46 protein-coding genes and 1 other RNA gene (1 of these 47 cut by a window edge) are annotated in these 55,661 nt (G+C 42.4%); 19 read left to right on the plus strand and 28 right to left on the minus strand.

Going from position 1 to position 55,661, the window contains the following annotated elements:
- Window positions 1-40: the start of a dienelactone hydrolase family protein gene (locus tag MSP8886_RS13905; protein WP_067017434.1), read on the minus strand. The gene continues 704 nt to the left of window position 1, outside the view; only the first 40 of its 744 coding nucleotides appear in the window; the start codon lies at window positions 38-40; its stop codon lies beyond the left edge, outside the window.
- A 137-nt stretch (window positions 41-177) separates the two neighbouring features.
- On the opposite strand from MSP8886_RS13905, the gene MSP8886_RS13910 reads away from it, so the two are divergent.
- From MSP8886_RS13910 to MSP8886_RS13930, 5 genes are all read left to right on the plus strand, one after another.
- Window positions 178-1,284: a tRNA-queuosine alpha-mannosyltransferase domain-containing protein gene (locus tag MSP8886_RS13910; protein ID WP_067017436.1), complete on the plus strand. Its 1,107-nt coding sequence runs from the start codon at window positions 178-180 to the stop codon at window positions 1,282-1,284.
- A 1,055-nt stretch (window positions 1,285-2,339) separates the two neighbouring features.
- The gene (locus tag MSP8886_RS13915) at window positions 2,340-4,202 is read left to right on the plus strand and encodes a glycosyltransferase family protein (RefSeq protein WP_067017442.1); all 1,863 of its coding nucleotides are present in this window, start codon (window positions 2,340-2,342) and stop codon (window positions 4,200-4,202) included.
- A gap of 42 nt (window positions 4,203-4,244) precedes the next feature.
- Window positions 4,245-6,242, plus strand: coding sequence for a DUF1800 domain-containing protein (locus MSP8886_RS13920; RefSeq protein WP_083200961.1), 1,998 nt, complete (start codon window positions 4,245-4,247; stop codon window positions 6,240-6,242).
- Window positions 6,243-6,280: 38 nt separating this feature from the next.
- On the plus strand, window positions 6,281-7,504 hold the full coding sequence (locus MSP8886_RS13925) for a DUF1501 domain-containing protein (protein WP_067017456.1): 1,224 nt from the start codon (window positions 6,281-6,283) through the stop codon (window positions 7,502-7,504).
- 155 nt (window positions 7,505-7,659) lie between these two features.
- Window positions 7,660-7,887, plus strand: coding sequence for a hypothetical protein (locus MSP8886_RS13930; RefSeq protein ID WP_067017458.1), 228 nt, complete (start codon window positions 7,660-7,662; stop codon window positions 7,885-7,887).
- Between the two features lie 119 nt (window positions 7,888-8,006).
- Here MSP8886_RS13930 and ddlA read toward each other — a convergent pair whose 3' ends face one another.
- The 11 genes from ddlA to MSP8886_RS13985 form a co-directional block, all read right to left on the minus strand.
- Window positions 8,007-9,104 (minus strand): D-alanine--D-alanine ligase, encoded by a 1,098-nt coding sequence (gene ddlA, locus MSP8886_RS13935; protein ID WP_067017459.1) that lies wholly within the window; start codon window positions 9,102-9,104, stop codon window positions 8,007-8,009.
- A 47-nt stretch (window positions 9,105-9,151) separates the two neighbouring features.
- Window positions 9,152-9,628 (minus strand): WbuC family cupin fold metalloprotein, encoded by a 477-nt coding sequence (locus MSP8886_RS13940; RefSeq protein ID WP_067017460.1) that lies wholly within the window; start codon window positions 9,626-9,628, stop codon window positions 9,152-9,154.
- Window positions 9,629-9,685: 57 nt separating this feature from the next.
- A complete protein-coding gene (locus MSP8886_RS13945; RefSeq protein ID WP_067017462.1) occupies window positions 9,686-10,315 on the minus strand; it encodes a LysE family translocator in 630 nt (209 codons plus the stop codon).
- Between the two features lie 113 nt (window positions 10,316-10,428).
- The gene (locus MSP8886_RS13950; protein ID WP_067017464.1) at window positions 10,429-11,190 is read right to left on the minus strand and encodes an AAA family ATPase; all 762 of its coding nucleotides are present in this window, start codon (window positions 11,188-11,190) and stop codon (window positions 10,429-10,431) included.
- A gap of 9 nt (window positions 11,191-11,199) precedes the next feature.
- Window positions 11,200-11,901 (minus strand): class I SAM-dependent methyltransferase, encoded by a 702-nt coding sequence (locus tag MSP8886_RS13955; RefSeq protein WP_217491351.1) that lies wholly within the window; start codon window positions 11,899-11,901, stop codon window positions 11,200-11,202.
- A gap of 51 nt (window positions 11,902-11,952) precedes the next feature.
- Window positions 11,953-12,672, minus strand: a complete 720-nt coding sequence (locus tag MSP8886_RS13960; protein WP_067017466.1) for an SIMPL domain-containing protein — start codon at window positions 12,670-12,672, stop codon at window positions 11,953-11,955.
- Window positions 12,673-12,824: 152 nt separating this feature from the next.
- Complete coding sequence (locus tag MSP8886_RS13965; RefSeq protein WP_067017468.1) at window positions 12,825-13,175, minus strand: hypothetical protein; 351 nt, start codon at window positions 13,173-13,175, stop codon at window positions 12,825-12,827.
- A 106-nt stretch (window positions 13,176-13,281) separates the two neighbouring features.
- Window positions 13,282-13,776, minus strand: coding sequence for a GNAT family N-acetyltransferase (locus tag MSP8886_RS13970; RefSeq protein WP_067017470.1), 495 nt, complete (start codon window positions 13,774-13,776; stop codon window positions 13,282-13,284).
- Between the two features lie 93 nt (window positions 13,777-13,869).
- Complete coding sequence (locus tag MSP8886_RS13975) at window positions 13,870-14,526, minus strand: ATP-binding cassette domain-containing protein (RefSeq protein WP_067017471.1); 657 nt, start codon at window positions 14,524-14,526, stop codon at window positions 13,870-13,872.
- Window positions 14,527-14,565: 39 nt separating this feature from the next.
- Complete coding sequence (locus MSP8886_RS13980) at window positions 14,566-16,305, minus strand: ABC transporter permease (protein ID WP_067017472.1); 1,740 nt, start codon at window positions 16,303-16,305, stop codon at window positions 14,566-14,568.
- Window positions 16,306-16,353: 48 nt separating this feature from the next.
- Window positions 16,354-17,571, minus strand: coding sequence for an ABC transporter substrate-binding protein (locus tag MSP8886_RS13985; RefSeq protein WP_245659102.1), 1,218 nt, complete (start codon window positions 17,569-17,571; stop codon window positions 16,354-16,356).
- 194 nt (window positions 17,572-17,765) lie between these two features.
- Between MSP8886_RS13985 and MSP8886_RS13990 the strand changes: the two genes are divergently transcribed.
- From MSP8886_RS13990 to MSP8886_RS14030, 9 genes are all read left to right on the plus strand, one after another.
- The gene (locus tag MSP8886_RS13990; RefSeq protein ID WP_067017473.1) at window positions 17,766-18,938 is read left to right on the plus strand and encodes a M14 family zinc carboxypeptidase; all 1,173 of its coding nucleotides are present in this window, start codon (window positions 17,766-17,768) and stop codon (window positions 18,936-18,938) included.
- Window positions 18,939-19,010: 72 nt separating this feature from the next.
- Entirely contained in the window at window positions 19,011-21,311 is a 2,301-nt protein-coding gene (locus MSP8886_RS13995) for an ATP-dependent helicase (RefSeq protein WP_067017475.1), read from the plus strand.
- Window positions 21,312-21,365: 54 nt separating this feature from the next.
- Complete coding sequence (locus tag MSP8886_RS14000; protein WP_067017477.1) at window positions 21,366-22,322, plus strand: isopenicillin N synthase family dioxygenase; 957 nt, start codon at window positions 21,366-21,368, stop codon at window positions 22,320-22,322.
- Between the two features lie 181 nt (window positions 22,323-22,503).
- Window positions 22,504-24,171 (plus strand): phosphotransferase, encoded by a 1,668-nt coding sequence (locus MSP8886_RS14005; protein WP_067017480.1) that lies wholly within the window; start codon window positions 22,504-22,506, stop codon window positions 24,169-24,171.
- Complete coding sequence (locus tag MSP8886_RS14010) at window positions 24,161-25,084, plus strand: GAK system ATP-grasp enzyme (RefSeq protein WP_245659103.1); 924 nt, start codon at window positions 24,161-24,163, stop codon at window positions 25,082-25,084. The genes MSP8886_RS14005 and MSP8886_RS14010 overlap by 11 nt, the downstream gene beginning before the upstream one ends.
- Before the next feature lie 2 nt (window positions 25,085-25,086).
- Entirely contained in the window at window positions 25,087-26,193 is a 1,107-nt protein-coding gene (locus tag MSP8886_RS14015; protein ID WP_067017482.1) for an HprK-related kinase B, read from the plus strand.
- Window positions 26,190-26,873 carry a histidine phosphatase family protein gene (locus tag MSP8886_RS14020; protein WP_067017484.1) on the plus strand — a complete coding sequence of 228 codons (684 nt, stop codon included), beginning with the start codon at window positions 26,190-26,192 and terminating at the stop codon, window positions 26,871-26,873. The genes MSP8886_RS14015 and MSP8886_RS14020 overlap by 4 nt, the downstream gene beginning before the upstream one ends.
- 23 nt (window positions 26,874-26,896) lie before the next feature.
- On the plus strand, window positions 26,897-28,264 hold the full coding sequence (locus MSP8886_RS14025) for a metallophosphoesterase (RefSeq protein WP_067017486.1): 1,368 nt from the start codon (window positions 26,897-26,899) through the stop codon (window positions 28,262-28,264).
- Window positions 28,265-28,267: 3 nt separating this feature from the next.
- Window positions 28,268-28,534, plus strand: coding sequence for an amphi-Trp domain-containing protein (locus tag MSP8886_RS14030; RefSeq protein ID WP_067017488.1), 267 nt, complete (start codon window positions 28,268-28,270; stop codon window positions 28,532-28,534).
- Between the two features lie 147 nt (window positions 28,535-28,681).
- On the opposite strand, the gene MSP8886_RS14035 is transcribed toward MSP8886_RS14030, so the two are convergent.
- The 4 genes from MSP8886_RS14035 to MSP8886_RS14050 form a co-directional block, all read right to left on the minus strand.
- Window positions 28,682-29,461, minus strand: coding sequence for a class II glutamine amidotransferase (locus MSP8886_RS14035; RefSeq protein ID WP_067017490.1), 780 nt, complete (start codon window positions 29,459-29,461; stop codon window positions 28,682-28,684).
- Between the two features lie 73 nt (window positions 29,462-29,534).
- The gene (locus MSP8886_RS14040) at window positions 29,535-31,208 is read right to left on the minus strand and encodes a methyl-accepting chemotaxis protein (RefSeq protein WP_067017492.1); all 1,674 of its coding nucleotides are present in this window, start codon (window positions 31,206-31,208) and stop codon (window positions 29,535-29,537) included.
- A gap of 358 nt (window positions 31,209-31,566) precedes the next feature.
- Window positions 31,567-31,977 (minus strand): phosphoribosyl-AMP cyclohydrolase, encoded by a 411-nt coding sequence (gene hisI / locus MSP8886_RS14045; RefSeq protein ID WP_067017494.1) that lies wholly within the window; start codon window positions 31,975-31,977, stop codon window positions 31,567-31,569.
- The gene (locus MSP8886_RS14050) at window positions 31,974-32,849 is read right to left on the minus strand and encodes a 6-carboxytetrahydropterin synthase (protein WP_067017496.1); all 876 of its coding nucleotides are present in this window, start codon (window positions 32,847-32,849) and stop codon (window positions 31,974-31,976) included. The genes hisI and MSP8886_RS14050 overlap by 4 nt, the downstream gene beginning before the upstream one ends.
- 329 nt (window positions 32,850-33,178) lie before the next feature.
- Between MSP8886_RS14050 and ffs the strand changes: the two genes are divergently transcribed.
- Window positions 33,179-33,275, plus strand: an RNA gene (ffs, locus tag MSP8886_RS14055) — signal recognition particle sRNA small type.
- 154 nt (window positions 33,276-33,429) lie between these two features.
- Here the strand turns inward: ffs and MSP8886_RS14060 are convergent.
- The 7 genes from MSP8886_RS14060 to MSP8886_RS14090 are packed head-to-tail and all read right to left on the minus strand — an operon-like array spanning window position 33,430 to window position 45,730.
- Window positions 33,430-34,176 carry a M48 family metallopeptidase gene (locus MSP8886_RS14060; RefSeq protein WP_067017498.1) on the minus strand — a complete coding sequence of 249 codons (747 nt, stop codon included), beginning with the start codon at window positions 34,174-34,176 and terminating at the stop codon, window positions 33,430-33,432.
- Window positions 34,176-37,328: a type I restriction endonuclease subunit R gene (locus MSP8886_RS14065; protein ID WP_067017500.1), complete on the minus strand. Its 3,153-nt coding sequence runs from the start codon at window positions 37,326-37,328 to the stop codon at window positions 34,176-34,178. The genes MSP8886_RS14060 and MSP8886_RS14065 overlap by 1 nt, the downstream gene beginning before the upstream one ends.
- Entirely contained in the window at window positions 37,325-39,589 is a 2,265-nt protein-coding gene (locus tag MSP8886_RS14070) for a DUF262 domain-containing protein (protein ID WP_067017502.1), read from the minus strand. Before MSP8886_RS14070 ends, MSP8886_RS14065 begins: the two co-directional genes overlap by 4 nt.
- Window positions 39,586-41,616 (minus strand): DUF262 domain-containing protein, encoded by a 2,031-nt coding sequence (locus tag MSP8886_RS14075; protein ID WP_083200962.1) that lies wholly within the window; start codon window positions 41,614-41,616, stop codon window positions 39,586-39,588. Before MSP8886_RS14075 ends, MSP8886_RS14070 begins: the two co-directional genes overlap by 4 nt.
- A 17-nt stretch (window positions 41,617-41,633) precedes the next feature.
- On the minus strand, window positions 41,634-42,965 hold the full coding sequence (locus MSP8886_RS14080) for a restriction endonuclease subunit S (protein WP_067017504.1): 1,332 nt from the start codon (window positions 42,963-42,965) through the stop codon (window positions 41,634-41,636).
- Window positions 42,962-45,460 (minus strand): type I restriction-modification system subunit M, encoded by a 2,499-nt coding sequence (locus MSP8886_RS14085; protein ID WP_067017506.1) that lies wholly within the window; start codon window positions 45,458-45,460, stop codon window positions 42,962-42,964. Before MSP8886_RS14085 ends, MSP8886_RS14080 begins: the two co-directional genes overlap by 4 nt.
- A 30-nt stretch (window positions 45,461-45,490) precedes the next feature.
- Window positions 45,491-45,730 carry an HTH-like domain-containing protein gene (locus MSP8886_RS14090; RefSeq protein ID WP_067017508.1) on the minus strand — a complete coding sequence of 80 codons (240 nt, stop codon included), beginning with the start codon at window positions 45,728-45,730 and terminating at the stop codon, window positions 45,491-45,493.
- Between the two features lie 734 nt (window positions 45,731-46,464).
- On the opposite strand from MSP8886_RS14090, the gene MSP8886_RS14095 reads away from it, so the two are divergent.
- The gene (locus MSP8886_RS14095) at window positions 46,465-46,800 is read left to right on the plus strand and encodes a ribosomal protein L7/L12 (protein ID WP_067017510.1); all 336 of its coding nucleotides are present in this window, start codon (window positions 46,465-46,467) and stop codon (window positions 46,798-46,800) included.
- Window positions 46,801-47,032: 232 nt separating this feature from the next.
- On the opposite strand, the gene MSP8886_RS14100 is transcribed toward MSP8886_RS14095, so the two are convergent.
- The gene (locus tag MSP8886_RS14100) at window positions 47,033-48,475 is read right to left on the minus strand and encodes an NAD-dependent succinate-semialdehyde dehydrogenase (RefSeq protein WP_217491352.1); all 1,443 of its coding nucleotides are present in this window, start codon (window positions 48,473-48,475) and stop codon (window positions 47,033-47,035) included.
- A gap of 217 nt (window positions 48,476-48,692) precedes the next feature.
- On the opposite strand from MSP8886_RS14100, the gene MSP8886_RS14105 reads away from it, so the two are divergent.
- The gene (locus MSP8886_RS14105; RefSeq protein ID WP_067017512.1) at window positions 48,693-49,700 is read left to right on the plus strand and encodes an MsnO8 family LLM class oxidoreductase; all 1,008 of its coding nucleotides are present in this window, start codon (window positions 48,693-48,695) and stop codon (window positions 49,698-49,700) included.
- Between the two features lie 94 nt (window positions 49,701-49,794).
- Here the strand turns inward: MSP8886_RS14105 and MSP8886_RS14110 are convergent, their stop codons facing one another.
- Window positions 49,795-51,384 (minus strand): GMC family oxidoreductase, encoded by a 1,590-nt coding sequence (locus MSP8886_RS14110; protein ID WP_067017514.1) that lies wholly within the window; start codon window positions 51,382-51,384, stop codon window positions 49,795-49,797.
- A 238-nt stretch (window positions 51,385-51,622) separates the two neighbouring features.
- Between MSP8886_RS14110 and MSP8886_RS14115 the strand changes: the two genes are divergently transcribed.
- Entirely contained in the window at window positions 51,623-52,573 is a 951-nt protein-coding gene (locus MSP8886_RS14115; protein ID WP_067017516.1) for a helix-turn-helix domain-containing protein, read from the plus strand.
- Window positions 52,574-52,596: 23 nt separating this feature from the next.
- On the opposite strand, the gene hpaR is transcribed toward MSP8886_RS14115, so the two are convergent.
- The 3 genes from hpaR to MSP8886_RS14130 form a co-directional block, all read right to left on the minus strand.
- On the minus strand, window positions 52,597-53,019 hold the full coding sequence (gene hpaR, locus MSP8886_RS14120; RefSeq protein WP_067017518.1) for a homoprotocatechuate degradation operon regulator HpaR: 423 nt from the start codon (window positions 53,017-53,019) through the stop codon (window positions 52,597-52,599).
- Between the two features lie 82 nt (window positions 53,020-53,101).
- Window positions 53,102-54,256, minus strand: coding sequence for an MFS transporter (locus MSP8886_RS14125; RefSeq protein ID WP_067017520.1), 1,155 nt, complete (start codon window positions 54,254-54,256; stop codon window positions 53,102-53,104).
- A 111-nt stretch (window positions 54,257-54,367) separates the two neighbouring features.
- Window positions 54,368-55,273 (minus strand): flavin reductase, encoded by a 906-nt coding sequence (locus MSP8886_RS14130; RefSeq protein ID WP_245659104.1) that lies wholly within the window; start codon window positions 55,271-55,273, stop codon window positions 54,368-54,370.
- 237 nt (window positions 55,274-55,510) lie between these two features.
- Between MSP8886_RS14130 and MSP8886_RS21950 the strand changes: the two genes are divergently transcribed.
- The coding region (locus MSP8886_RS21950) for an aldehyde dehydrogenase family protein (protein WP_139063105.1) at window positions 55,511-55,661 on the plus strand (151 nt) is incomplete at its 3' end.

Consider the following 55,661-nt stretch of genomic DNA (forward strand, 5'->3'; position numbering starts at 1 on the left):
TCGGCGTGTTAAGATCAACATCGTGTTTTTGAATGATCATGAAATTCCTTACGAAAAGTCGTGTTTGAATAGCCAAAGATGGCCCTATGATATTCGAGCCTGCGAGGATGGGCCAGACATACTCAGTCAGTTAATCTAAAATGCCGTGTCTATTAACCTAATAAGCGGAAGCAAGGCGTGCGAATATTATTACTTAGTGCCTATGAGGCGAGCAGTCACAAAGCCTGGGCAAACAGTCTGATAAATGGATTGAGTGAGCATGATTGGACCTACCTAGCGCTTCCTCCAAGGCATTTTGCCTGGCGTATTCGAGGCAACGCCATGAGTTTTGCGTTTGATGCAGCATTCAAACCCTCGATTGAACAAGCGTACGACTTGGTGATCGCAACGTCCATGACGGATTGTGTCGGTCTAAAAGCCCTCTGTCCAAATTTACAGTCTATTCCTTGGTTATTGTATTTTCACGAAAACCAATTTGCCTATCCCGCCAGCGAAAAACAACAAGGTTTAGTTGAAATGCAAATGGTCACTTTATACAGCGCTTTAGCGGCTGATCAGTGTGTTTTTAATAGTCATTTTAATAAACATTCTTTTTTCGAGGGCGCTCGTCGCTTGCTCAAGAAATTGCCAGATTACGTCTCGCCAGACTGGTTGAGTAACATAGAAGGCAACGCTCGAGTTATACCTGTGCCAATTGATATACCTATTGAAAATAGGGGCGAACGGACCCGAATCAATCCTTCCCATAATCATTCCTCCATTAGATTGGTGTGGAATGCCCGTTGGGAATTTGATAAAGGGCCTGAGCGATTACTGGCTATCTTGCTGGCGTTACAATCCCGAGGTGTGGATTTTGAAATCGCTATATTAGGAGAGCAGTTTCGTACCATACCTAAAGTGTTTGAGTCTATTCAACATCGCTTTGCTTCCTATATTCGCCAATTTGGTTTCGCACCAAGCCGAGATGAGTATCTTGGTTTTTTGGCTGCGTCAGATATCGTGCTCTCTACGGCCTTACACGAATTTCAAGGTCTAGCGATTCTTGAAGCCGTTGCTCTTGGGTGCGTGCCTGTTTTGCCCGCTCGACAAGTGTACCCAGAACTCTTTGGACCTGCTTACCTCTACGATAGCCATCTAAATGACATTGTAAGGGAGGCAAATAGCGCAGTGGACCGCATTGTGCAGTTTGCTAATGAGAAAAAGGCTGCACCACAGGTGAATGAGTATCAAAGGGAGGCGGTGTTAAAACACTATAGAGCGTTAATAAATGGTTTTGCTCTATAGTGAGACTTTTCCACGGCTACTGCGCTTGCCAATACTTTGTTAAAAACAGACTCAAAATACTCATTTATAGCGATAAACTTCGCTTTTTCGTCTATTTTTGCCGCGTCTTGGTGTCGCTCGTGACATCGTGCAAAGGTCTCATCGTGTTTTAATCTGTTTACAGTATGAGGCTCTGCTAGAACGAGCTTTTCTATCTGGGCGGCAGCTCTTCAATAAGAAGGGTCTGTGAAAGGAAAAAATGTAGTCTCCTTTCATTATCATGCTCCATTAGATTTGCATGATATCACCACGGATAGTTTGATGAAGGAACTGATTGTTTACTCTCTCTCTATCACTTTTCAAATTACTGACAATGTAATGAAAAATTTCATACTCCTCCTAGGCAAATAATGAGTAAGTTGTAACTCCCTTCTTAGCTGCTATGGATTAAGAGTATTTTTGTTTTTCAGTCTCTACTAGTTCTTCAATATTTATAAAAATCATATGGTTACCTAGAGTTTAGATAGTTTTATGGCTCAAATTAATAAAGAGTATTTATACGGTTTTTAGGCTGGTTGATAGTTGCTTTATCAACTATTTAGACGCCTTCGTCCTGTTTTTTTTTAGCTACTTAACACTATGTTTTTTATAGTTTTATTTCCTTAAAAGGAAAAAAACAATACAAATTTATTGTTTCTTTTTTTTCTTTATGTATTATAAAGAAATTGTAAGTATTTGTTGATTTTATCTTAAAAGGATTTTTTAGTATGACAGGTAGTATTTATTTTAAGAATAATAAAGCTCTCTTTGGTAATGTGAAGAATACATTATACTTGACGTTATCAACAAAAAGTCGTATCAATTGTCAGCTATATAACTCCAGCCTCTCAGACAGTCCCACCAGATAAGAGTAGAAAATTTATCTTTTACTCTTTCTATACACATTAAAAGAAAAATAAAATTCCCCTAGGCATTTCAAGGTCGATTTGTTTTTGCGGCTAGGCCATGTCGTATGGGAGATTTATAAATAAAAATCAAGTAATGAAAAATTTGATTAATATAAAAGGACTTTAATCGTGGCCGATGATAAAACTTATCTATTAAAAAAAGACTTTGAAAATGATAAGGTAACAAAAAAAGTATCATTTGATAAAGTTGATCATTTATTTTGTTTGACATTGTATAACGAAGAATCAGACTTCCTATCTTCTACTCTATTATCCATCTTGAAAAACTCTAATGAGCTAAGGGAGAACGATAGCTTTGAAAAAGTAATGGTTTGTATTATTTGTGATGGCTATGAAAAGATATCCAATTCTTCTTTCGAGTATTTAAAAAAGATTAATGTTTTAAATGGCGATAAAGCATATGTATATAGAGATGAAGAATTAAAAGATGATGATTTTGCATCAATATATAGACAAAAATCTGGGCCTTTTACTTTGTATGAAGATGGGAGGGGATCTACTATTTCTTCCTCTATGGATATAATGCTTTGTATTAAAAATAAAAATGCAGGGAAACTAGATTCGCATTGGTGGTTTTTTAATAAGATATGTCCCTTAATTTTACCCGAGTATTGTTATCAAATTGATGCAGGGACGGTTCTTGCTAAGGGAACCTTGCAAAATATGTCATCTGCTTTTATGCACTATCCACAGACTGTTGCATTTTCAAATAATGTCTTAATTGAATCAGAAAACCCTTTTGATTTTCTCGAATCGTTTCAAGTTTTTGATTTTATATTACAAAAAGCTATTTTATGGCCATCGGAATCTTTCTTTGGGTATCTTTCAGTTATTCCAGGTCAGTTTTGTGCTATTCGGTATGATGGTTTTGACAAAAGTAAAATAGAGGGGGAGTCAACGCCAAAGGAGCGTTATTTGAGAGGACTGGAATGTAGCTCTCCATTTGAAAAAACTATGTACATGGCTGAAGATAGAATGATGGGGTTTGAATTGTTAGTTCAGAATCAGTCTGATAACCGTTTAGAATACAACCCCCAATCCACTTGTTATACTGATAAATGTGATTCAATTGATGAGTTTTTATCACAAAGGCGTCGTTGGTGTAACAGTGCTTTTATGTGCCGGATTTGGATGATGTTTAATATGCTTAGATATTGGGAAAACTCGACTTCATCAATATTTAAAAAAGCTCATACTATGTCATCGTTAATTAGTATGGTACTTAATACTTTATTTGATTTTTTTCAGCCATTTATTGTTTTTCTTGTCCTTAGTGTTGTCTTTGACTCAATTGATGGGGTGGTGGATAAAAATATAATTTCAAGCTCTTTTTCAAAGGTTTTATTATGTTTTATAGTGTTTTCTTGGATGTTGCCTTTGATTTTCTCTTTTTCTTCTTATAAGAGTAATAGGTATTTTTTTAGATTTGTTTTGATTATGGCATCAGCAGCTACTTCTTTATCTATTCTTTTTATTGTGTCAGGTGTTTTTTTAAGTGATAGGCTGTTTGAAATTCAAAACGTTATAATATTTTATCCTATCATTTTTGTTGTCATAGTTCTTCTTAGTTCACTACTCATAAGTTATGAAAACTATAGATTGGCTCTGCGCTCTTTTATCCCTCATTTTTTGATTGCTATTCCTTTTAATTTGATGACGTTTGGCTATTCCTTTATAAATATGAATGATAGTAGTTGGGGGACAAAAGGGCTTTCTAATAATATGGAAAATAAAATAAATGCTAAAAAGTTTTTATATTTTAGAAACAAATTTGTTTTTATATGGTTGTTTCTAAATCTATCACTGATTTTATTTTCTGTTTTTAGTGATGGTTATATTGGTTTGATCTCGTTTGTAGGTTATTTGTCTTTAATTATTATGTTTACCGGGTTTTTAGGTAATTTACGGATTTATTGTCTTAATAGTTTTAAGATGAAGTCAAAGGGAAAAATAAAAAAATTAAATTATTGAATTTTCATAATTTATTTTAATTAAAAGATTGGAATTGTTAGTATGTTTATTAGATTTTATCTTGTTTTAATATTAAGTCTGTATAGTTCAATATCATTCTCATTGACAGTGGATGAGGCTAGGCATTTATTATCTAGAACGGGTTTTGGTGCCTCTCCAAAGGAGATATATGAATTGCTTCCTCTTACTAGAGAGCAAGCTGTAGATAAAATATTATCTGGGCTGGGTGGTCGGTTGGATGAGCCAGAGCTCGCTTTTACCAAGAAACCAATGCCAGACTATTTTTGGTATAAAAATAAACCAATTAATAAAGCAGAACCATTTTGGTTCGCTCGTGAAAAAGAGATGTTTCAGCTACGTGGTTGGTGGTTGGATAAAATGATTAGCACAAAAACACCGATAACAGAGCACATGGCTTTATTCTGGCATAATCATTTTGTTTCAAGCTACAAAGGAACAGGAGGCCTAACGGTACCTCTTTATAATCAGCTACAGCTGTTTCGTACTAAGGGAACAGAGAGTTTCTCCAGTTTGCTTCATGCTATTTTGAAAGATCCAGCAATGTTGATTTATCTAAATAATGACTTAAACACAAAAGAAAAACCTAATGAAAATCTATCACGAGAGCTTATGGAGTTATTTACATTAGGGACTGGTCATTATACTCAAAATGATGTGAGAGAGCTTGCTAAAATTCTAACAGGTAGAAGTGTTGATATTAGTAAAAGCTGGCATTATGTATATAAAAAAAATGATCATGTTGTAGGGAATAAGACTTTTTTAGGAAAGACTGGAGACTTAAATGTAGATGATGCAGTAGAGATTATTTTAGAAAACCCACATACAGCTGAGTTTTTGAGCAGAAAATTTTATAAGGAGTTTGTTGGTTTATCGCCGAATGAAAAGGCTGTGGCTGAGTTTGCTAAAGTAATGAGAGATGAAAAATATCAAATAAAGCCTTATTTACGCTATATATTTTTATCAAAATATTTTTGGGATAAGAAAAATAGAGGTAATCTAGTAAAGTCACCCGTTGACTTAGTGGTAGGTTTTGTTCGTACAACTGGCCTCAAGTTACCTGATATTCAAATACTTGATAGGTATATCCAAGTATCAGGGCAGTCTCTATTTTATCATGTTGATGTGTCTGGTTGGAAAGGTGGTTTGAGCTGGCTTAGTTCCTCTCAGCTTTTTTCTCGTCCAAAAATAATTAGTCGTTTATGGGATGCATATGATGATTCACAACAATTTGAAAAAGCGGCTCATGGTGATCTTCTAGTTAGAGTTTCTGGTGAATATTCAGGTGCTTACATACCCGCTTATGAAGTTCTTGTTAATGGGAAAAAAGTGGCTAGTGGTGTTTTAAAGACAGCAATAAATACCTTAACTGAGGGTGATTCATCAGTCCCAGATAGGCCGAATCCTATGTGGCAAACAATCGTGATTTCAAAATCTAAGTTACCATCCAATATTGAAGAGGTTGTCTTCCATTTTGTGTCGCCATCTGGTGTGCCAAAATGTATCCCTAATGACCAGAAGATGAGTATGGAAAGGTGTAAACAGTATTCATCTACCAGAGCCATTTTTGTCAATTGGATGCAAGTTAATGGTCAGCGCTTTCCTGTAGAGCAGGGGGTTCAATCTTATGATTCTGATAATGACATAACACCAATTGGAATGCTTTATCATCCTGCCCGTATTCGATTCGATATTGCAAAATTAAAAAAAGAAAATTCAGGTGTTAATCCGGCTCTTTTGGATTTATCCATTGGTAAGCATAGACTTAATAGTATTATTGAGCATGGTACTACAAGATTGCCATTAGCAATGCAACCAGCAGCAAGAAAACTGGGAACACCAACAGATTTTATCCGTGAGTTGAAAAATTATAAATTAGTTAAATCTTACCAATCAGTGCTTCTTTCGTTGAGCCCAATTGGAGGGTTTTCTGATGACAGTAATGAAATGAATGCTTCGAAGAAGATGTTCTTAGAAGATATCAAGAAGCTAACACTTGATCCTTCTTATAATTTCAAATGATTTTTACTATCAGTTCATAAAGTAAAAGGAACGACATTATGAAAATGGAAAATAAAAAAATAAATACTTTTGATATAAAGCGTAGAAAACTATTACGTAATAGTTTTCTAGGGATGTGTTCATTGCCATTTTCCAGCTCTGTTTTTGCTGGTTTGTCAAGTTCATCTGATGATTCTATCTTAGGAAAAAAACGAGTGATAGTTTATGAGTTAAATGGTGGGAATGATGGTCTAAGTACGATTATTCCTTATAATGACTCACTGTATAAGAAATTTCGTCCCACTTTAGCATTAGGTAGAGATGAAGTAATTCCGTTGAATAGTGATATTGCTCTTAGTAATAACCTTAGTTATATGAGTCAATTATTTAAGGACAATGATGTAGCTATCATTCAAGATGTTGGCTATCCAAATCCTGACCTTTCACATTTTGTATCGAGGGCCATCTGGGATAGTGGAAAGCCAGCCAAAGCGAATAGTGATGCTACTGGATGGTATGGAGATTTAGTTGTTCAAAATCGTTCTGCATTTCAGGAAGCTAACTTAGATGTTGATGCATTATGCTTCGAATCACATGCTGCATTTACTAATGGTGAAGGAGTAACATCATTAAATACGAAAAATATAGCTGAGTTTTTAAAAAGTGATTTTGTTGAACCGAACGCTAATACGAATTCATCTAGCGCACAGCAGTATCTCTATTCATTAATGGAAAAAAACAAACAAGTACGCTTACGCCTACTTTCAAGGTTGAATAACAAACTTCCTAAATGGAGTGGTTATGATACCCCCCTAAACAGGAACATTGAAATGGTAAACTGGTTTATTAAAGAGGGGGTGAAAACGCCAATTTATAAGATTGCACAAAGTGGTTTTGATACTCACTCAAATCAAAAAAATACTCATATACACCTAATGAAAACCTTAAATCAATCATTAGAGATGTTAGTGACTAGTCTAAAGAAGAGTTCTGAATGGAATAACACTATTATTCTTGTTCGTTCTGAATTTGGCAGACGTGTTGAGGAGAATGGTGGTAGAGGGACCGATCATGGAACATCTGGTCCTGTGTTTTTAATAGGAGGGAGTGTAAATGGAGGAGTTTATGGGAAACGGGCTGCTCTTGATGACCTAGATGGCAATGGTAATTTGAAATATACGACAGACTTTCGACAAGTATACTCAACTATTGCAAGTAACTTTTTTGAGCTTAAAAATAATGTCTTTTTGAAACAAGGCTTTGAGACAATTGGATTTATATGATAGTGAGTTTTTAATACTATTCGCCTGTTGGGATAATGTCATTTTTACTGTGCTGATTAAAACGAAAGAAAACCAGTATTTGCTATTGACCTCAAGTTAACCTGAGGTTTTATGCTTGCTTCAATACATGAGGCATTCAATACCAATAAGCAGTTATGGAGATTTCTAATGAGTATTATCGCCCTTTTAACTTAGCGAAAGAGTATCTAGAAACGCGTCGGACAAAACGAGCCTTTCGTCACCTAGATAATCATTTCTTAAAGGACTTGGGATTTTATCGCGAAGAAGGGCATATTTACCCTTTATCGGGCAGTAAAGAGGTGACAGAAGAAACAAAAGCATTTGCTCAAAAAACACCGACTGAAGCGTCATTAAAGCGTTGAATAGATCGGTGGGCTTGGCGATTGGTGTTATGCACTGTTGAATCAGCCGGATTAATATCCGGCTGATAAGCACTGGCAGGTTCTAATTCATCGGAGCGCTGAATGATCAGTGCGTCTGATTATCGGGTGACTTTAAGGTTGTGTTTTTGCTGAAATCGCTCGATGGCAAGCTCTATCAGCTGGGTAACGAGTGACTGCTGTGATAGACCAGAATGTTCCCACAGTTTTGGGTACATGCTAATGTTGGTAAAATCAGGTAATGTATTGATTTCATTTATGAAAATCTCATCATCTGATGTTAAAAACATGTCTACCCGTGCAAGCCCAGAACAGCACAGTAGCTGATAGACCTGAATGGCCGTGGCTTGAATTCTAGCCGTTTGGCTTGCGCTAATGTCGGCGGGAATGTTCAGTTCGGTGGCATTGGCATCCAGATATTTGCTTTCATAGCTATAAAATTTGTCACGGGTAAGGATCTCTCCAACGCTGGAGGCCATTACCTGATCGTTGCCAAGAATGGCGACTTCCAGTTCACGTCCGTCTACGGCTTCTTCGACCAGTACTTTTTGATCGAATTGGAAAGCATGGGTTATGGCTTGGATCAGGGATTCTTTATCGCTTGCTCGGCTGACACCAATGGAAGACCCCATGTTTGACGGTTTGACAAACACCGGGTAGCCGTATTGGGCTTCGATCTCATCGATCGGCCATTCCTTTTGCCAATGATAGAGTGTTGTAAACGCCGCGTTATGGATGCCAGCATCCCGTAGTAGGCGTTTCATGATGTCTTTATCCATGCCGACCGCACTGGCGGTGACATCGGCACCGACACAAGGCAGATTCGCCATTTTAGCCAGCCCTTGAACCGCACCATCTTCGCCATAAGGCCCATGCAGGACGGGAAATAACACATCAATTTGCCCAAGAGCCTCTTTATTGTCCATACGCACCAGCTGTCTTTCTGGGCCATTTGGTATCAGGCCCACTTGGGGGGAGGACACATTAAGAGCAATGTCTTTTGGGTTATCCGCATGAAATAACTTTATGGATTCTTCGTTTAGGAACCAGCGTCCATCACGGTCTATGCCAATGAGAACCGGCGTGAAGCGCTCAGGATCAAGAGAACGAATCACATTCTGAGCCGACTGTAAGGAAACTTCATGTTCCGCCGAACGCCCACCAAAAACAATAGCAACGGTGATTTTACCTGCTGTCATAGTAATTCCAACTGCACAATGAATAAGTCTCGATTTATAGCTTGAGTCTAGCAGCCCGACCAGCGTTGTCCTACTTGGGCGTCGCGGTACCAATGCATTAACACTTTATGATTATCGTCGTCAGCTGCCGGCGACCATGGCGCAAAATCCTCTTCTTTGAAGGCTTTATAAGGACCCTGTTTTACTTCAAAGATGACCGCATCGGTGTCCAGTGAGAGTACGGCGTGCCAGCCCGCTACAGGCGTTTCAATAACGGAGTCTTCTTCTCCTAAGATGGCACGGTTGATCACTACACCCTCATCGTCAAAAGTCAGGACGATGAAACGACCACGCAATGCTGTGAGCAGCTCCCATGTTTCCATATGACGATGAGGGCGAATGTAGGTGTCTGGCTCCATCGCGATGGCTAAGCGTTGAACGGGGTCTGATAAATCACTATGAATATTGTGATTCATTCGCAGACGAGGTGATAGCCGAGCGTCATCGCTAAGCGCGGAAAGTTGATCAAAACGGAGTTTATTCATGGTGTAGGGCACTTAATATAAAAAGAAAAAGTATGCTAATGCCAGTGTCACGACGAGTCAAACTTGTTTTATAAAGGCAGAGCGAATCAGCCCAATACCCGCTAATGCAAAAAGCCCTGAAACAGAGCCATCAATCCAGCGACTCGCTTTCTTATAGCCATTCATGACACCGTTCAAAGAAAACACCATGGAGTAGAGGGCATTCGTGAAAAAGCCAACGAGTACGCACACAAAAACGCCTAGTACAAGAAACGCCGTGCTATCGTTAGCTCCTAGGCCTACGGACAGCGCGGCCATCCAAGCGATTACTGTTTTAGGGTTCGATACATTGAGAAAGACGCCTTTAATAAACCAGCTCATAAGGGATCTTGTGCCTATTTCAACTTGGTCCATGTCGTTATCGGGATGTATCGCGGATTTAGCGGATAAAAAAGCTAGCCAGATGAGATAGAGACCTGCGAACACTTTAAGCGCCATAAGTAAATAAACAGAACTTTGCAGAACCACACCTAGGCCGCTTGCGGCAATAACGCCCCAAAATACCAACCCCGTGGATAGTCCCGCTCCATAGATTAAGCTGGTTTTTCTTCCTAAACGCATGGCCACGGTGGCATTAGAAACCGTGGCAGGTCCAGGTGACGCCGCAATCACAAAGAAAGCGAGACCGATGCTAAGTAAAGAGAGCATATTTATTTCCTCATGCAAGTAGATAAGATGACAGTATTATTGTGATAATGCGTATTGTAAAAACACTGTGGGTCTACTTACGCACCAGTCGTTCAACATTCAATTTAATGGAGCTATTCCTCAGAAAAGAGCTCCTTTAGCATTGGCTCAGGGTTGTTTAAAAATGCTTTAGTGACCTCATAATGTTCGGTATCTTGGTATTTTATTGGATACAGTCCCGACTTGTCGATTTGATAAATTTTGGCGCCGGGGTAAGCCATTAAAATGGGGGAATGGGTTGCCATAATGAACTGCGACCGCTGTGTCACGAGTTGATGCATTCTGCTTAAAATAGCTAGTTGTCGAGTCGGTGAGAGCGCAGCCTCCGGCTCGTCGAGGATATAAAGTCCATCGCCAGAGAAGCGCTGTATCATAAGTGATAGAAAGGATTCTCCGTGGGATTGATGGTGTAGCGATTTCCCACCATAACTGTCTTTAATTGCAGGAGGATCAATATAGGGAAAAGCAGCCTCGTCTAACTCGTCAATATTGGTAGCGACGTTATAGAAGCTTTCTGCCCGAAGAAAAAAACCATCTTTATAGCGCTTAAAAGACTTTGAAAAGCGCAGGTAATTATGCAGCTCAGAGTGGGTACTACGAGTACCAAAATGAAAGTTTTTCGAGCCGCCTTCGGCGTTGAATCCTAGACCCACCGCAATGGCTTCGAGCAGTGTTGATTTACCACTGCCATTTTCACCAACAAATATGGTGACTTCTTTGTCAAATTCTAAAAAATCCAGCTCTTTGACCGCCGGGATTGAGAAGGGGTAGACATGGAATGAATCGATGGTTTTCCTTTTCAGCTCAATTTCTTTTAGATAGGGCAAGGATTCCATAAGGTGCCCCTAGTCGCTTTTAACGGCATGAATCGTTATGTGATCGTTTGTTTCTCGTTCAGAGCGTTGGATGTCTAGTATACTAAAGCCTGATTGTTCTAGCTCAGCAACGAGATCTTCAGCGGAGCTAATATGACGATAAACGATACCATCTTTAAAAAGCTGATAGCTATCGCCTTTTGAACATAGGCTACTGACAAAAAAGACGCTCGCTTCTTGTAAAGCGCCTTCATGCGGGTCTGCTAAAGAGCCCTCGCGCGGGTCTGCTAAATAGCCATGTACTTTTTTTAGAAAGGTTCGTCTATCGTCACCAATAATGCAGTGCAAGCAGTTGCCATCGATTATTACCTGATAGCGTTCTGGTAAATGGACAGATTCATCGGTGAGATCAGCCACGAAAAACCTACCCTTAATGCCACTGGACAGGGCTTTTTCTTTTGCCCACTCAATGGCAGTAGGGAATATGTCTACTCCAGTTACGTCGTAGCCGTGTTGGGCAAACGCACGACATAAATGGCCTTCGCCACAGCCTAGTTCTAATAATTTGCCTTTTGGCATTGGGGCATCGATAGCAAAAAATCGTGTTACCTGTTCTGAATTTGTCAGTCTCTCGTTGCCACCCCAGCCCGCCCAACCTGCGTTTTTCGCCTGAACATACATGTCATCATGAATAGCGTAATTTGGTTGTTTGCTATTGTGATGAGTTGTCACTTTAACGTCCTCAATTCCAGAGAGCGAGCTTTCTCGTTATATGGGATAACACTAGTCTGATAGATAGTAAGTGACGGTTGAAACCACTCTAACTTTTTTGATTTGAGGGTTGTTCTTGTCTCTTTCGCTAATGCTAAATTGACCTTGCGAAGCGGTTTTAATTTTACCCAATGTGCTTTTTGAGTCGGAAGCAAATTTCTCGGCAACCTCACGAGCGTTTTGGGTCGCCTCTTCAATCATTTTGGGTTTTACTTCGTTTAGGCGGGTGAAAAGGTATTCTGTTTGCGCCTGATAATTGTTGCCAGTAAAGACGATGCCTTGTTTTCCTAAGTCTGACATATTCTCCATAACACGGCGCACAAGGTCTATATTTTTGGAATAGACAGTGACGGTTTGGGTGGCGGTATATCTGAATTTGGCTTGGCTATCATTGCCGTATTGTTGGGCAGATTTATCAATGATTGAGGGAGAAGAGAAAGAGATTTCATTCGCTCCAATGCCTGATTTTTCCAGAAAGGCTTTGATTTTTGCGGTGTTGTTATCAATCTCGTCGTACACTTTTTCAAGGTCGTTGCCAGCGATATTAAACTGAATGGGCCAAATAACAATGTCGGCTTTGTATTCTCGTTCGGATAGCCCTTTTACGGTCACCGTTCGCTCTAATTCCTTGTATTGGATGGCGGCATGACCAAGAAGATAGCCCAGAGAAGACAGGCCAATAATAATACAGACTCCCAGAATGAGTGAGCTTGTTCTATTCAATGTCGACACAACGTTCTCCCTTTGAATGTGATGGTATTGAATCTAGATCCATCTAAGCACATTGTTATGTCGCGGCAGAAAAGTCAATATACGGTTCTGCTTGGTGTCGTTGTGCATTCGCACCAAAGGCAGCCCTTTAATTGCTTCTTAACACGTAAGCGTTAATGAACTATTGATGTGTTCACATACCAGGTATCATTTTTTCGATGGATACCAATAGTGATAAGAGCTTCGCGTTTTTCGTAAAGACCTTTCCATACAAAACGGTAGCATCCATCGTGATCGTCAGCACGGTAGCATTGCAACGAACCAAAATACTCGTAGCCAAGGTTTTTACCATTTCTCGCGTTCATGTGTTTTATGTCATCCTCAAAAACCGCTCGAGAAAAATTGACCAAGTCTTTTTCTTCATAATGCCTTGTGAAGAGCTCATAGTCACCCGTCTCGTCTGCTTCGAGCATTTCTATTAAGAAGCCTTCTGCGATGGCTTTTTCATCTTGCAAATTGGACATTAGATCTTGCTCCTTGGAGATTCATTTTCAGATTATAAGAATAACGATCAGGCACTTGATGGGGAATAACGTTTTTTACTCAAAGCGTCGTCCTTTCTAACCTTGTTTATGTTCCTGTATAGGATAGTACATGATTACTATGGAGTTCGCCTTCAAGGTCAAAGTTGAGTTCTCCGATAATTTGAAATCCCAGCTTTTTATAAAACGCGATGGCTCCGTGATTGTTTATCCAAGTCGATAGCCAAAAAGGCGAGCCATACAAAGATTCTATTTTCTTTAACAGCTTTTTACCTATGCCTTGTCCTTGGAAATGTGTGGAGACATACAGTGTGACCACTTCATATCCTGCGCTTGAGCTTTCATTGAACCTAGACTCAATATCAACAAGGACAAAACCCACAAGGTGATCTTCCTCTTCATACACAAGAATATTGCACGATGCCTGATCAAGTAGCTTAAGAAAATGACTTTCAGTAAATGTTGATAAAGCATATTCGGATATCTTTTTTCGAATCCCTTCGGTGGCGTAAGTATTCAGCCAGACTTGCAGTGAAAGTGCTGCTAAGTTTAAGCAATCGCTTTTTTCAGCTCGTCTTATCATATAGGCTTCTTCCGTTTACTTTGCTTTATGGCTCTTTTGACATTCAGTTTCCATAAATGTATGTCAGCTTCACATTGCATTAGTCTAATATTTTTATGATTCCACCGCGCTAACACTTGTTACGTTCTTCAATTCCAAACATTCTCCTTCCATGGCTTTCGCGTCCTCAGGATCATGGGTGACAAGCAGGGCGGGTATGTTGGCTTGGCGTATTTCGTCCAACACAAAGGCTCTTACGTCGCGTCTTAGGGCTGGGTCGAGTTTGCTAAAGGGTTCGTCTAGGAGCAGGTATTTCGGTTCAGCCAGTAGAGTGCGCAGCAGGGCGACACGAGCTTGTTGGCCGCCGGAGAGTTCTTTGGGTAGGGCGTTGGCTTTGTTTTCGATATCGAGTCGAGCAAGGGCCTTGATAGCAAGTGCTTGGCGCTCACTTTTTTTGACTCGAAAGGGAATGGCGAAAAGTAAATTTTCTATGATGCTCATATGTGGAAAGAGCAAAGGCATTTGCTGTAGCAAGCCGACTTGTCGCTCTTGAGTGGGTAATAAGTGCAAAGCTTGATCCTTGAGGTAGATCTCACCTGAGGCGCTAAGATGAGGCGTGAGTGAGCCACTCAAAAAGTTGAGTAAACTGGATTTGCCAATGCCGCTTGGCCCCATAATGGAGAGAACTTGTCCGCTTTCAATCTTGAAGCTTAAATTGTCAATCAGTCGTTTACCGTCTAATGACAAGGAAAACGCGTTTACACTGAGCACATTATCGTCCTTCTGCTGGCTTTTTTTACCTGTATACAGTTACTTTTTATCGATAGAGGATTTTTTCCTCATACTAAATGACGTTTTTAACGCCAACCGCCATTTTGTCCAATGGCGCGGAAGCTGTTGTGACAGCCAAAAAACAAAAACAGGGAAGAAGGCTTGTAATAAGGCCATACTACCAACTTGTTTTCGGTCGCCTGAAGCGGCTCTTGCCACGGCTTCCGTGGTCAGTGTGCTATGGCGACCTTCGCCTGCGATCAGGGTCGGTAAATATTGCGCGACACTAACGGAAAAGCCAATGGCAAAGGCGGTAAAGAGGGCGGGTTTTAGCATAGCAAGTTTAATGAGCAGATAGTTGCGCCAAGGTTGGTAGCGTAAGCGGTTTGCCTGATACAGATACTCTTCTTGATAAGCCAAATAGGGGCCTTTTAACGTCAAATAGACATAAGGCAATACATACAACAAATGCATGGCGATAATGGCCAAAAAGGAGCCATTGATATTGGTTTGTAGCATGAGGACGGAGACCCCAAACAGAAAGCCAACTTGAGGTAACAGAATCGGTACGTAGATCAGCCAATCAAAGGGATGGTGTTTTGGCGGCGTCTCTTTAGTGTAAGACGCGCGTTTGCTTTCCAGCATGAGCAAGCTCATTAAACAGGCGATACCCGTCGCAGCTAAGGCAATGAGTAATGTATTGCTGGATAATTGAATTAATAAAGGGATGGCACTGTGGATGTTGTCCCATGTCCATTGACTGGGCAGGGCATCAGGAAAGCGCCAACGGCGTGTTAGCGACCACATTGGCAATACCAAAAGGGCTAAAAAGGCCGTGATTAACGATAAGACGCCGAGCATTGCCCCGAGTTGGACAAGATAATCTGTTGCCCCTTGGCGTTTGCCGTTACTGCGTTCTGGCGTTGTCAGTTGTTGTAATACACGGTGACCAAACTCCCAAGCCGCCAAGACGATGGCAATGACGATCATTAATACCACTGCACCGGCACTGGCGATATAGCGCATAGAAAGGTCAGGAGCGTTAAACCAACGTAGCAGTGTGACGGACAGCGTGGAGGGGGTATTGGGTCCGATAATCATAGCCAAATCGACCACCGTGAGACTAAAGGCAATGACGATAAAGATAGGCAGTCTCACAATGGGGTAGAGCTGCGGAATCAGGATCTTACGCCATGTGGTTAACCGGCTATAACCGAGCGTCCGACACACTTGTAAACTCTGTCTGGCTTGCATGGTTTGCAAACTGGCCAACATCACAAACAACAAATAAGGCATCTCTTTGATAACGAGAGCGAAGATCAGCGAAAGAGCATAGGGGTCTTGGGTGGTGATCCAATTAGGCGGGCGCTCAAAGCCTGTTAACCAAGGGCTAAAAAGGCGAAGTAACCAACCCGATGGGCTAAGTAAAAACAACAAGCCAATGGCGATGGCGGCATGGGGGATGGCCAAAATGGGCGCAAGCATGGCTTCAATGCGACGGAAAAGCGGCTTTTCATACCCCCAAGCAAGCAAGGATAAGGCCAGCCAAACCGCTAATAATGGAGCGCCAATGCCAGAAATTAGGGTGAGTGTAAGGCTTGAGTAGAACTCTTCAGAATGAAAGAGGGTGAGCCAAGGGGCGAGTGAAAATTGATGGCTACCTAAGGGCGGAAAATACTGAAAAGCAGGTAACACGGTACCGACTAGCCCCACGGCAATGGGCATGGCTAGTAGAAAAACCAGCAAACTTGCAACCTGCTTTGGGTGTTTCAACGGCATGGAAAAGGTTTGCTCATGTTTTCACTTCTATCAATGGCTTGCCTCGTTTTATTGGGCATAACGTTTGCGCCATTCTTTTTCTAAGGCATTCACCCAGGTGCTATTAGGTTCTGGGAGCGTTTTGCCTAGTTGTTTGATACTAAGAGTGGCGATGCCTTTTGGTATGGCATCAAATTTCGCTTGATCGGCTGGCGAGAGTTTGGCATAAGACAAGACGCTTAAATCCCCCCATACAGTTGGTTTTTGTTTCTCTATTTGCGCCTCGGGCGAAAGCATAAAGTTGGCCACCACCTGTGCCGCGGCTTTGGCGCTACTGTTGTAAGGAATGGCTAAGAAGTGTGTGTTGCCAATGGTGCCATTGGTGAATACGTAAGAGCGAACGCTGTCGGGCAAATTCCCCTTGGCGATTTGTACGGATGCGGCGGAGACATCGAAACTAAACGCAATATCGATTTCTTGATCGTTTAATAAACGGATCATCGCCTGAGAATCTTTCGGGAAGGTCTTTCCATCGCGCCAAGCAACCTTATTGAGTTTATCAAGGTACGCCCAAAGAGGTGCCGTCACCTTTTGAAAGGTCACTTGATTGACGGGTTTAAGCAGTGCGGCACGATCATTTGTTAATTCGTATAAGGCTTGTTTTAAAAAGGTAACCCCTAAGAATTGTGGTGGCGCAGGATAAGTTACTCGGCCAGGATGGGCTTGGGCGTAAGCGAGCAAAGCTTTCATGGATTTAGGTGGATTTTTTAGGGTGGCAGTGTCATACATAAAAACGACTTGCGCCATGCCCCAAGGGGATTCCATACCATCGACAGGAGTGCCGAAATCGTTTGTTAAACTTTCCCGAGCATTTGGATCGACGTATTTTTTATAATTGGGCAAGTTGTGACTAAAAGGACCGTATAATAGGTGATGGTCTTTCATTGCTCGAAAGTTTTCGCCATTGATCCAGATTAGATCTACAGAGCCGTGTGTGTTTTTCCCCGCTGCTTTTTCGGCCAAAATACGATTGACGGCGTCTGCGGTATCACTCAGTTTGACCTGTTTTAAGGTGATGTCGTATTTCTTTTTGACTTGTCCCGCTGCCCATTGAATATAATCGTTAATATTATCTGCGCCGCCCCAGGCATTGAAATAGACCGTTTCGCCTTTGGCTTCTTTTAAAGTCTCTGACCAGCTCTGCGCCATCAGGTTGCTTGAAAGTGATAAGGCCATTAGGCTGGCAGACAGAAAGCTGGCCATCTTTATAGTTTTCATAAACGTCATGGTAGAAAGGCTCCTGCATTAATAGGGCTGATTTATCAAGCTCAGCTTTAATGTATCTGGTTTATTACGATGATTAAGGTAAATATAAAGTAGTAAGTTTAGCGGTTGGATGCAATTTATATCCATAAGTTCAATCATTTAGCGTAAAATAGTGACGATTTTCCATGGTCGACATGTTTAGACGATGAGGTTTTATGCCATATCAGATTTTCTCTCACGTATTACCCAGTGCTTCGTTGGGCACTCAGCGTATTATTAAAGCCCACCATTTTGGTGTGCAGGGTGCTCGGCCAAAAGTGTACCTACAAGCCGGATTGCATGCGGACGAATGGCCAGGCTTTTTACTGCTGAATACGTTACTTAAGCATTTAAAAAAAGCCGATGAAGCAGGGTTGATTCAAGGGGAAATTGTGATTGTCCCTGTGGCGAATCCAATTGGTTTAGCACAAAACTTCCATGGTTATGTCCCTGGTCGGTTTGCTTTTTCTGATGGAGGTGGCAACTTTAATCGTAACTGGCCGCAAATCGGTCAACAGGTCGCCAAGCGTATTCAATCCTCCATTACAGGGGATGTTGAAGAAAATAAAGTACTGGTGCGTGAAGCGATTCGAGAAGAGTTGAAGCAGTTGCCGGATATGACTGAGCTGCAAGGCATGAAAAAGACGCTCTTGGCACTCTCTATGGACGCCGATGAAGTACTGGATTTGCATTGTTCCGGTGAGGCGATGCTTCATGGCTATTTGCCACAAGAATTTGAAGACTATTTTAAGCCATTGTTAGGGTTGCTTGGGGCAAAAGTTGGTTTGTCAGAGTTAGAAACGGGCGCGGCCTCATTTGACGAGACCAATGTAAGTGTTTGGCGTGAGTTGAAAGGGCACTATGCTCATCTTATCCCGTGGGGCTGCCGTTCGATGACCATTGAACTACGGGGGGAGAATGATATTTCCGATGAGGTGGCCGAACACGATGCCAAAGCGCTGCTTGAGTATCTGGTGCTGCGTGGTGTCGTTCATGGAGAGGTCTCTCAAGGTGAGGTTACTCAAGATGATAGCTCAAAGAGAGACGATTCAGCGGTTGTTTACTATCCGTTGGATGCTATGGATCTGGTGAAAGCACCTTGTGCGGGTATTGTCTGCTACAGCAAACAGATTGGCGACGAGGTAGAAGCTGGGGAAGTCATTGGTGAAGTGGTCAATTTAATGGAAGATGATGTAACGACCTCACGCTACCCATTGGTAGCTCGTACGAATGGCGTATTGTTTGCCCGTTACCAGCGCCGATTAGTCATGTGTGGGGAATCTGTGGCTAAAATTGCGGGACGAGAACACCTTGCCTATCGTGAAATTGGTCGTTTGTTTGAGGACTGATGTCGAAGTAGTGGATTGGCTTAAGTGGCCAAAGAGAAGACAACGATTGTATTTTAGTATTGAGAGTATTGAGTGACAGAACAAGCCAGCCAGACACGACAGCTCACCCAAGAACAACAGTGTGTTGTGCAACACGATTTAGCCACGCCAGCCAAGGTCATTGCCGTGGCGGGGGCGGGTAAAACCACCACACTGATTTCGCGCATTGAGTATTTGTTGATGCAAGGAGTGGATGCCTCACAGATTGGCGTGTTCATGTTTAACAAAAGCGCCCAAGAAGAATTTTCCGAGCGCTTAAGTCAACACCTGTCTTCAAATGGCTTTATGCGTTCACCCAGCGTGATGACGTTTCATGGTTTTGGTTTAAAGCTGTGTCGTCGGATGGAGCAGCAAGGCTGGTTGCCCAATGCTAAGTTAGTCACCGATGATTTTAGTTTGGTAAAAATGTTACGGGAGGCTATGAGTCTCTTAGTTCGCAAAGGCGAGAAGGTGACACTTCAAGATGAAAAGGATTGGCTCGAAGATGTGTTGCTGTTTATTGACCAAGTGAAAGCGTCCGCTCAGCCCGCCCAAGAGGTATTCAAACGTCTCGGTTGGTCGAAAGAACGTCAATTTTTTCCAGCGCTGTATAATGAATTGGAAAGCCTGCGTAAACGTCATAATATACGTTTTTTCTCCGATTTATTGTCTGATCCCTACGAATTGTTATTTGCGTTGAGTGAAGAAGAACGCCACCAAATACAAGGTTTTGTGCCCGCTTTTCGCTATTTGTTGATTGATGAATTTCAAGATATTAATCCTTGTCAGTACGAGTTGCTAAAAATGCTTTATCCCGCGCCTTGTCAATGGATGATTGTCGGGGACGTTCAGCAGTGTATCTACGAATGGCGTGGTGCAAGCCCTGATATTATGGCGACCCAGTTTGATAGGGACTTTCAGTCCGTGCAAACTTACCCACTTAGTACCAGCTTTCGTTTTGGGCATTCCGTGGGATTAATGGCATCGAGCGTGATCAGTGAAAACGATCCGGATGCCTTGGTCATCGGCGAAGGGGATCGTACGCGGGTGTCGTTTGCTCGCGCACCAAAAACAGGCAAAGCGCTATTGAGGGAACTCAAAACTTGGGTCGAAGAAGGGCGAGCCTTGAGTGAAAGTGCTGTTTTGGTGCGTTTGTACAGTGACATGGTGCCTATACAGTTGGCTTTGATGCACAAGGCTGTCCCTTACCAATTACATGGTGATTCCCCTTTAATGGAAAACCGCCAGATTCGGATGTTGGTAGCGTATCTTGGGGTAATTGCTGGTGGCTTGGAGAACCCTGATTTGTTCTTTCGTCGCGATGATGTGGAATTCCTACTGAGTGTGCCCAGCTTAGGCGGTTCTATGGCACAGCGAAAAACCTTGATTCAACAGGCAAAACAATCGCCACACTTACTGCCACAAATGATCGATACCATGGCGGATCAAGCCGAAGGCTGGCGAGCCAAAAAGCTCTACGAACGCGCTGATTGGTTGCGTAGTTTGACAATGTATCGCTCTGACCCAGCACAAGGGTTAGCTTATACGTTAGAAAAGCTGGGAATCTATCGATACTTTGAAAGCACCAGCAATAAAGATATTCAGACTCAAGAGAAGATTGCCACTTGCGATGCCTTTATCGCCTATGTGCGTGGCGTTGGCGGGCAGGCACAGGATATTTTAACTCAGTTGGCGGCATTGAATGAACGACATACCGACGACGTGAACGGCGTTCACCTAATGACCATTCATAAATCCAAGGGGTTAGAGTTCGACTTAGTTTTGTTGTCTGGACTGCAAGAAGGGCGCTTTCCCTATTACGATGAAGACTTAAGTCATATCGATCAGCAGGCAGCCAGTCAGATGCAATCTGAACGCCGATTATTTTATGTGGCGATTACTCGGGCTAAGCAGCAATTGGTGATTTTAGAAACGCCTACAGCAGATGAAAATAAGCGGATGAAACGCGGTGATATCCCTCGGACAGCGTTGAAGAATATGGCTTTGTCGCGTTTTGTGTTTGAGGCTCAGCCCTACGCCGTCAGTCACATTTGTCAGCGTTGGCACGAAGATAGCAATGATGACCCCATTGATACGGCAAAAGGCACGTTGTTTCAACGCTATTTGAGTCGTGTTGATTCGGCACCGAGATTGATTTTTCGCCACCAGTTAAGTGACCAGACCCAAGGCTTAAAAGCCGGGGATAAAGTGCGACACGATCGATTTGGTCAGGGGGTCGTAGTGCGTCAGGAACAAGAAGGTAAGCGAATGATTTTTGTGGACTTTGGTGATCAAGGATTGAAACGATTCAACCCTCAACAAACTCAACTGGTGAAGTTGTCCTCTCGCTCTTAGGCCTTTCATGTCACAAAAACTATATATTGTCGTTATTAGATTGTTGGAGAAACCATGTCTATTCCATTGATTGATTTTGAAAAATTAACGAGTTCAAACCAAGCTGTGAGTCAGGAAGAAATACAAGCGTTGGACTCCGCCTGTCGTGAAATTGGCTTTTTTTATTTGGTGAACTCCAGCCTTTCTCCCGCCCTAATGAAAAAATTAATGGGCGCAGCACAACGTTTTTTTGCACAGCCTGATAAGGTAAAACGGGCGATTGATATCAAAAATAGCCCCAATCATCGCGGCTATGGCGGCATTGGTGAAGAACAGCTAGACGAAGTGTCCCATGCGGATTGGAAAGAAACCTTCGATATGGCGTTGGACTTAGCAAAAGATCATCCGTTAGTGGGCAAATACCCAGCCATGTATGGACCAAATCAGAACCCGAGTGATCCATTGGTGGTTGAAGTGTTGCAGGACTATTATGTGGCGGCTTTTGAGGTGGCTCAAAAGGTACTGATGGCGATGGCGCAAGCGCTGAAACTTGAGCCCGGTTTTTTTACTCGGTGTTTTACCGATCATGTAACGGTTTTACGCATGATTCATTATCCGCCTCGCCCTGCGGACGATCATCATAACGGCGCCGGTGCCCATACGGATTACGGTTGTATCACTTTGTTATTACAAGACATGATCGGTGGATTACAGGTGAAAAATCGTCGTGGCGAATGGGTGGATGCGACGCCAGTCGAAAACGCCTTGGTCGTGAACATAGGGGATCTGATGCAGCGCTGGACGAATGATGAGTATGTTTCCACCTCTCATCGTGTGGTATCGCCTTTGTCTGGTGTGGATCGCTACTCGTTTCCTTTCTTTGTGGAACCCGATTACGAAACCAATGTGGCATGTGTGCCTAGCTGCTTTTCGGCCGATAAGCCCGCCAAATATGCACCGATTTTAAGTGGTGACTGGATTCAATCGCGATTTGATGCCACCTATGCCTATCGAGAAAAATCCTCATCTTAACAACATCGTTTTATCCTATGCCATCTTGTAGACTGCATAGGATAAACAGTATTAATGGCTAAGGGTAAAAGGGCAATTCAATCAATAACCCTATTAAGAACAGGACGTTGTCATATAAAGGTAACTTTGTATGCTTGAGTTTAGTGCTATAATCAATTTCAAATTGTAACGGTAGGACACTATGCCATCGCATCCCTTGGCCATCCAAGAGAATCTCTATTTTCTGTTAAATGAAGTCGAAAAACATTATTTCCTCGTCGATCAGTTTTTTAAAACACAGTCTCCGGATGTGTTGCCCCGCATTTATGCCCGCCGTGGTTATATGCAAACTCTGCGCGAAAAAATCGAAATAAAATGTTCTGAAATGACCAAACGGCGTAAGCCTGGTACGGCCCATGCGATCCGAGTTGAGGCCGTTCGTTCCCTTGCTGCTGCCCTTGAGGGGGTGGCTCAGCATTATTTGGATTGTGTTCAGGAAGGGACATTAGAGCAAGCCTATGAACATCCAGGGGCCCTTATTTGCAGTAAGTTACTGCGGCGCATGGACCGTTCCCTCAATTTAGTAAAAGTAGGCTTGGATAAATCCCAGCGTCGTATTGGTATCAAACTAGGACGAAGCACGCAGGGATTATTGGCGATGTACGATGACATTCAAGAAGCCACATTGGCAGCTAAAGCAGGCTTGACCGACACACAACTAAAGTCTGCTATTTTGAGTAATTACGCCCTTAAGTGTGCTATTCAGCAATTGGCCATTGTGGGCGAGTCTTTGATCAAAGCAGATTTAGGTCAAGTAGTCAGTTTACAGAACTACGACCATCTTCGTGATTCTGTATCCTCTCTTAACTACAGTCTGAGCGATTTAAAAGTACGTCGTTTAGCGCTGACTCGTTCAGGCAGTGCTATTGCCGCGATTTCCCATAAAGATGAGTCGGGTAAAGACATTCTGGCAGTTTACAAAGAGGGGGATCACAATAAACTTGCCGAAGAAGTCGAAGGCATGAAGCACTGGCGCGATGTGGATCCTCAACTTGCCCCTGATGTACTGGCTCACACCACTTCTAATGGTCGCTCTTCTTCACTGTTAATTGAACATTTACCCGGTAAAACATTAGAAGCCTTGCTCATCGATCCTGATAAAGACAATGACAAAGCCTTTGAAGCGCGCAAAGAGACGGTTAATAGTGCGCTTTCTATACTGTTTAAAACCCTCAATCGAATCTGGAAAGTGACGTATACACCAGAACATTGCCAAGCCCGCTTTATGCAACAATTGGCTAAGCGAATCGATGACAGTATTCGGGTTCATCCAGACTTTTTTACGCCAGAACATCGCATTTGTGGGCAAGTTCGTCCCAGCTTTGCGGAGTTAATGCGTGAGGTGGGAGAGAAAGAAGCCCATTGGCGGGTGAACTTTTCGGTGCTGATTCACGGGGATTTTAATGTTGATAATGTGATCTATGACTCCGTTGAAAAGCGTATTTATTTTATTGATCTTCACCGATCAGCGTATTTTGATTATGTGCAAGATTTGTCTGTGTTAATGGTGTCCATCTATCGCTTACAGGTGTTGAGTGGCTCCACCCGTGAACTCATGATGCAAAGTGCCATGCAGATTTATCAATTTGGTCGTCGCTTCGCTAAGCGCCAAAATGATGACTATTTTGAGTTGAGGTTGGCAGCAGGTCTAGCCCGATCATTTGCCACGTCGACACGCTTTATTTTCGATAAAAAACTCGCTTCACGAATGCATTTACGCGCTCGCTATTTACTTGAACATTTGGCGCGAATCACAACAGAACAGGAACTGAATTTCAAACTTCCCATTAAGGAATTGTATGTTGAATAAGTCAGAGCAACTGAGCAACTTGAAGGTTGGCGTGATTGGTATCCCGGGGAAATGGTCTACTGAAGTATTAGCAGACCGTCTTGAGGCAAAAACCGGCTTTCGAACCGTCATGGATGTGAGAGACATTGCCTTACACTTGGATACGAATAAAGTTTTTTGCAAAGGACTGGATTTGACGGAACTGGATGGCGTGATTATCAAAAAAATCAGCCAAGTTTATTCCCCAACTACGGAAGACCGAATTCATATTCTGTCGCATCTTGAAGCGCTAGGTGTGCCCGTTTTTAGTCCAACGGGAAGCATGGGCAAATTAATCAATCGCTTGAGCGGTACGCTGGCATTGCAGCAAGGGGGCATTCCAATGCCGAAAACACGCATTACCGAGTCCGTTGAGGCGGCCTTTGAGATAGTGCGTGAATTTGGTGCTGCCATTCTGAAGCCCTTATATTCGACGAAGGCTCGTGGCATGGTGTATCTGCGAGAAGAAGACAGTGACGAAACGGTGCGCACCCAACTGGCTGAGTATCAGCAGACACAGCCCTTGTTGTACATCCAACAGGCACTTAATCTGCATGGTCGTGACTTAGGTATGGTGTTTATCGGTGGTGAGTATTTTTGTACTTATGCCCGAGTAGGAAATGCAGAGGCTTGGAATACCACCATCAACAGTGGCGGACGTTATGAAATGTTTGAACCAGACGCTGAGCTGATTGAATTAGGCCGTCGTTCTCAAGCTTGTTTTGACTTGAGTTTTACCACCGTCGATATTGCATTGACAGACGAAGGTCCAGTGGTGTTTGAGGTGTCTGCTTTTGGTGGTTTTAAAGGTGCATTAGATGGCTGTCATTTAGATGCGGCTGAGGCCTATGCCAACTATGTGCTAAGCTCTATAGACAATCAAAAGGGTAACTAACTATGACTCAAGGACCTCTAGATAATCTTACATTAAAGACAATGATGGGTACTTGTCAGCATCAGCTTACCCTGATATTTGGTGTGTTGACGGTAAGAGTTCATGCCAACAACCCTGCCATTTTAGTGGAGCTCGACGATTACTATAAAAGCTATCGCGACGGAAAATTGGGCTCCCAAGCCATTGATTTGTATGTGGTCGACCACGAGGAAGTCGTGGAGTCAGTCAATTGGCAAGAAGTGCCAAGAGAAGTGGGAAAACGGGGTCGCAAAGAAGGCTATCTAGATCATCTCTGTGAGCAAGGTGTGTTTGAAGGGCGCTGGATTAAAAAGTTTAAGACCGGCATGCTCATGCTACAGCGACTTGAAAATCCGGTGGTGGTTGGGCCTTGTCAGGCGAACTTAGCGCAGGTTATTAACTTTATTAATAATCAATTTTTAAATCTTCACCTTCGTAATGGCTTTTTATTGGGGCACGCGGCGGCTTTCAGTGTAGATGGAAACATCACGGCTATTGCAGCGGGTTCAGGGGGCGGTAAATCTACCCTGATGTTACGTTGCTTAGAAAAAACCAGTCGCCAATTTGTCACCAATGATCGTATTTTGATGCGTCAATCTGATGAAGGGGTTGAGGCGGTAGGGGTTGCCAAGTTACCTCGGGTGAATCCAGGTACGTTACTAAATTCAGAGCGTCTTAAACCCATTTTAACAGCCCACAGACAAGAAGAGCTGCTGACGATGACGAAGCAGGACTTGTGGCAGTTAGAAGAGAAATATGATGTCCAGATTGAAGATAAATATGGGCCAAACCGTGTTGAACTAAATGGTAAGTTACGTAATTTGGTGATGCTGGATTGGTCTTTAGAGTCAACCCAGCCAACGCAATTAGTGCGTGTAGATTTAACAAAATCGCCGGATACCATCGAAGGACTACGTAAACGTCCAGGGCCGTTTTATCAGGATGAGTCCGGAGCCTTTGCGGATTTACATGCTTGTGATTCCGTTGAGACATACTGTGATACGCTGAATGGTGTGCAGGTGTTTCGTTTAACGGGGGCAATAGATTTTGATAAAGCCTTTGCTCTGATGGACACCATGGATTCGTTATGACGGCAAGATTCGCGTTGATCCGCCACGGTGCTTATCAGCAACTGACCGATGTGCCCAGTGCCTTACAGCCTTTTCCACTGACAGAGGAAGGAGAAGAGGAGGTGCGTCGTCAGGCGCGGGCCTTTGGCCAATGGTTAGCCCAGACGAATCAAAGGCTGAATCCAGTGGTCGATACTTCAACACTGTTAAGAGCCTTCCAAACGGGAGGCCTTTATATCGATGAACTGCGGCCCTTTTTTCTGGGCGAACCTCGTATCCAAAGTACGTTTAGCTTGTGCGAGCGTAGTGTTGGCGCCGTCGCTAATTTGACGATAAAAGAGATTGAGCGGATCTTGGAACTGGATCCAAGGTTTGACTTGCCTCCTAAAAACTGGAAGTCTAACAGTGAGTATTGTTTACCCTTTGATGGTGCCGAGTCATTAAACCAAGCCGGTGAGCGGGTGGCCGATCACATTCGTTCTTGGCATGATAAGGCCGAAGCTGGCATTAAGTTGTTTATTGGCCATGGCGCATCGTTTCGCCATGGTGCTTGTCATCTTAATGTCATAGATTTTTGCGATATTAGACGATTTAGCATGCATTACGGCCATCCGATTGTGATGGAATTGGCCGATAATCAAGCGCCCAACCGACTTTATGGAGAGTGGAAACAGCGCCAGATTCAAGATGTACCTGATTGATAGCCCCGAACTGAGAACTCAAAATGCAAACTGTAGAAGAGAATACCACCACGAAAAAAACGCGAAAAAAGTCTTTACTGCCTGTCGTTTCGGATCGTCACGAACATCGTGACATCATTTCTAGGTTGCCTACAGAATGGGCTCCGTGGCCGCAAGATAAAGGTTCTTGTAATTCTATTGCAAGAAACCCCAGCAAAATGCCAGAAAGATTTCGCAAGCGTAAGTTGAAATGGCCAAAGCGTCCTGTGGTATTTATTTCGGATCCCCATGCGGATGCGACGGCATTTGAAGCTTCTTTGATCGCCGCTGGCGTAGTGCAGCAAAAAGAAGAAGGTCTGCAGCATTTAAAACTCACGAAAACAGGGCGCAAGACAGAAATTATTATCGGTGGGGATTGTCTTGATAAAGGGCCAAGCAATTTGTCTCTTTTGCGCAGTGTGAAGCATTTATATAAATTGGGCGCGCGGGTCACCTTATTGGCGGGGAATCATGATTTGCGCTTGCTAATGGGGTTATTGGCGCTCAAAAGCTCAAAGCATAATATTGGAAATCAGCATTTTTTTGTTCGTATGGGGAAAAAGGTTATTCCCTTATTTAAAGAAGTGTTTGAACAATATTTAGAAGGTACCAAGTGGGATAAGAAGATTCCAGATGAGGATACCTGTCGTAAAATCTTGTTCCCCGATGGCAAGTGGTTTAAAGAATTTCCTTACCATGCTGCAGGTATTTTAACGGCAGAAGGGGTTGAACGAGAAGTGCATAAAATGCACAGCAAGGCTGATAGCTTTGAACAACACTGTCATACGGTGGGGTTATCGTTAAGACATGTTTATGCTGCATCACTACAGTGTCAAAAATTATTCTTGCATAAGAAGGGCGAGTTTAACTGGTTTTTCCGTAAAATGCGCTTGGTGGAAAAACGTGGTTCTTTCTTGTTTCTACATGCTGGATTAGATGATGCCATGGGCGAGCTGTTGCTAAAAAATGGCACTTCCTATGCTAATAAAGCGTTTCATCGCAACTTAAAGCACATGGATCTCTTTGGCTTTTACTATAGTTCCATTGCCAACACGTTCAGAACAAAATACCGCGATGCGGACCTGCCTTTGACAGACCGAGGCGTGAATGCCATTCACAAAGCGGGAATTCACTTTGTGGTACAAGGCCACATCAATCGCCAAGAAGGTCAACGAATTGCCATCAAAAAAGGCCTGATTCATATTGAAGCCGATATTACCCTAGATGAGCATTCTCGCCAGCGAGAAGGGCTATTAGGCTATGGTATAGGTGCGACCTTGATCAATAAAAAACAGGGGTTAATTGGCATAAGTTGCGATTATCCTACCGCGAAAGTCCTCAAACCTAATGAATTAAGTGCCATTTATGGATAAGCCATGAAGTCAAAAACCGAATTTAAACACGAAGCTTTGCTTGATCCTGTTGATATTCAGGATGTATTAAAAGCCATCTCCAAGGGATTGGGAAAAGGTAAATTAGAATTCTCGGACGATAAAGGCACTCTGTCCCTTGGTCCTCAAGGGCTACTGTACTTAAAAGTCAGTGCGTCAGATGGGGATGATCGCCAACAAGTGGACATCAAACTGCGCTGGGAAAAAAAACCGAAAACCCTAAACAAAAAGCCCCCTAAAATAGAGGGCTAAATGACAGGGCTAAGACATCATGAGTCCGCCATCACTATTGATGGCTTGACCCGTGACATAAGCGGCATCTGGTCCTGCTAGAAAGGCCTCTGTATCGTTTCCCGCTTCGCATGACGACGCTTGGGTTATTGTTGAGATCGAGGGGGGTCATTCGGTCAGAAAATGAGGCAGTGGTTGCGTTATGTATTGTTGACCTGCGATTCTGGCCATATATCCCTCTGGGATCAAGGTCCAGCCTTCTCCTGATAATTCCAACGGCTCAGAACCGATCACAATATGTTTCTCAAAAGCTTTACAATATAAGCTGGGAGCATGTTCATCGCTGGAAAAACGCACAGCAAACAGTTCTTTTCCGTTAGACAGTACCGCCGTAAAGCGAAACGGCTCGGTAATATTTTTACTATCCATCAACACCAGAATTTGTTTAATCGTTTTAGAGATCGCATCTTCTGGATCCGTCTCCAAGCCATTGGCAACCATCAAAAGAAAGATAACTTCTGAATCGGTTGCGCCTCTGCGTTCGTTATACAAATATTCAGGTATTAAACGATCCAAATGCCAACGTAACGCTTCATAGTCACCAATTTGGCCATTATGCATAAACAACCAGTTTTTATAGCCAAAAGGGTGGCAGTTTGAGCGATTGGTGGCCGTACCCGTTGATGCGCGGACATGAGCAAAAAATAACCCGCTTTTGATATGGCGCGCGAGACTTTTTAGGTTGCAATCACTCCATGCAGGTAAAATTTCATGGTAGAGGCCTGGCTCTTCTCGTTCGTCATACCAGCCAAGGCCAAAGCCGTCTGCATTAACGGTGACTTCGGATTTTCGAGCACTTAAGCTTTGATGAATAAGAGAGTGGTCAGGTTCAAATAGTAGGGACTCAAGGTAGACAGGGTCACCTTGATATGCCATCCAGCGACACATTTATGCTTATCTCCAAAATAAAACAGGAAGGTAAAGTACCTTCCTTATAGTTATTAAATTATTGTATAGGATTTTATACATTAAAATAGCGAATTTTTGTGGAAAGTTGACTGGCGAGGTCGGCTAATTGCTCTGCTGACTCACTGATTGAGTGAATGGAGTCGGTTGTTTTCGTAGCGATGTCAGTAATGTTCATTACGTTCTGACTGACTTCTTTGGTGACTTGTGCTTGTTCTTCCGCTGTGGTGGAAATGCGATCGTTCATATCGCGTATCTTAGATACCGACTGATGAATATTCGCTAGGGAAGTTTCTTCGTTTCTAACTTGTTCTACCACTTGAAGCGAGCGCCCATGACTGATGTTCATGGCTTCAACGGCACTAGAGGCACCGCTTTGTAGTCGGTTGATCATTTGCTCAATTTGTTGAGTAGCACCATGGGTATTATGGGAAAGCTGGCGCACTTCATCGGCTACTACAGCAAACCCTCGACCTTGTTCACCCGCTCTTGCCGCTTCAATAGCCGCATTGAGGGCCAGCAAATTCGTTTGTTCTGCTATGTCTAGAATCACATTTAGAATATTGCTGATTTCATGGGTGTTTTCATGTAGTTCATTAATGCTATTGACTGAACTTTCAAGCTCTTGCGCCAGTTGGGTGATGCTGTCTATTGTTCCATTAACAATTTTGGTGCCACTCGTAGCGGCTTCTTCGGCCGCCTGTGCGGCTTCGCGGGCATCAAATGTGGATTCAGACACATGGGTGGCGGTAGATTGAATTTCTTGTACCGCATTCGATATTTGAGAGGTCTCGCGATGCTGTTGGTCTACCATTTTAGAGGAATCGTCTGTAATACTGTTAAGGTGGTGAGCCGCGCTAGTCAGTTTGTTGCTGGATTCAGAGACCTCGTGAAGAATACCGCTTAATTGCTCTACCAGCTTATTCATAGCACTTTCAAGGGCGCCTATTTCGTCTTTTCGAGGCTTGCTTTGCTTATTGCTAGTGTTGATTAATTCACCTGAGGCAATTTCTTCTGCCCGTTTGACGGCCAGCTTCAGAGGTGTACAGATGCCATTGATAATAAACCAGCTAATAATAATACCCACGATAATCAATGCTACAGCAATGCTAGAGCTGGTATAAATGTTTTGGTTAAGCTGCTTCTTCTTATTAGTAGCGAGGCTGGCATCGTATTGATCAATAGTAGGCAGGATAACATCCATCGTTGTATTGATTTTGTGCAAGGTCGCGGCGGCGGCTTTTCTAGGTTTGTTCCCTTTCATCGTATTGAGTTTGACCCACCACGAATAGGTTTCTAGGGAGGAGCTTAAAAAATGGCTTTGGAGTTGTTCTAAGTCGTCAATTTGTGCCACGAGGTCTGTCTTTAGCTGATTTTTAGGCATGCTTGCCAAGGTTGCTTTTACTTTCTGGATACTCTTAATAAGCTGGTCTGTATAGCCTTTAAATTTTGCCTCAGACTCTTGGACTCTATCCTTGCCATAGTTACCCATGGATTTTGCTATTAGCACCTGAAAATAGCCGCGTTCAAATTCAACGGATTGCTGAAGTAATAACTGCCTACTTTTTTCAAGATTACTGAGCAGATCTAAGCTTTGTTTTGATAAGGTTTGTAAGTCAGACGATACCTGACGGCTAGAAATGGCAGAGTTGAGATTGGTTCCAATAATGACGAGAGTAAAGAGTGCAATGATTGACAATATCTTGGTGCGAACTGAAATATTTTTCACAATAACACCTTTCGGAATCTTGGTTATTTAAGGGAAGGTTGTTTATGTATTCATTAAGAGAGAAGGCTTGTTATTGTTGTTACCCCCTTCATGAGGCATCGCCCTTACTTCCATTTAAAAGTTACATATATTTACACCTTTAGGACGAAATCAGTCTAATACTTTACAAATAATTTTGTCTATTAAAAAATGGATTAAAGACGCTTTTGTTTTAATCAAAGGGAAAGTAGAACAGGTAGGAGAAGAAAGAGGGAGAAACGGAATTAACACGACAAGCACAGCGCAATAGGCCAAAGAACGCTAAACTTACCCCAAGAACGAGAGGCTCTTAAGGGTAAGACTAGGCTGTTTTCTTGTGTTATTTATCAACTGGTGCCGAGTCAACGACAATGCGATCGCCGTCTACTTTAAAGAAGAAGCAATCCCGCCTGTTGGTATGGCAAGCGGGTCCCGTTTGATCAACCTGCAATAAAATGGCATCGCCGTCACAATCAAAAGACATAGACACTAAAGATTGGCGGTGGCCAGAGCTTTCACCTTTGCGCCAGTAAGTTTGACGAGAACGTGACCAATAGCACACTTGACCCGTTTCTAGGGTTTCACGAATGGATTTTTCATTCATATAGGCGAGCATGAGGACTTCACCTGTATCGTGTTGCTGGGCAATGGCCGCGACGAGACCGTCTTTGTCTGTCTTTAAATTCGCAAAAAGAGTGTCTAGGGAAAAGGTTTCACCTTTTTTTAGGTGTTCGTAGTCTTTTAAGCTCATGCGTCGACGTCCTTAAGGAAGGTTTTTTCAGAAATCGCCCCTTTTCCAATCCCTTCAAAGGCATGTACCTCGATGTGTTTGCCGGGATTTTCTTCCGCTAGTGTCTGTGCAATATGGGCGGACAAGGATTCAACGGTAGTATCACCGTTCAGCATATAAACTTGCTGACTGTTAATGGTCAGCTCGAAAAAGCCTTGCTGACTAACATAACCGAAATGGTGATAGTGGTGACCATGCTCTTCAATGATACCCAGTAGATCGTCTTCTGTGCCGAGATAAATATCATGCCAACGCTGTGCCCATTGGTTTTCCAACTCGCTATCTTGCTGACCATCGCTATAGATCTTAATGGTAGAACGGTGGCCATGGGCGATGCGTTGACAATTACCTGCGTGTTTTTTCAACCCATGGCTATATTGGTATTGCGCGCCCTCGATATTCTCAGGTGTAAAGCGAATACTGACCGCTTCTAATTCAGCAGGTAATAGATCCAGAATCTGTGATTCTACCCAACTGGCGGCGGTTTGCGGCGTGATATTCTCCATAGGGAGGGCGCAAATGGCTTGTACGGGGGCGTCGCAGCGAAAGCGGCTTCCATCGTCGTGATCAAATTGAAAGGACACACGGCCTTGAGTCATATCCGTAAGATGTGCATTGGGATGATTCACAGGAATCGCCAGCATATGGTCGATATGCTCGTCCAGCCATTTTTTAATTTGCTTTTTAACGATGCTGAAATCGCAAATCATGCTCTCGTCGTTTAATTTACCTGTTAGCACGACATCTGTTTGCCAGCTTTCACCTAAAAGGCCACGTTGGGCATCAAAATAGGATAGATCGACCTGGGTCAGGTTGTTAACAAATAGCTTCAAGTAGCCACTCCTTTATTCATAATGGCGCATATATTACAGCAAATACGCAAAGAATACCGTAAACGGTGAGTTTGCGACTATAGACAAGCCTTCTAAGAGCATGGATAGAAAGTGCATTTTATCCCTTAAGTGACTTTTCTTCGTTAGCTGGGAGCCGAGGGCGAAGTTAGTAAGGGAAGTAGGGGATAGAGAAGGGCGAGTGGACCAAAACATCTATTTGATGAAAGGAAAGCCTAAGCGTTTGAAAAAGTTAAAAAAGCGTGTTGATATCTCAGATTAGATGCGTATAATCTCGCCCCAAGGTCAACAGGCCTCCTTTATGGTGTCTCTGCTGGTCCCCTCGCAACAATAAACCGTTAATCTGGTCAGGTCCGGAAGGAAGCAGCCACAGCGGTGGACTTGTGTGCCGAGGTGCGGCTGGTGGAGATGCCACCTTAATCTCCCCATTGTAAATTCACTCCATAAGTTGTCAAATTTGCAGTATATGCTGACATAAATGCAATCTTCGCTAGCCTAGTCCAAATAAAACTATCTACAAATTTCTTTGCAGAAAAAATCGCTCAATGATTATGCAAGCCGCTCAATAACTCCAGTCTTCATAAGCCAAAGGTAAACTATTGAGTAAGTCTCGGCGTTCGCGCCAGTTTGGAAGGTGCTTATCCATTAGGGAGCGAAAGCGCTGGTTATGGTGGCGCTCAAGTAAATGTATCAATTCATGCACGAGAATGTACTCCAAGCATTCAGGAGGCTTTTTGGCTAACTCGAGATTGAGCCAAACTCGTTTTGCCTGAATGTTACAACTTCCCCATTTGGTTTTCATTTTCTTGATATTGACAGAATTTGCTTCAACATTGAGTTTGTGTTGCCAATAGGGGAGTAGTTTGGCTAGCGAGCCTTGTATCTCGTTACGATAGTAGCGGTTAAGCAGTTTAAGCTTATTGTCAGCCGTCGTATTGTGAGCGGTGGCGAGTTCTAATTTACCATTACCTTTTGCGAGCACACGGTGTTTCCCGTCTGAGTGGGTGAGTTCTAAGCGGTATTTCTTCCCCCAAAGATAGTGGCATTCACCATTGACCATTTCACGGACAGACTGACGCTCTTGGCCCTTAAAGTCTGCTTGTTGTTTTTTTATCCAACTGAGTTTATTAATGATGGCGAGTCGAATTTTCTGTTCAGTTGTCGTACTCGGAATGGCAAGACGAACTCTGCCATTGGGAGGCAAGACACTAAGATGAATGTTTTTGATATTTCGCCTATGTATCTCCACCTCTACATCGCCAATTTGTATGAGCTCTACAGCGTTTCTATTCGACTTCGGACTGGCCACTAGCGGTATTCCTTTTGTGCTTTAATAAGCTCCATTAATTCGCTGATGTTTACATCATAGTCAGCGGTCTCTTCTCGGATAGCATTAGCGATTTCTCTTTCTTTGAAACGGTCTCCATGCCAGTCTGCTTTTTTAGTAAAACGCACAGCCATATCAATTTTTGCAGTAAGGGTCTCATTTTGACCAAAGTTATCGAAAATAGCCTGTTTCGCAGGGGAGTCTACCGATTCTGGGTAGTTTTTTGAGCTATTTTCTGCTGGCTTCTTTACTTTGCAGGCAAGCTCTCGGATTTGCTCAAGATACTCTTGATAGCTGATGGCTTGCTGTCTGCGCTGTTGAATGATTTCGTCTAACAGTGAAGCCATGCTATCGAAATATTTTGGATTGACTGGGTTTTCGTCAATGATGGTTTTGCGGACGTTGTTTTCTATGGCTTCGGCCATTGCCTCTTCGCTTTGACGTAGACCTTCAGGTAAAGAGTCGAGTCCTTCACCATTATTGTTCACCACTAAGTCAATCAGGCCAAACTCTTTGAAATCTATTAATAGTTCACTATCATCCGCACGAATATACATATCTAACAGATGACGCATAGCGGGCTCAAGGCGCTTCATATCAAGGTTGTCTTCACTCGCCCATTTCACTTCGTCACGTACTTTTTCATAATAGGCGACTTCGTTCTTAATATTTTCTGCTTGTTCGAATGTGTAGCCTGCCTGTTCCATTTCATTAGCGAGGTTGGTATAAGCGCGAATCAATTTAGCGACCGATTGATAAAGTGTTAAACGCAGTGCTTCTTTCTCGGTGCGTTCGTTTTCATCCTTTGGTTCTGCACCAGAGATACCACAAAAAAAGTGAATAAAGTCGATGGTATCTCTAGGGGCTTTGACTGGCTCACAAAGCATCCTCACAGCTTCTAGCGCATTATCTAAGTCTGAGCGAGAATCTTGTAAGCGATCTTTCAAAAGGTCTTTAACATCCTCCGCATCGTAACCATCAAACGCTTCGGCGGTGTAGTCCTTAATGGCTTTATCCAGCGAACGAAACAAGTCCTTATAGTCGATAATATAACCGTACTCTTTTTCTTCGCCATCCAATCTATTTACACGGCAGATTGCTTGAAACAGGCTATGATCAGCCATCTTTTTATCAATATAAAGATAGGTTGCCGAAGGCGCATCAAACCCTGTTAGGAGCTTATCCACAACAATCAATAAACGCATTTGACCGGGTTCTTCGATAAAACGCTTCTTCACTGTAAGTTCAAATTCTTCCACCCGTTTTGCGGCTTCATCTTCACTTTGCTCAAAGTAGTCGGCCAGCATCTTACGGTAGGTGTCATACTTAAACAGCTTTTCGGTTAACCCCTCACCCGAGGCTTCACCTTTAATCGAGCTCGTTTCTGGCTTGTAGCTGGTTACCACAGCGCACTTACCGGCAAAGTCCGTTTTACTAAAGAGGTCATACACCACACAGGCTTGATGAACGCTGGCGCACACCAACATGGCATTGCCTCGTCCGGTCATCAAGGCGGGCTTGGTCTCCATATCCATTAGAATATCGCTGACGATTTGCTCTAAACGCGATTTACTAGAGAGCACTTTCTGCATCGTGCCCCATTTCTGTTTAAGCTGCATTTTGGCTAGATTAGATAAGCCCTTGGTTTTTGCATCAAACCATTGATCTACCTTCTTCTCGGAGGTTAAATGTTGGTCAATATCTCGTGCTTCATAACGCAGATCTAGTACCACACCATCGCTAACTGCCTCATCAAATTTATAAGTGTGGATAAAGGGGCCAAACACTTCTAAGGATTTTTTCTTGTCCTTTTTCATAAGTGGCGTACCGGTAAAGCCAATAAACATGGCGTCCGGTAAGAGATTTTTCATGGCCTCATGCAGTTTGCCCGATTGAGTTCTGTGGCACTCATCAACAAAAACAAACACATTACCCTTGGCGACAAAGTCACTGGGTAAATGATCGGTGAGTTCATCTAGGTAGGATTGAGTCGCCTCTAAATCTTGCTCCTCGGTAGTGGATTCGCCATGACGACCAAATTTATGCACCAAAGAACAAAATAGCCAAGGATTCGGCTGATTTAACGTCGCGACCAAATCACTGCCACTCTTGGTGCGATAAATGGCTTCATCGACCCCAGAAAACACTTTTTCAATTTGCTGATCAAGCTCTGTCCGGTCGGTCACAATAAGCACACGAGAGTCCGTCACATTTTCTCGTATCCACTTTGCCAACCACACCATGGTCAAACTCTTACCTGAGCCTTGAGTATGCCAAATAATGCCATCTTGACGATTTTTAATATGCTGCTTCGCGGCTTGAACGCCAAAGAACTGGTTGTGACGACAGGTCTTTTTGATGCCTGCATCGTAGACAATAAAATTATGAATCAACTCCAGAAAACGATATTTGTTACAGAGCTGAGCAATATGAGTATCCAGAATGGTTGTGGTGTAGGTTTTAGCAAGAGGTGGCGTATTCGGTTTTTCTGCTTCCTTCCATTCTAAATAGTATTTTTCTGACGTTTCTATCGCCCCATAGCGAATGCCTTGGGTATCATTCCCCGCCATGACCAACTGCATGGTTGTAAAGAAATTGCGGATAAAGTCCTTCTTTTGATTATCTAGGTTTTGGCGAATGCCTTCACTTACCGAAACCGAAGAACGTTTTAACTCGATCACCCCAAGCGCAATACCATTCACATAAATCACAATATCAGGACGCTTGGTTTTAGGAGAGAGCTGCGTGCCTTTTATCGTCACTTCTTCTGCGATGGCAAAGTGGTTTCTTTCTGGATTTTCCCAGTCAATCAGCCAAACGGTTTGGTTTAGTTCACCTGCACCTTCCTTTTCCTTTACGCCATAGCGCAAAAGACGATACACCTCTTTATTGGCATCAAACAGCTTTTTACCTTCACCCAATGCCGCAGCGGAATCCAAGCGTCGTAATGCTCGTGTTATCAGTGCCTCCGAAACACCACGACCTTTAAGCCACTGAGTCAATAAGCCAAACTCAATATTGCTATTGCCTTCGCGATATTCCCAATTGCCCAAATAGTCATAACCCAGTTGGTCTTTAAAGAACTTAACCACTCGGTTTTGTGTACTTCTTTCTAACTGACCGACATTGCTCATACTGACATTTCCTTTAGTCCAGTAATCTCATAGGAAAATTTGCTTAACGCCTTTGTTGATGCATCATCTTCAAAGATAGCTTCTTTATCGTCTTGCCATAACTCATAGGTAAACGTTTTGTTGAAATAGAAAAAAAGATCACCATTTTTCCAGCTCTTGAAATGTACGCTGGGCACATCATTATCACCGGAAACAAAATCATAATTAGTTTCGTGCTTTAATAAACTTGTTAGTTCTGGCCTAGAGTCTTTAATTAAATTTTTTAGTTTTAGGAAGATAAAGTAACTATATAACCCATAATGAGAGCCAGACATTCTTTGGCTACACAGTAAATATATTTCGCCACTTTCATCGTAATCAAAGCGAACGCACATTTTTCTGCAATCTTTAAGAACTTCAGGTTCATCAATAATAAACTTGCGCCAGTCTGTCACTTTTGAATTCTCAATAAGATGTTCCATACCCTTTATTTCATGGCCTTCATCAAGTGTATCTAAAAGTTGAAATAGGAGCTTTTGTCTATGAGATTTATCATTAAATACACTGCGCCAGTTTTCATTGCGATCACGAGCATTGCTTTGAACATTTTTACAAAAGTTTTTATTTCTTCCTTGCCAAACAAAATAGTCGCCAAAAGTTAATAGTGATCTATGTAGTAGATAGTCTTTTCTTTCAAGCACTTCGCTTGAAAATAATACTGAGGCTTTGTTGGCATTACGTTTAAATGTATCTATACAAAACGAACTTTCACTTTCATGTTTGCATGAATCAAGTAAGAACCCAATTTGACCATAAAAGTAACTATGCTCGTGGTAGGGTTTGAACGCTTTTAGCCATTGCTCATCATTGATAATAAGTTGCGCTTTAAGTATTTCTTCTTCTCTTTGTAGTTCATTAAAGAATTGGATATCTTTGTTTTCAAGCTTGGCTAAATTAGTAAAAACATTTGAATAGAGTTTGTTAGCCAAACTAGAAAGCGAATTTACTGCATTTACATAATCTGTCGCAGAGTCGTAAGCTGTGTTGTTTATAAGTCGTTCTGTAACCTCTAACCAATGCACTAAGTTCTTCATATCCTCATGAGAGAGCGTATTGATGTTTTTAAAAAAAGGGTTAATACAAACAAAAATATAAAGCGAAGCAAAACGAACTTTTTCCAAATAGCCGTTTTTATTGATACCCTCATTAAAGGTTTTTAGCACTTTATATTTAATAAAAGTTTCACCGTCAAAGTTAAATTGTATGTCGTGAATAAAATCAAGGAATTGGTAAGTATTATTTAAGGAAGTATTTGAAAAACACTTCAATGTTTCATACTGCGAATGACCAAAGTAAGAATTGTCGCGCAATTGGCTTACAACGCTTTCATATTCTTTTTCATTCTTCTTACTCGCATATTCAATGGTGGAGACAAATTGAGTTAGGGCAATGGTTTTAAAAAAGCGTAAGTAAGTATCATCAACCTCAGTACTGCCTTTAGGTCGCATTTTCCAAAAAACGTCTGTCCATGATTTGTCGAGCTTCAACCAAAAATCTTCAGCTAAACAGATCTCTTCAGAGCGGTTAACATAACCTTGCAACCATGCCTTTAGGTTTTCAAACTCTGTCAAAGCCTGCCCTCTAGCGTTCATTTTTATATAAAGTTCGTCTGTTAGGGCAAAATTATCCATGTTTAGGAAATGGAAGGTAACTGGTGGCTTTTCACTACAAATCAACATATTCCATAACTCAGGCGAAAGTGCAGCTTTAAATACCCGATGGATCTCATCTAGCATTACTAGCATGGCCTTTACCGTTGGATCGTCTTTCCATACCGAGAAAAACCAGCTCGCATCAAAAAGCGTTTCAGATAATCTTCCCTCTATTTCTTGAATTACAATATCATCACTGAAACGTAGTAATGAATGCGTAAACTCTTTAGAGGTGACTCGATTCTCATATTTAAATTTAGCCAATTTACTTTTTGCAGTAGTAAGGTTGCCCGTGCCAATTGCAATGTACCAATGGAGCAAAAATAACGTGGTAATACGTTGCTGGCCATCTAGCAAAATCAGGTGGTCATCTTTAACTGAGCCATAAATAAAATCGAGATCTTGGCTTTTTTTCGGGTCGTTGATCATGGTAAATAGATCAGCAATAAACTCAGTTCTTATTTGGTTTGTCTTACTATCGTCTCTACCCTGTACATAATCTCGTTGAATAATCGGTATGCTAATGGCATGCTCGTCAAGTAATTGCCAAAATGTCTTTTTCATACTCATGCTAGTCCCTCCATGACACTATAAAAGTTAAAGCATGCAATTAACTCGTTGCGATAAGCTTTTCTGTCTTCAGTTGACCACTGGTGCATATGTGACACATTTTCGCTATAAAATTTAGAAAATACATTTTTTGTCGCAATAGGAATAAAACACTGCTTTTGTTTGCCATTAATTCCTTTTTCATACTGTAAAATGAGTTTCCTTTTTTGCGCAAAAATAGCATTACCTATACCTCTGTTTACTTTGGCAGAAAGTAAACACAAGTTATCAAGTCCATCCATTTCTTCTTCTTTAAGAACACCTACAACATCACCAAGCTGTTTTGTATATTCTTGAAGTGAAGCTTTAAGCGCTAACCTATTTTCTTCATCGTCAGTGGCTATTTTTCTTAAGCTATTCCATTGAGTAAGTGAGTCGAGCAACTGAGCTTTGCTTTCCTTTGGAATATCTTCACTTTCAATAAGTGCTTGCTGTGATGAGTACCAAATGTCTTGCTCTCTTGAATCATCAAGCTGTTGCGAGTTTTGTGCGTGAATATGCTCTATATCCCACTGCGTATTGGCATAGGTATTAAAAGAAAGTCTTGTACCTTGTTTTCTGTGGGCTGCAATATTAAATAGAATTAGCACCGAAATAATATGCTGACGATTGCCACCATATTGCAATGCGCTAAAGGTCTGATTTTTAGTTTCGTCAGTAAAATATTTAACAAGCTCTTTTGCAATACGTGCTTTTAGCAGTTTTACAAACTCAGATTTTGTCACCCTTTCAGACATTTTCCATAACGTTTGAATGTTACAAATACTGCGAGTGATTAAAAATCCTGTTAAATGATAAAGCTCATCATTTTCAAACCATTCCTGTAAGCGATAAAACCCTTGTCTTAGCTGGTGCCATTGATAGTCAATAAATTCAGCTTTATTAGCTGCTTGTTTTAATTCGCGGTAATAATGGTTAAACGAGAAGAATGCATCTTGGCTTTCGAGGGTATTGGCTTTATGAATTGGCTTATTGGTAAGTAGGTCAAACAGTAGTTCAATATGGTTGGCGTGCTTATTTTCCTTGTTGTAGGGTTGCAAAAAAGCCCAAAAATCTTGGTTTTGTAATGAATGCTCAATAGAATCCCATTGCTGCGCCATCTGCGACTGTTTTAATCTAGCCACCTCAGTGAGTTCTTCGGCATTAGCGTAATGCAAAAACAGTGCTTTAATAAGTTCTGCGTTAGTCAGCGGGATCTTGCCACTGTTTAAACGCATAAAAATATCAATCGACTTTTGTTTATTTTGCGCTGCATCCATATCCAGTGCTGCATACCAAATAACTTTGGTATGATTTAAAAACTTATTAAGCCAACCTTGCTTTTGCTGATCGTTTTTATTTTCAAACCACTTAGCAATAGTGCAATATGCAGTATAAAAATGATAATTATCAACATTATCTAAATTACAACTAGAAAGTCCTGAGCTTAATTTTTGCTCATTGAGTTCTGAATCATAATTTTCTATATAATCTTGCCATGACTCACTTTGTAATGTACTCGGCAAATGATAGGCTAAAAATTCACCACTACTTTTTCGTGTACGGTAATCAATGGTGAATTTACTGTGTTGTAGGAATGACAAAATCATATAGCTGGTTGTCATTCGTTGTTGTCCATCAATCAGTTCCCAACTTGATTTATCTTTGCTTGATTGCGGTGCTTGATATTTCACAACTACAGGCTGCAAACAATAGAAACCACTTTGAGTAACAGTAAATTCATCAATATCATTGAGTAAATCTTTAACTTGCTGAGGTGTCCATTTATAACCGCGCTGATAGTCATCAACAAAAAAGTGCAGCGGCAATAACTCAGTCATTGATTTTAAAATAAGTGCGTTATTACCTTGTACTAACTGATGTAATTGCTCCATAAAATCTGTGACATTTTCGTCATGAGATTGTGATAGGGCATACTGAAACTTTGAAAACAAGTTCTCAATTGCAACCATAGAGCCAGCACTGTGATTATTGCTATTGTTTTGCATTTAAAACATCCTGTTCATTAATACGGCAATCGAGTGCGCCCTGTGAGCAGCTCTTGCATCATACCTTGTATGATTTGACGGGTTTTCGCCAAGCGTTGTTCAAGAGTTTGGATTTCGCTGTCCATATCTGAAAGGATGGTAGCGATGGCGGTTTGTTCTTCTGGTATTGGTGCTATTATTTTTAGCAATCTCAGTTTTTCAGCTGATAAACCCGGTTGAGCAGATGATTCTGAATATTGATTCAAATTCATTCTCTCAAGATAAATTGCTAACCACTTAGCATCGTTACCCTTGCTTGGCGTTGCTACAAGTGCATGCTCCGAGGCAAAAAATTTGCCGCTAGCAAACTGAATATTTCCGCAAAGAGCACCTTGTCGGCCTATAAGCGCAAAATCACCTTCATGAGTATAAGTCTTGGTGTAACCTCTAAGACCATTTCCTCCATAACATGGGAATTGACTATCTGAATTTATATCCTTTGAGGTTATTCCGAGGCCACTTTTTAAAATACATACCCTCCCAAGCTCTTTAACTTCCCAATCCACAGGGATTTCGCCTAGCTCGCTGTGTTTTGTGCCTTTGCTCTTACCTTTAGGAACGCCTTGGCTCTTTCCTTCGACAGCACCTTCGGTGTTAGTGGCAACTTCTTCGCTTTCATTATTAGAATAAAAGGCGAACTGAGGTAAACGGGTTTTACCTGTTAGCAGTTGCTGCATGGTGGCGGTTTTAATCGCTTGTTTTTTCGCGATCAGCTTTTCTAATTCCGTTAATAGCGCATCCACATCGGATAGGGCATTGGCAATAGCGGTTTGTTCTTCTAGTTTTGGGAGGGCTGTTTTTATCTTTTTTACTGATTCTAAGTTCATTCCAGCCTTTGCTCCTTGGTCGGCTGAGCCTTGAAATAGCTTTTGAACTGCTTCAGAAGAAAGAAAGTATGCAATGAACTTAGGGTTTATAAGTGAGTTTTCAAAGCGGATTAGTGCTATGTGTTGGTTTATAAAGGCTGGTTTAGCTAACTTACTGTCAACATAACTGCATATTCCAATATCAGCAGTAATTGAAATTAGAATATCGCTATCTTTTAAAGAAGTTCGTCTTCCTTCTGCTGAGTTTGCAGGTAAAGACACAAATTTCGTACTATTCATATTTAGGTAAATCGAACTTCGTTCCATGTTTGTTATTCTGACAAACGGATTGCCAAACTCTGAATAATACGAAGCCCAACCTCTAGAACCACTTGTCACGAAAGGATTTAGCTCTCCAATTGAGACACATTCCCAATCATTAGGAATAATCCCAACCTCAGTTTGTTTATATCCATCTGGAACTTCTTGCTCAATTACGCTCATAACGACCACGCCAAGCCCATTGCTTTTAGATGGCCTGCGACTTTATCGCTTAGCTTATCAACTGATTTAGAGAGAGTTGGTAATGGTGTGCTATAGCGCTCTTCCAGTTGCTTAACGCGATTTGCCATTTGTTGGGTCACGCGCTCAATTTCGGCAACAATATTGGTTTGTAATGTGGCAAGCCATTTATCTTCCACAATGAGTGTTTTGATCTCTTCGATAGACAGTTTTGGATATTGGTTAAAGACTGCTAGGTCGAGCGCTTCTTGGGCTTCTTTAACGGCTTTTTTGGCATTAGCTTCCGCGTTAAATAGCTTGGTGGCTTGTTTCAGTGCCTCAACTTCATCAATGTCAGTTGCTAGCTTAGTTCTGGCAGCAACGCTGGCTTTGGTGATTTTGTCTTTCTCGTTTAGGGCTTCAGCCAATAAACCCTCGTCACCGCCATGTTCTTCCAAATAGCTTTCCAGTGCTTGGGTAGCTTCATCTTGTGCAGCCTGTAGGGCGTCTACTTGGGCTTGTTGGTCGGCAAAGTAGCGAGCAACCATTAAGCTAGGTGGTATAAGCTCGGCTTTGTACTTTTTCTTATTAATGATGAGGTCAGGCGTTTCTTTAAGTTTTTCACCTTGCCCATTACCTTTCTTGGGGGCAATTAATTCACGTAATTTATTACCCGCTTGCCAGTCGTCTTGTACCAATACATACACATCGTCTTGCATGGTATCGGCCCAGTAATCCATGAGGATTTGGTAAATATCGTATTTGCTCAATAGTTCACTATGGGCGTAACGGGCGAGTAAGTTTTCTGAGATGTTAAAAATGAAAGATTTAGGCTTATCACCCACTACTATATTGGTTAGGTTGGCTTCTGTTATCCACTGTTTGAAAGGCAATACACTGCGTGCGGCAAAGTTTTTAAACTCTTGGTGGGCCAAAATGCTGCTTTTTACTTGGCTGGCTTCAATCATACCGTGGCTGTAACCCGTACGTGCAGGCTTGAATAAGGTGGCTCGAATACTAGGGAAGACCTGCCAGTAATGCTTAAGCGCATCAATATCACGGTTTGGAATGCCGCCTTGTAGGTGAGCGCTTAAATCGTGTAAATCTTCTGGCTCAGAAGAGTCGATATAACGTGGGATATTGAGGTTGTAATCGTTTTTGGCAATTTCATCTATGGGGACTAAACGGCTGTAACGCTCTAGTTCCAAACCTTTGTTAAAGACATCGACGATTTTATGAATGTCTTGGCTGCGCAGGCGGTTTTTATTGCCATCTTTAATAAAACCCTTGCTGGCATCAATCATAAAGATTGGGCGACCCGAGACTCTGGGCAGGTCGGCGTCCTCTTTATTGAAATGTGTGGCCGCTTTTTGGGCGTGCTCTTTATCAATCACGATAATACAAGCCGGAATGCCCGTACCGTAGAACAAGTTTGCCGGTAGGCCAATAATGCCTTTGATATAGCCTTGTTTTATTAGGTTCTCGCGGATCGTGGCTTCGGCATTACCACGGAATAAAACGCCATGGGGCAAGATCACCGCGCCTTTACCTGTACTTTTTAGGCTTTTAATAATATGCAGCAAAAAGGTGTAGTCGCCGTTTTTCTCGGGTGGAATACCCCACGTAAAACGATCATACATATCTTTTTCTGGGTTAATGCCGCTGGTCCAGTTTTTGTTGGAAAAGGGCGGGTTGGCCACAGCAAAGTCGAAGGTTTTTAGTTGTTGAGTGCCGTTTTTTGTATTGGTTTCTTTCCATTGTGGATCGGCAAGTGTATTGCCTTTCCAGATCTTGGCGGTGGTGTTGTTGTGCAAGATCATGTTCATACGGGCAAGGGCGCTGGTAGCGTTGTCCATTTCTTGCCCGTAAAGTGTTAAACCACGTTCCGCTTGATCGTTGGCCTTTAATAGCAAAGAGCCTGAACCACAGGTAGGGTCGTAGACTGTGGCATCTTGAGGTGTGTCCTCTTTAATGCCAACGACTTTGGCGAGAATCTGCGACACTTCGGATGGGGTATAGAACTGGCCTTTTGACTTGCCGGACTCGGTAGCAAAGTGACGCATTAAATATTCGTAGGCGTCGCCAAGTAGGTCGTCACCGCCAGCACGGTTAGAAGATAAGTCTAAGCCTTGGAATATGCCAACAAGCTTGGTTAGACGATCTAGCATTTCTTTGTCTTTGCCGAGCTTGTCTTCATCATTGAAATCGGCAACGTCGATCACACCTTTTAGATCGTTTTCTTCGGCCAGAGCGGAAATGATTTTATTGATTTTATCGCCGATTTCTTTGTTGTTCTTGGCGGCGATCATATCGTCATAACTTGCGCCTTCTGGCACAACAATCATGCCGTAAGGGTCACCTTTATACTTGTCGCTCACATACTTCATAAACAGCATAGTGAGTACATAGTCTTTGTATTGGCTGGCATCCATCCCGCCACGCAATTCGTCACAGCTTGCCCAGAGTGAAGAGTAGAGTTCTGTCTTTTTAATGGCCATGTGTATTCCTAGAGTTGTAAAAGCAAGCGATTAGAGTTGGTCTGTGTTTAAGCCAGCGGCTTTTAATCGCGCGGTCAAATTACGCATTTTTGAGAATTCAGTACCAAAACTGGGTTTTAACCCAACGCCTTCGCAAAACTCCTTGGCTGTAATAGTTGTTAATTGATCTGCGTATTTGATCATTTGTAGATGCATTTCGGTGGTGTATTGGTTGCGCGGCGCAGTGTTTAGCGCCGATTTGATGTTGCTAAAGATAACGCGCTTGTCCATTGCTCATCTCTTTATTGATTGCTGAGTTAGCTAATTTATATAAATTAGCTAACTTTGCAATGGTCTTATGTGATAGAATATGCAAAACAGAGGAGTGCAAGCATAGCAGCGAAGTGGCAAATTGTCTCTCAAGCTGAGATAATGTAAGTGTTGATGTTGACGCCAATTATCTGAACCGCACGTTCAGACGCTTTATGTGCCATTCTTGTAAATTTACAACGTTCTTGATTTAACTTCGTGGTAGCAATATAAAAGTTGTCAACTTATGGTTTAATTCTTTGTCAACTTATGGTTCAAAAAACTACATAACTCATTGATTCTTCGTTGTCCAATTTGTCACTTTATGCTTCAATCAACATTAATCCTCCGATAGATAAAACTTTGCCCTTTCTCAGTTGGATAAAGTTACATTAGAATCACTAAAAATTCCCCCATCTATTTTTCAACTAGGTTTTCTCATAGGTGGCTGCACGTTTGCTTTTTGCCTACCGGAATCAATATCCCAGTTTGCCTCCAGACTGAGCCCAAGTGTTGGTTCATCTCGTGTAATGAGGTGTAATTGCGCTCCTGATATTTGTTTTTTAACATCGACGTGACTGTTCTAATGAACTGTCGCTCTGTGACGTGCCTGTGATGATGTCTTTTCCTACACAATGACCAGAACAATGAGGGGATCCACCTTTGTTCGTCATGTTTTTCCTAATATAGTGTGATTACTCGAAGTTGAGATTGATATGAATGATGATAAGTTGAAACGCGCTGTACCGGAAGGTTTTGAACAGGTCGAGCTGCAGCCAGTAGAATACAGTCCGTTGATGTACATTGATATTGCTCTTTCTGAGGGGATGCCTAAAGGGGAGGGGTTTGATTTATGGTATACCTCGTTTGGCCTTAATAAAATGAGTGCTATATCAAGTATTCGGTCTATGACAGGAATGGGGCTGAAAGAGCTTAACGTGAAAGCGCATTATCCCCCCATTTTGCTAAAAGAAAAACTATCAATCACCGAATTAAATGAGTTTATTCTGCGTCATAAAATGGATCACATTATATATTCTTTTAAGGAATAATCGTTGAAAAACGAGTAATCTATTTTTGCTAAAAACAGCTGCTAAAATTTTAAGATCTATCGGGGTGTTTTGCTATTCTAAAGTTTGTATTGCACTCTCAATAAAGTATAACGATCCTTGTATGGTTGCCTAATAAACCCTCTATATAAATGTCATCGTCAATAAATTCCTCGGGCGGGCTTCCTTAAAAGTGCCCGAGGAGTGACAAAAATTCACAGAGTCGGAAATGTTGTTATGCAATCGAACTGCAGATGTATTTCATCTCTAAATAGTCTTCGATACCATATTTTGAACCTTCCCGACCTAAGCCTGATTGCTTCACACCACCGAAAGGGGCGACTTCATTGGAGATCAGGCCAGTGTTATGACCAACCATGCCATACTCAAGCCCTTCGGATACGCGAATCATACGCGCATGGTCTCGTGTGTAGAAATAGGCTGCTAAGCCAAAGATAGTGTCATTGGCCATCGCAATGGCTTCTTCTTCTGTATCAAATGGGAAAAGCGGGGCAAGAGGGCCAAAGGTTTCTTCTTGAGCGACATTCATGTCAGGTGTTACACCTGTCAGAATGGCAGGCTCAATAAATAAGCCACCTAGACGCTTTCCACCATGGACCAAGGTTGCCCCTTTGCTAACGGCGTCTTTGATGTGCTCTTCGACTTTTAAAATGGCTTTTTCTTCAATCATCGGGCCAATCTCTGTCCCTGCCTCGGTGCCATTACCCACTTTTAGGGCTTTTACCTTTTCAGTCAGTTTGGCTGCAAAGGCATCATACACACTTCGTTGAACCAGAATACGGTTTGCACACACACAAGTTTGACCCGCATTACGATATTTAGAGGCCATTGCGCCTTCAACGGCTTTATCCAAGTCGGCATCGTCAAAAACGATGAAGGGGGCGTTACCGCCTAATTCAAGAGACACTTTTTTGATGGTGTCTGCACATTGCGCCATTAATAAACGACCAACTTCGGTAGAGCCGGTAAAAGACAGTTTGCTGACAACATGACTGTCGGTTAATACTTTACCAATTTTGCTTGCAGAACCTGTGACAACTTGGAATACACCCGCTGGGATTCCAGCACGTTGCGCCAATTCCGCCAGTGCTAAGGCGGTAAGTGGGGTTAAATCAGCAGGGCGAACAATCATCGAACAACCTGCAGCCAAAGCTGGAGCGGCCTTACGTGTGATCATGGCCGCTGGAAAGTTCCAAGGCGTAATGGCCGCCGTAACACCAATTGGCTGACGAATAACCGTAAGTCGTTGATCCGCTCGTGGTGCCGGAATGGTGTCGCCATAGAGGCGTTTGGCTTCTTCTGCGAACCATTCAATGAAGGAGGCTGCATAGGCAATTTCACCTTTGGCTTCCGCTAGGGGTTTGCCTTGCTCAGATGTCATCAGCAGCGCTAAGTCGTCGGTGTTTTCAATGATTAACGTAAACCAACGGCGCAAAACGGTCGAACGTTCTTTGGCAGGTAAAGCGGCCCATTTCTTTTGGGCGATTTTAGAGGCTTCGATCACCGCAGGGATTTCTTCAGGAGAAAGGTGAGGAATCTCGATAATGGTTTCACCTGTTGCTGGGTTGGTAACAGGGTGGGTGGTTTTTGCTTTTGCTTCAACCCACTCGCCATTGACTAAACAACGAGACTTAAGAAGGGACATATCCTTTAACATGAGTATCACCTATATATTTGGTAATTAAATAAAGTGAGATCTATGCACGGTCGCTGTGCAAACCAATAGGTTTGTCTTGGGCTTCGCTTGCGACATCGTGAAACGATCTCAAAGTAAGTTATTCTTGTACTAATCACATTGCTATTATCAAATCTTCATCAATCAAAGTAAATAGGTTAACATGTTAACTAATTTTATTTGATAAAGAGAATACCCTATGAATATAAAATTATCGGTCGTTGATCAAACCCCAGTGCATGGTTCGCATCATAAAAAAGACGCTCCTTTGTTAACGGTTGAGTTAGCAAAACATTGTGATGAATGGAATTACCACCGTTATTGGGTTGCAGAGCATCATGATAGTGTCCATTTTGCTAACCCTTGCCCTGAAATCTTAGTTGCTCATTTGGCCAGTATAACAAAGCGTATCAAAGTCGGTAGTGGCGGTGTGATGCTATCTAACTATAGTCCATTAAAAGTGGCGGAATGCTTTTCTATGTTGGCATCACTTTTTCCAGAGCGTATTGACCTTGGTGTTGGGCGTGCGCCTGGTGGTTCGGCTATGACATCCGCTGCTTTAGCCTTTCCGAATAAAGCGTCGAATGGTCAGTTTTATGCTGAACAAGCGGCGTTGCTAGAAAGTTTTATTCATGGCTCTTTTAAAGAGGCTCACCCTTTTAGCTCGATACATGTGATGCCTGAAGTGCGCGATGTGCCAGATTTATGGATGCTTGGGTCAAGTGGCGGCAGTGCTGAGCTGGCTGGAAAGCTGGGCTATCATTTGGCTTTGGCTCGATTTATTGATTCTGAAAATTGTCATCCGCGTATTTTTGACGCGCATCAGAAAGCGTGGCAACAGGCTGGGCATGAGCGTCCATTACAAAGAATGTTGGCGATTGCTTGTATTTGTGCGGAAACAGAAGAGGAAGCGAAACTCCGAGCAGGAACCGCTGTGTATCGTAAATTTGCCACGCATATAGGGGAGCGGGAAGACTTTTTAACGCCAACTCAAGTTCGTGATAGATATCGTGGAATGCCAGCCTCTCATCAAGCTTTGTTTGATCGTATTGAAGCCAGTTATACGATTGGTACACCAGAGCAATGTTGGAATGAAATGGAATCCCTTGCCAAGACATTTAACACCGATGAGATTTCTCTCGTTACTGTGACACATAGCCAAGCAGATCGTTTAGACAGTTATCGTTTGTTGGCAAAGAACTTATAAGCTGAGACTTTTGCACGATTACTGCGCTTGCCAATAGTTTGTTAAAAACAGGCTGAGAAAACAGCCTGTTTTTGATGATGAGGGCTCTTGTTCGTTATTCTTCGTTGAGGATAAATTCAGCGCAACGTTCTGCGATCATAATCGTCGGAGCATTGGTATTCCCCGAGATAATGGTTGGCATAATAGAGGCATCGCAGATACGTACCCCTTTGACTCCATTAACACGGAGCTTAGTGTCGACAACCGCTTGCTCATCAGAGCCCATACGGCAAGTGCCAACAGGGTGGTAGACGGTTTTAGCATGGCTGCGAATGTGGGCTTCGATTTCAGCATCTGATATATCTTCTTTAGCGGAGGGGCGCAGTTCTTCGCTGATCAGTTCTGCCATGGCTGGTGCGCGTATAATCTTGCGGGCCAATTTAACACCACGGATAAGCGTATCAACGTCGTCACGGTGTGATAATGCACCGCTTTCGAAAATCATTGAATCTGTTGGGTTTGCACTGCGTAGTCGGGCGAAACCTCGGGATTTAGGACGTAAGAAACAAGGGTTGATGGAAATGCCGTGACCTTCAATGGGGTCGCGGTCTACGTCACCTACCAAGGTTGGCAGTACATGGAATTGAATATCAGGACGACCACAGTGGCTGGTATCCACAAAGCCACCTGACTCAACAACGTTAGAAGTCAATAAACCTGTTTTAAAACAAGTCCACTGGAAACCATAAGACAGTGCTTTGAGGCCTTTATCACTGCCAAGTAAGCTAATAGGCTGCTTCGCTCGACCATAGATACTGACTTCTAGGTGATCCTGATAGTTTTCGCCCACTTCTGGAGAGTCGTAAAGTGTTGATATGCCGTGTTTAGATAATTGCTCTTTTGGACCAACCCCCGACAGCATTAATATTTTGGGGGTGGATAATGCGCCAGCGGCTAGGATGACTTCTTTCTTCACCGAGAGTACTTCTATTTTGCCGGACTCATTACGCAACTCAATGCCGGTCGCGTTGTTATTAGCATCAAAGATGATCTTGTTAACGTAACATCCTGTGCGGACTTCTAGGTTTGGCGCGTTCTCTACCTCGTTGAGGTAGGTTGCAGCGGTACTACCACGACGACCATCAAAAGTCGTGGTGTGATAGAAGCCAATGCCATCTTGTTTTTCACCGTTAAAATCATCGTTATAAGGGATGCCCGTTTGTTGTGCGGCTTTTAAAAAAGCTTGGCTGAGGGGGTGTCTAAAACGTGTGTCGCTTACACGCAGAGGGCCATTCGTACCGTGAAATGGCTCGCTTAGACGCATGTGGTTTTCTGAGCGTTTAAAGCTTGCTAGGACATTTTCCCAACCCCAGCCATCACAACCGTTGCGTTCCCATTCATCGTAATCTTCTTTCTGGCCACGGATGTAAATCATAGCATTGATTGAGCTGCCTCCACCGAGAGTGCGACCTTGTGGAACGTAGGTTTTGCGACCACCGGCGTCGGGCTGAGGTTCGCTTTCATAAATCACGGATCGCTTTGATCCAATAACACGGATGAATGTGGCTGGCATTGTCACGAATATAGAATCGTCTTTTGGACCGTCTTCCAGTAAGACTACCTTAAAGCCTGCTTTTACAAGTCTATGTGTCACTGTGCAACCGGATGAGCCACCGCCAACGACGATAAAATCAATGGACTTCATGGGTAAACCTCTTGCTCTTATTATTGTGTTTGGGGGTTGATATGGAGGAGCATAGAGCTTTATTGAGAGGGAAAATTGACCCCATCGGACGGGGGATTTGACTCAGCAGGACATTTTGGTAAGACACGTAGCAGCCAATTTAGTTAACATGTTTACTAAGTATTTGGCTAGGGTTATGATCCAAGTGACATCATTTTAGATATGCATCCTTAAAAACAAAAACTACATTGAGGGATTTATGTCATTTTCAGGACAAGTTCGAGTATCGACTCGAGATATAGGCCTTATGTCTCGACACCATTATTGGGAAAAAGCCGTTAACCAGTATGTGATTCATATTGATTGCCCTGTGTCTTCCGGTTCACCATTGGAGGCGGAATTACGACATTCTCACGGTGATATCATTAATGTGAATTATATTGAGGCGAATAGGCACTCTGTGCAACGCAGCCGTATTGATATTGATGAGGATCGCCGCGATGGTTTTTTCGTATGTCTAATGACGAAGGGGAATGGTTATTCATATCAAGGTATAAATTGCGCCAGTCATATGCCAGGAGATATGGTCATTTATGATACTGCAAAACCTTATGGACATGGATTTCCCGAGAATATGGGAATGTATGTTTTGGATGTGCCTCGATTCATTGTGGAGCGGGAGTTAGGGGTTGTCGATGGCCTTATTAAAGTAGATCGCACTTTGCAATGCGGCACTTCATCAACAAGTGCTATTTTTAAATTATTAGAGAGTAACCCCGTTAGTCATCATGCTTTTCAATTAAAAGCAGAAGAGGTGATGCACCATATTCAAGTATTGTCAGGATTACATGGCGCGAAGTTCAATCAGAAAAATCGACATTTATTGTTTTTCAAATGCAAAGCATTAATTGAACAACATTTAACCTCACCGGATTTGAACACTGAGATGATAAGCAAACAACTATCTGTGTCTTGTCGTCAAATAGCCCGAGCGTTTGCGGCTCATGGTATGACGATGAGTCGATATGTCTGGCAATCAAGGTTGCATAAAAGCCGTGAAGATATATTGAATTTGGATAATTTGAGTATCACTGATATCGCTTATAAGTGGGGATTCAGTCACTCTTCACATTTTAGTCGAGCCTATAAGCAGTATTTTAATGAGTCTCCCCAATTAACCAGACAGCAAAAAAGGCAGATTCTTGTCTGAGAGCTGCCTATTATCAAGACTGCTCAGCTTTCCAAATCAATAATATCGCTCAATAGTCGGCTAAGTTCTTTTAGTTTGTCTTCACCTAGCTTTTCGATGATACGTTGATATGCTGCATCTACTTCTGGGCGGAACTCTTTGACGACTTTATTGGCCATTGGTGTTAACGACAGCAGGGAAATTCGCTGATCAGTCGGCGATTTTTTGCGTATCAAGAAGCCATCTTCTTCAAAGCGCGTAATAATCCGCGTCAAACTTGGACTAAGAATACAGCATAGGTGAGCCAGCTGTTTGGCTTCTAGCTCTTCATGATCATTTAAAACCCGTAAGACTCGCCATTGTTGTTCGGTAAAACCTGCCTTTTGCAGTACAGGTCTAAAAAAAGTCATGGATGATTCACGTGCTCTTAACAGTTGCAGAGTGAGGGAGTCTTCTAATCTTTTCATGTAATCTCGATAATTCCTAAAATATGATTTTGATAATATCCAATACGCTTTATAAATAAATGTTAGTGCACAAAAAGTGCTGCTATTTCATTGCTTGGATGTTTCTATGGGTAACAGTTGCTAAAAGTGTACAAGCTAAGATCGCAAAGGCAATCGTATGGGGGTGTAGGTCAATCAATAAAGGCACAATTTGAGAAAAAATGGCCCCGAAACTTAATTGGAGAAAACCCAATAATCCTGAAGCCATGCCTGATAATTTATCGGCCGTTGCTATGGCGGCGCTTTGATAGCTTGCTTGGCTGATACCGCGCCCCAGCGTAATGACAGACATAGGTAAAAAGAGTGAGGCAAAACTCATTGGCATGCCAAGTTGCAGTATCAATAAAGCCGTGGCGTCAAGTACGCATAAACGGTTTCCAAGTTGGATGGATTTATCTAACGCCAATCGCTTATTAAATAATGTACTTAGATATCCTCCCAGCATAAAGGCACCAGACACCAAGATGAACCAATAACCATAGGCGAGTCTGTTGTCGCTCAGGTCTTTGGTGAGATAGGGCGAGGCACTAATAAACAGGTAAAAACACAGGGCGATCAGTGTATTCGCCATGGCGTAATGCCTAAAAGAAGGCAGACGAATGAGGCTCATATAATGACTAAGCAACATTTTTAATGGCAGCTTAGCTGGTTTTTGCGCTGCTGGTTGAATCAGTTTAAGACTAAAAAACAGTAAAATAGTCCCTTGAAAGGCTGAAAGAGCAAAGATAGCTTGCCAACCTATATGGGTATTTAATGAGCCACCCATTAAGGGAGCAATGCCTTGTGATAAGGCGATGGCCATGACCAGATAACCCATCTTCTGTGACGCGCGTTTTCCCCCATAACTGGCAACCAGTAATGCTCTGGACATGGAGAGGGTAAAGGCGCCACCAATACCTTGCAATACCCGACCCAGCAGCATAAAAAATAACTGTTCTGTTGCCAACGCGATTAATCCACCAACCACAAAGAAAGAGATACCTAATAGAATGGTAGAGCGGTTTCCGAGTCTGGCAATGACGGCTCCTACAGAAAACTGGCCTAAGGCAAGCGCGGCCAAATAAAGAGAATAGTTTAATTGTACTGTTGATGAGTCAATGCCCAGTTGCTGCGCTATATCAGGCAAAGCCGGCAAAATGGCATTTAGGGCGATAGGACTACACATCGCCATCAAAATGAAATAAGGGAAGGGGATCATTGGTACAACTAATAACTTAACGTGTTAAATAAAAGTTATTATACATACATAAAAAAATCCCACGAGGGGATTTTTTATCTTTGACCTTAAAAATCAACAAATCGAAGTTAATTAAGCCAATTGTTTTAACAAATGTTGTAGTTGCTGTTTAAAACTGGCTAATTCATCTTCTTTAAAGTTTGCAAAGATATCTGCTTGTTGCTGATTGGAGATAGCCCATAATCTCTCAGCCATTTCCTGACCTTTTTCAGTCAGTGATAAATCACTGCTAATTAGACCAAAACCTTTTAGGCTTTCAACGCCATCAGCCACATCCAAGGATGGAATAGTCACCAGATTGCTTAAGTCATCTAGGGTGACGCTTGTGGTATCACTTAAGACAAGTAGTAATCGAGCTTCGCCGGTGCTGAGGCCAGTTGCAGATTGCTTTGGTAGATAGTTCTCTTGTACCTTCTGCAGTACTTTGTGCATAAGATAGATAGCACTGTCGTGCAAACGGGCCAATGTTTTATCGGATGCCACATTCTGAGCCGGTGTTTTGGCGCCGGTAAAAGGAATCGCACCAGCATAGTTACCCTGAACATAAAGTAATGGCGCACGACCATGGTTTTCAAATGCAACCACTTTACCAATCATAATCCAGTGATCACCGCCGTCGACGACTTGGTATTTTTCACATTGGAAATTAGCCGCTGTATTGGTGAGCAGTGGGGCGCCACCGACACCAGGATGCGTCACCAGACTGTCGAGAGTGACCATATCTTTGTGCTTTTTTTGGCAAACCAAATCGTAAATTGGATCTAGCAGGTAGGCCGACTCGCAATACATTTCGTCCAGTTTTGACATGGGGCATTCTCCAAGAAAAACGGGCTTATCCGTTTTGGAGTAACTGACAATTTTGATTTCATTAATGACATCAAGGGTTTGGATAGAGTTAGCAACTTGGTCGTAGAAGTGTTCTTGACCAATGCTTTCTATCAGGTTTGGTAATGATTGATATAAGCTTAAAGTTACCATGTTTGTATGCCCTTATTATAAGTTCTTGTTAGGGACCTCTTTTGATAAATCCGTCTTATTCAAAGGTCAATATTTCATCTCTCGTGTACTGAAAGCCATTTTAAAAATTATTGCGCTTTATTGAGCTTTCCTTGACACAGTGGCTTGACACTCCAAGGTCATTACGTTTAATTTATTTAACATGTTAATTAAGTTGAGTCAAAAAGCACCTGATTTCTAGCTTGGAGAATGAAGACAATGATTAAGAATTTAATAAATGGGAAATGGGTTGAAAGTAAGGAGACGTTTCAAACCTTTAACCCTGCGACGGGAGAAGTGCTTGCCGAAGTGGCCCACGCGTCCGATACACAAGTAGCAGAAGCGGTCGCCGCTGCGAAAGCCGCATTTC

The organism is Marinomonas spartinae (assembly GCF_900089775.1).
GTDB classification, from domain to species: Bacteria; Pseudomonadota; Gammaproteobacteria; order Pseudomonadales; family Marinomonadaceae; genus Marinomonas; species Marinomonas spartinae.

What these genes read in the sequence shown, in the direction of transcription:
- MSP8886_RS13920 (WP_083200961.1), top strand. Translation starts at nt 4,245, where the DNA reads ATGTTTATTAGATTTTATCTTGTTTTAATATTAAGTCTGTATAGTTCA.
- MSP8886_RS13925 (WP_067017456.1), top strand. Translation starts at nt 6,281, where the DNA reads ATGAAAATGGAAAATAAAAAAATAAATACTTTTGATATAAAGCGTAGA.
- MSP8886_RS13930 (WP_067017458.1), top strand. Translation starts at nt 7,660, where the DNA reads ATGGAGATTTCTAATGAGTATTATCGCCCTTTTAACTTAGCGAAAGAG.
- ddlA (WP_067017459.1), bottom strand. Translation starts at nt 9,104, where the DNA reads ATGACAGCAGGTAAAATCACCGTTGCTATTGTTTTTGGTGGGCGTTCG.
- MSP8886_RS13940 (WP_067017460.1), bottom strand. Translation starts at nt 9,628, where the DNA reads ATGAATAAACTCCGTTTTGATCAACTTTCCGCGCTTAGCGATGACGCT.
- MSP8886_RS13945 (WP_067017462.1), bottom strand. Translation starts at nt 10,315, where the DNA reads ATGCTCTCTTTACTTAGCATCGGTCTCGCTTTCTTTGTGATTGCGGCG.
- MSP8886_RS13950 (WP_067017464.1), bottom strand. Translation starts at nt 11,190, where the DNA reads ATGGAATCCTTGCCCTATCTAAAAGAAATTGAGCTGAAAAGGAAAACC.
- MSP8886_RS13965 (WP_067017468.1), bottom strand. Translation starts at nt 13,175, where the DNA reads ATGTCCAATTTGCAAGATGAAAAAGCCATCGCAGAAGGCTTCTTAATA.
- MSP8886_RS13970 (WP_067017470.1), bottom strand. Translation starts at nt 13,776, where the DNA reads ATGATAAGACGAGCTGAAAAAAGCGATTGCTTAAACTTAGCAGCACTT.
- MSP8886_RS13980 (WP_067017472.1), bottom strand. Translation starts at nt 16,305, where the DNA reads ATGCCGTTGAAACACCCAAAGCAGGTTGCAAGTTTGCTGGTTTTTCTA.
- MSP8886_RS13985 (WP_245659102.1), bottom strand. Translation starts at nt 17,571, where the DNA reads ATGACGTTTATGAAAACTATAAAGATGGCCAGCTTTCTGTCTGCCAGC.
- MSP8886_RS13990 (WP_067017473.1), top strand. Translation starts at nt 17,766, where the DNA reads ATGCCATATCAGATTTTCTCTCACGTATTACCCAGTGCTTCGTTGGGC.
- MSP8886_RS14000 (WP_067017477.1), top strand. Translation starts at nt 21,366, where the DNA reads ATGTCTATTCCATTGATTGATTTTGAAAAATTAACGAGTTCAAACCAA.
- MSP8886_RS14005 (WP_067017480.1), top strand. Translation starts at nt 22,504, where the DNA reads ATGCCATCGCATCCCTTGGCCATCCAAGAGAATCTCTATTTTCTGTTA.
- MSP8886_RS14010 (WP_245659103.1), top strand. Translation starts at nt 24,161, where the DNA reads ATGTTGAATAAGTCAGAGCAACTGAGCAACTTGAAGGTTGGCGTGATT.
- MSP8886_RS14015 (WP_067017482.1), top strand. Translation starts at nt 25,087, where the DNA reads ATGACTCAAGGACCTCTAGATAATCTTACATTAAAGACAATGATGGGT.
- MSP8886_RS14020 (WP_067017484.1), top strand. Translation starts at nt 26,190, where the DNA reads ATGACGGCAAGATTCGCGTTGATCCGCCACGGTGCTTATCAGCAACTG.
- MSP8886_RS14025 (WP_067017486.1), top strand. Translation starts at nt 26,897, where the DNA reads ATGCAAACTGTAGAAGAGAATACCACCACGAAAAAAACGCGAAAAAAG.
- MSP8886_RS14030 (WP_067017488.1), top strand. Translation starts at nt 28,268, where the DNA reads ATGAAGTCAAAAACCGAATTTAAACACGAAGCTTTGCTTGATCCTGTT.
- MSP8886_RS14035 (WP_067017490.1), bottom strand. Translation starts at nt 29,461, where the DNA reads ATGTGTCGCTGGATGGCATATCAAGGTGACCCTGTCTACCTTGAGTCC.
- hisI (WP_067017494.1), bottom strand. Translation starts at nt 31,977, where the DNA reads ATGAGCTTAAAAGACTACGAACACCTAAAAAAAGGTGAAACCTTTTCC.
- MSP8886_RS14065 (WP_067017500.1), bottom strand. Translation starts at nt 37,328, where the DNA reads ATGAGCAATGTCGGTCAGTTAGAAAGAAGTACACAAAACCGAGTGGTT.
- MSP8886_RS14070 (WP_067017502.1), bottom strand. Translation starts at nt 39,589, where the DNA reads ATGAGTATGAAAAAGACATTTTGGCAATTACTTGACGAGCATGCCATT.
- MSP8886_RS14075 (WP_083200962.1), bottom strand. Translation starts at nt 41,616, where the DNA reads ATGCAAAACAATAGCAATAATCACAGTGCTGGCTCTATGGTTGCAATT.
- MSP8886_RS14080 (WP_067017504.1), bottom strand. Translation starts at nt 42,965, where the DNA reads ATGAGCGTAATTGAGCAAGAAGTTCCAGATGGATATAAACAAACTGAG.
- MSP8886_RS14085 (WP_067017506.1), bottom strand. Translation starts at nt 45,460, where the DNA reads ATGGCCATTAAAAAGACAGAACTCTACTCTTCACTCTGGGCAAGCTGT.
- MSP8886_RS14090 (WP_067017508.1), bottom strand. Translation starts at nt 45,730, where the DNA reads ATGGACAAGCGCGTTATCTTTAGCAACATCAAATCGGCGCTAAACACT.
- MSP8886_RS14095 (WP_067017510.1), top strand. Translation starts at nt 46,465, where the DNA reads ATGAATGATGATAAGTTGAAACGCGCTGTACCGGAAGGTTTTGAACAG.
- MSP8886_RS14100 (WP_217491352.1), bottom strand. Translation starts at nt 48,475, where the DNA reads ATGTTAAAGGATATGTCCCTTCTTAAGTCTCGTTGTTTAGTCAATGGC.
- MSP8886_RS14105 (WP_067017512.1), top strand. Translation starts at nt 48,693, where the DNA reads ATGAATATAAAATTATCGGTCGTTGATCAAACCCCAGTGCATGGTTCG.
- MSP8886_RS14110 (WP_067017514.1), bottom strand. Translation starts at nt 51,384, where the DNA reads ATGAAGTCCATTGATTTTATCGTCGTTGGCGGTGGCTCATCCGGTTGC.
- MSP8886_RS14115 (WP_067017516.1), top strand. Translation starts at nt 51,623, where the DNA reads ATGTCATTTTCAGGACAAGTTCGAGTATCGACTCGAGATATAGGCCTT.
- hpaR (WP_067017518.1), bottom strand. Translation starts at nt 53,019, where the DNA reads ATGAAAAGATTAGAAGACTCCCTCACTCTGCAACTGTTAAGAGCACGT.
- MSP8886_RS14125 (WP_067017520.1), bottom strand. Translation starts at nt 54,256, where the DNA reads ATGATCCCCTTCCCTTATTTCATTTTGATGGCGATGTGTAGTCCTATC.
- MSP8886_RS14130 (WP_245659104.1), bottom strand. Translation starts at nt 55,273, where the DNA reads ATGGTAACTTTAAGCTTATATCAATCATTACCAAACCTGATAGAAAGC.